We start from the raw sequence: 57671 nt of genomic DNA on the forward strand, positions 1-57671 counted from the left end.
CGCCTCGTCACTGGCCGCCCGCAGCGACGTCAGCCGTCGAGCGTGTGCACAGCTCAGGCCGGCAGCGGCGGATCGTGTTTTCGGACCGATCCGGCCCTTCCAGCCTCAGTTGTGCACGCGCCGGGCCGGAGCCCGGTCCGTCGCTCAGCTGGGCGAGGGGACGAAGGGGTGCTCCGGCGGGTCCTGGTCGTCGTCGAGGCGCGCATCGTCGTCGAGACGGGAGTCGGCTCCCTCGTCGGTCGCCTCTCCGGTCGCCTCCGTGTCGTCGACCTCGGCCGGGTCCTCCGGGGGGACCGGCAGGGAGTCGGCGTCGGGACGGGTGGTGTCGGTGACGTCCTCGGGGGCGTCGAAGCCGAAGCTGCTCATGGTGTCCTCTCCGCGGCGCACCGGGAGGCGGCGCCGCTGCGGGCAGCCTAGGTCGCGCCTCCGGGCCCGGTCACCTGCTTGACGACGCCGCCCACTGCGAGAACCTTCGGCACGCGGATCCGACCTCGGCACGCGGGATCGCGCGATTCCGGCAGCCGGACGATGTTCCACGAGCCGGAGGTCGGCGAGCGCGGACCGCAGGGGAGCGAGCGGAAGCACGCGGCCGCTGCGACCGTCAGTGCACGTACTCCAGCAGGTCGACGCCCAGCGTGCGCATGCCGTCGAGCACCGCGAGGCGGTAGCGCAGGCTCGAGTCGTCGAACTGCGTGATGACGGCGTAGGCGACGCCGGCGCGCGGGCCGCGGAGCACGCCGACCTCGGCGCGGACGCCCACGTCGGTGCCGGTCCGGTTGACGAGCAGGACGCCGTGGTCGGGCTGCCGGTGCGAGAGCGCGTCGAGGCCGAAGGCGGAGGCGACCATCGACAGGTCGCTGTTCAGCGAGAGCCAGCCGATGACGCGCGAGCTGACCGCGGGGTCGACGACCTCGCCGTTCGCGAGGGTCGCGAGCAGCCAGGTCAGCTCGCTGGCCGAGCCGATGGAGAGCTGCGGAGCGTCGTCCGGACCGCGCTCGTCGCGGACGACGTCGAGCAGAGCGGTGCGCGAGAGGCCGAGCGCCTCGGCCCGCTCGCGGACGGCGTCGAGTCCGACCCGGCGCAGGAGGACGTTGGTGGCCAGGTTGTCGCTGGTCGCGCCGACGAGGGCGGCGAGATCCGCGATCGGCATCGACGGGATCTGCAGGTGCTGCCAGATCCCCGTGCCGGTGACGGCGTCGGCGGCGGTGCGGTCGACGAGGCGCAGGTTCTCCTGCGGGTCGGTGGCGAGCCGCGCCGCGACCTCGACCAGGAGCACGATCGTGCCGACGGACGCCGTCGGCATGGAGACGGAGTCGTCGACCGCGAAGAGGGCGCGGCCGGTGCCGAGGTCGACCGCGCGGGCCGACACCACGACGCCGTCCAGGGCGAGCCGGCCGAGCGCGTCGAAGCCGCGCTGGAAGTCGTCGTGGTCGTAGTCGCCCTTGTGGCGGCCGCGGCGGGCGCGACGACTCTCGCGACGGGTCTCGTGGGCGGGGATCACCACGGCTGCGGCCTCTCTCCGGGTCGGTGGAACGGTCGGTGCGGAGGGGAGGAGCGGGGTCCACCGCGACGACGCGTCGGTGGACGGACGGCGCGGAAGGCATCGGTCGGCTCTCGATGCCCGCCGCTCGCCCGTGGTGCGGGACGGCAGTCGGCGGCGACTACCAGATGGCGACGCGCTCGCTCGGCGGGAGCCAGAGGGAGTCGCCTTCGGTGACGTCAAAAGTAGCGTAGAACTCGTCCAGGTTCCGGACGATCTGGTTGCAGCGGAACTCCGACGGCGAGTGCGGGTCGATGGCGAGCAGGCGGATCGTCTCCTCGTCGCGCGCCTTCTGCTGCCAGGCCTGCGCCCAGGAGAGGAAGAAGCGCTGCGCGCCGGTCAGGCCGTCGATCACGGGCGACTCCTCGCCGTCGAGCGAGAGCAGGTAGGCCTTCCACGCGATGCCGAGACCGCCGAGGTCGCCGATGTTCTCGCCGATGGTGAGCGCGCCGTTGACGTGGTGGCCGGGCGTCGTCGCGGGAGCGAGGGCGTCGTACTGCGCGATGAGGGCCTTCGTGCGCTCCTCGAACGCGGCCCGGTCGTCCTCGGTCCACCAGTCGGTCAGGCGGCCGTCGCCGTCGAAGCGCGAGCCCTGGTCGTCGAAGCCGTGGCCGATCTCGTGGCCGATCACCGCGCCGATCGCGCCGTAGTTGGCCGCGGCGTCGCGGGACTCGTCGAAGAAGGGGAACTGCAGGATCGCGGCGGGGAAGACGATCTCGTTGAAGCCGGGGTTGTAGTACGCGTTGATGGTCTGCGGCGTCATGAACCACTCGTCGCGGTCCAGCGGCTTGCCGATCTTGCCGAGCTCGCGGTCGAACTCGAAGGCGGCGACGCGGCGGGCGTTGCCGACCAGGTCGGCCGGGTCGATCGAGAGAGCGGAGTAGTCGCGCCAGCGGACCGGGTAGCCGATCTTCGGCGTGAACTTCGCGAGCTTCTCCAGCGCGCGCTCGCGGGTGTCGGCGCCCATCCACTCGAGATCCACGATCGAGCGGCGGTAGGCCTCGATCAGGTTCGCGACGAGGACGTCCATCGCGGCCTTCGCCGTCTCGGGGAAGTGCCGCTCGACGTAGATCCGGCCGACGGCCTCGCCGAGCGAGCCCTCGACGAGCGAGACGGCGCGCTTCCAGCGCTCGCGCTTCTGCGGCGTGCCGGTGAGCGTGCGGCCGTAGAAGTCGAAGTTGGCGTCGACGAAGTCGCTGGAGAGGTACGCCGCGGCGCCGCGGATCACCTGCCAGGACAGCCAGTCGCGCCAGGCGGGGAGGCGGTCGTCGGTCAGCAGGCCGGCGAGCCCCTCGAGGAAGCTCGGCTGGCGCACGACGACCTCGGCGAGCGCCCCCTCCGGCGCGCCCATCGCGGTCAGCCAGACGTCGAGGTCGATGCCGGCGGCGAGCTCGGTGACCTCGGCCCAGGAGCGGAGGTTGTAGGTGGCCTGGCTGTCGCGGCTGCGCACCTTGTCCCAGTGCACGGCGGCGAGGTCGGTCTCGAGCGCGACGATGCGCTCGGCGCGCGACTCCGGCGAGTCGATGCCGGCGAACCCGAGCATCCGGGCGACGAAGGGCAGGTACGCCTCGCGGACGGAGGCGAACTCCTCCTCGCGGTAGTAGCTCTCGTCGGGCAGGCCGAGGCCGCCCTGGTTGACGAACACGAGGTAGCGCTCGGGGTCGCCCGGGTCGTTGTCGACGAAGAGGCCGAAGAGGCCGGGGACGCCTGCGCGCTCGAAGGTGCCGACGGCCTGCAGCAGCGCGGCGATCGAGTCGACGCGCTGCACGGCCGCGAGGTCGTCGGCGAGCGGGGCGGCGCCGAGCTCCTCGGCGCGCGCCTCGTCGAGGAAGGAGGTGTAGAGGTCGCCGAACATGCGCGCCTCGGTGCCCTGCGGGGCGGACTGCGCCTCGACGATGATGTCGCGGACCGCCTTCTCCGCCTCCTCCTGGAGCACGTGGAAGGAGCCGTAGCGCGCTTTGTCGCTCGGGATCTCGGTGCGGTCGATCCACAGCCCGTTGACGTGGCGGTAGAGGTCGTCCTGCGGACGCGTCGCCGGGTCGAGTTCGGAGAGGTCGATACCGGAGCGAGGCGTCGTCGAGGTCATGGCGTCAAGCCTACGTCGGGGGTCGGACACCGCGGCCCCGGGGCGCGGGTCCGGCTCGCCGAACCGCCCCCGGCACGCGGGAACCGGCCGATTCGACGAGCCGGAGCCGATTCTGCGTGCCCGAGGTGCTTCAGTCAGCGGCTCCGGCACGCGCGAGCGCCTCCGGCACGCGAGAACCGGACGATCCGGCGAGCCGGAGCGGATTCCGCGAGCCGGAGGTCAGCCACCGGCCGCAGGACGCGGCTCAGCCGGCGAGCTGCTCCTCGACGTAGGCGCGGATCGGGGTGGTCGGGCGGCCGATCAGGCGGGCGAGCGAGCCGTCGGTCTCGCCGAGGAGGCCGTCGGCGATGTTCGCGTCGAGGCCGACGACGAAGCCGACGCCGCCCTCGGGGACGCCGGCCTCGGTGAGGATGCGGGTGTGCTCGGCGGAGTCGACGTGCGTGATCGCGGCGTCGCGGCCGGCGACCTCGCCGACGAGGGCGGCGAGCTCGTCGAAGGTCCAGGCGGTGTCGCCGGAGAGCTCGTGCACCGAGCCGACGAGGGAGGCGTCGAGCAGGGCGACGGCGGCCGCCTCGGCGTAGTCGGTGCGGGCAGCGCTGGAGACGCGGCCGTCGCCGGCGCTGGAGAGGGTGGTGCCGGTCGAGGCGAGCTCGGCGACGGTCTGCGCGTAGTTCTCGTTGTACCAGCCGTTGCGGAGGATCACGGCGGGGAGGCCCGCGGCGGCGATCGCCTCCTCCGTCGCCTTGTGCTCGGGGGCCAGGATCAGAGGGCTGGTCGTCGCCTTCGGCGCACTCGTGTAGACCAGGCGCGCGCCGGCGCGGGCGGCGGCCTCGATCGCGGCGGTGTGCTGCGCGACGCGCTTGCCCACCTCCGAGCCGGAGACGAGCAGCACGGCCTCGGCGCCGGAGAAGGCGGCGTCGAGCGAGGCCGGGTCCTCGAAGTCGGCGACGGCGGTGCGGACACCGAGGTCGGCGGCGAGCGCCTCGAGCTTGGCGGCGGCGCGGCCGGTGGCGACGATGTCGGAGGCGGCGGTGCCGCGGGCGAGCAGGTGCTCGACGGCGAGACGGCCGAGGTGGCCGGTGGCTCCGGTGACGACGAGGGTCATGGGGGTGGTCCTTCCGTTCGGGAGACGGCGGGTGGGGCGCCGTCGGAGAGGGGAACCGGGCCGCACCGCCAGAACTTCCCGGAATGCAGTACCCACTATTTGGTTAGTACTCCTGTGACCATCATCGAGAGCCCTCTCCTCACCGGCGACGTCTACTCCGCCGACTGCCCGAGCCGCGAGGTCTTCGGCCACGTCACGAGCAAGTGGGGCGTGCTCGTCCTCGCCGCCCTGGCCGAGCGCGGCCTGCGCTGGGGCGAGCTGCGGCGGCGGATCGGCGGCATCAGCGAGAAGATGCTGGCGCAGACCCTCCGCACCCTCGAGGAGGACGGCTTCGTGCACCGGGAGGCGCACGCCGTCATCCCGCCGCGGGTCGACTACGCGCTGACCCCGCTCGGGGCCGAGCTGGCCGAGCGGCTGCTGCCGGTGGTCGAGTGGATCGCGGACAACGTCGGCGCGGTGCTGGCCGCCCGGGACGCCCGCCGGAGCGACGAAGGATAGCCTCACCTTCTTGTGAGAACGTTCATATTCCGTTCAGGGAGAGGCCTCCGCTGAGCGGGATGCGCGTCCCCTCGCACTGGTCCACTCGATCGCACTGCCTGCCGATCGAAGGACCTCGCATGACCGACACCGCCCGCCGCCCGCTCCTCCTCCCCATGGCGGGGCACGTGCGCGGCAAGCGCAGCCCCGTCACCTGCGCCCTGAAGTGCGCCAACGCGTGCTCGACCGCCGCCTGCAACACCTCGCACAACAGCTCGTTCCGCGACATCGTCGCCCGGCAGATCTCGCGCCGCAGCGCCCTCGGCCTGGGCCTGGCCGGCGCGGTCACCGTCGCCGTCGCCTCGGCCGGCGGCGCCCCCACCGCGGAGGCCGCCGTCGCCGGCGCCGCGGTCGGCGGGTCCCCGCTCGCCTTCACCCCGATCGCCCCGGTGCCGTACACGGTCGATGAGTTCACCGTCCCCGAGGGCTTCGCCTGGCAGCCGATCATCCGCTGGGGCGACCCGCTCTTCGCCGACAGCCCCGCCTTCGACATCCGGAACCAGACGGAGTCGGCCCAGGCCGCGCAGTTCGGCTACAACAACGACTACACCGACATCGTCGAGATCCCCGGCTCGAAGCGCCTGCGCGCCCTGCTGGTCGTGAACCACGAGTACACGAACGAGTCGATCATGTTCCCGGCCGCGCAGCTCGAGGCCGAGCCCGAGCGCGTACGCGCCGTCGGCCGCGCCGCCCACGGACTCAGCGTCGTCGAGCTGGTCCGCACCGCCGTCGACCGCCCCTGGGCGTACGTCCAGGGCGGCGAGCACAACCGCCGCTACCTGCTGGACACCCCCTACGAGGCCACCGGCGCCGCGGCCGGCTCGGCGCTGCTGAAGACCGCCGCCGACCCGACGGGACGCTCCGTCCTCGGCACGCTCGGCAACTGCTCCGGCGGCACCACGCCGTGGGGCACGATCCTCTCGGGCGAGGAGAACTTCAACGGCTACTTCCGCGCGACCGCGACCAGCGACGCCGAGAAGCGCTACGGCCTCACCGACGCCGAGACCGCCCGCCTCTGGGAGCTCGACGACCCGCGCTTCGACGCCCGCACGCCCGGCTACGAGAACGAGCCCAACCGCTTCGGCTGGATCGTCGAGTTCGACCCCTTCGAGCCGGAGTCGACCCCGAAGAAGCACACCGCGCTCGGCCGCCTCAAGCACGAGGGCGCGAACGTCATCGTCGCCCCCGACGGCCGCGTGGTCGCCTACCAGGGCGACGACGAGCGCTTCGACTACCTCTACAAGTTCGTCTCGAAGAAGCGCTACATCGAGGGCGACCGCGCGCACAACAAGACCCTGCTGGAGGAGGGCGACCTCTTCGTCGCGAGCTTCATCGGCGACTCCCCCGTCGCCGAGATCACCGGCACCGGCGCGGTCCCCTCGGACGGCGGCTTCGACGGCATCGGCGCCTGGCTGCCCCTGGTCCTCGACGGCGCGTCGATGATCGCCGGCATGAGCGTCGAGGAGGTGCTCGTGCACACCCGCATGGCCGCCGACATCGCCGGCGCGACCAAGATGGACCGCTGCGAGGACGTCCAGCCGAGCCTGGTCAGCGGCCGGATCTACGTGGCCTGCACCAACAACTCCAACCGCGGCACCGAGGGCAAGGAGGGGCCGACCGAGGTCAATCCGCGCACCGAGAACCGCGACGGCCACATCGTCGAGATCATCGAGGACGGCGGCGACCAGACCGGCCGCACCTTCACCTGGAACCTGCTGATGCTGTGCGGCGACGTCGCGCAGGGCGACACGGTGTACTTCTCGGGCTTCCCGGTCGACCAGGTCTCGCCGATCTCCTGCCCGGACAACCTCGCCTTCGACTCCGTCGGGAATCTCTGGATCTCGACCGACGGGGCCCCCAGCGGCATCGGCTACAACGACGGCCTCTTCAAGGTGGCGCTCGAGGGCGCCGAGCGCGGCCGGGTGGAGCAGTTCCTCTCGGTCCCGCGCGACGCCGAGACCTGCGGGCCGATCGTGCACGACCAGGACCAGCACGTGTTCGTGGCCGTCCAGCACCCGGGCGAGGAGGGCACCTTCGAGGCGCCGAGCTCGTACTTCCCGGACTTCGCTTCTGCGGGAGTCGTCGCCGCGGGTGCCGTCGCGGCGCCGCGCCCGGCGATCGTGCAGATCCTGCCGGCGTCGCAGCTCGTGACGCCGACGCCCACGCCGACCGCGGGGCCGACCACGGCGCCGACGGCGACTCCGACGGCCGGACCGACCGCGGTGCCGACCGCCGCGCCCACCGCCGGGCCGACCGCCGGGCCGACCGCCGGGCCGACCGCGGTTCCGACCGTCGCGCCGACCGGCACGCCCGTCCCCCTGCCCGTGGGCGGCGGCGGCGGACTCGCCTCGACCGGTGTCGAGAGCGTGGGCCTCGTCGCCGGCGCCGCCGCCCTGCTGACCGCGGGTGCGGCCGCACTGGGTCTGGGTGCGCGCCGCCGCGCGGCCGCCACGGAGGCCGAGCCCGAGGCCTGAGCGGGGACGCAGGTCCGTTGTGCAGGCGATCCGACGCTCGGCGGCGCACTCGACGCGGTGGAAAGTGTCTTCCGCCGCCCGGTCGCCTGCACAACGGTCGGACACCTGCACAACGGACGGGCGCCTGCACAACGGGGGCCTGAGGGGTGCGCTAGGTTGAGCGCGATGTCGACCCTCCGGAGCCGCGAGTCCGCGGTCATCGTCGCCGTGCAGCGCTCGCCGCTGGCACCGCCCCTGCGCCCGATCGCCCGCTGGCTCAGCTTCTTCGGCGAGCACGCCGCGGGCTGGCTGCTGCTGGGCGTGGTCGGTGCGTTCGCCGATCCGTCGCGCTTCTGGGCGTGGGCGCTCTGCGACGTCGCGATCGTCGTGGCGCACGGGCTGTCGATCGTGATCAAGCGCGTCGTCCGGCGGCCGCGGCCCCTCGGCGAGGGCGTCGAGGTGCGGGGGACGGCGCCGAGCAAGCTCAGCTTCCCGAGCTCGCACGCGTCCTCGACCACCGCGGCGGCGATCGTGTTCGCGGTGATGCTGCCCGCGCTCTGGCCGCTCGCCGTCCTCGTGGTGCTGGTGATGCTGCTGTCACGCATCGTGCTCGGGATGCACTTCCCGACCGACGTGCTCGCGGGCGCGGCGCTCGGCACGCTCGCGGCGCTGGCCGCGCTGCCGTTCCTCCCACTGCTCTCGTTCTAGCTTCCGGCGCGGGGGCGTCTGCCGTCCGTTGTCCGATCTGCAGGTGATCCGCGCGTCTGTCTTCCGCGCCTCGCTGTGGAAGGCGCCTTCCACAGCGGATCGCCTGCAGATCAGACGGGAGGCTCAGAGGAGGCGGCGGGCCGAGGCCCAAGCGGTCAGCTCGTAGCGGGAGGAGAGCTGGAGCTTGCGGAGCACTGCGGAGACGTGGGACTCGACGGTCTTCACCGAGATGAAGAGCTCGGCGGCGGCCTCCTTGTAGGCGTAGCCGCGGGCGATGAGGCGCATCACCTCGCGCTCGCGGGCCGAGAGGCGGTCGAGCTCGTCGACGGACTCCGCCTGCTCACCGCTGAGGGCGCCGAACGCGTCGAGGACGAAGCCGGCCAACCGCGGCGAGAACACGGCGTCACCGCCCGCCACCGCGAGGACCGCCCGGCTGACCTCGGCGCCGGAGCTCGCCTTGGTGATGTAGCCGCGAGCGCCGGCGCGGATGACGCCGACGACGTCCTCCGCCGCGTCCGAGACGCTCAGCGCCAGGAAGCGCACCGCGTCGAGGTGCGCGGCGCTGCGGCGCAGGACCTCGGCACCGCCGCCACCCGCGCCGCCGGGCAGGTGCACGTCGAGCAGCACCACGTCCGGACGCTCGGCCGCGACCAGCGCGACCGCGGAGTCGACGTCGGCCGCCTCGCCCACGACGTCGAGCTCGGGGGCGAGATCGGCGCGCAGGCCGGAGCGGAAGATGGAGTGGTCGTCGACCAGCACGACGCGGGTCACCGCTCGGCCCCCGCCGGCAGGCGCAGGTGGACCTCGGTGCCCGAGCCGCCCGCTCCGGGCCGCACGGTCGCACTGCCGCCGGCGCGCGCCATCCGGCCGACGATCGACTCGCGGATGCCGAGGCGGTCGCCGGGGAGCGCGCCGAGGTCGACTCCGGGGCCGCGGTCGCGCACGAACACGTCCACCCCGGTGGCCGACGACTCCACGTAGACCGAGACCTCGCCGCCGGCGTGCCGAGCGGCGTTGAGCATCGCCTCGCGGGTCGCAGCGAGCACGGGGGCGGCGCCCGGCACCGAGGCCCCGACCGCGACGACCTCGAGCGTCGCCGGCCAGTCGAGCTCGATCGCGGCGGCGATGGCGCGGATCTCGGCCGCCAGGTCGTTCGCGACCGGGACGTCGCGCTCGAAGAGCCAGTCGCGCAGCTCCCGCTCCTGCGCGCGGGCGATGCGGGCGACCTCGCTCGAGGCGCCCGCCCGGTTCTGGATCAGCGCGAGGGTCTGCAGCACGGAGTCGTGCAGGTGCGCGGCGATCTCGGCGCGCTGCTCCTCGCGCACCCGCGCCGCGCGCTCGCCCATCAGCTCGGTCCACAGCGTGACGACCCGGGGCGCGGCGAGCACGCCCGCGGCGACCAGGAGGACGCCGACGGCGAGGACCGCGTTGACCGCGCTCGGGCGGGCCGTGAGCACGGCGGCCCCGGCGACGACGAGCACGGCGCAGGCGGCGAGGCGGACCAGGGCGGAGGAGCGCGCCGAGCGCGACGGATCGCCGCGGTCGAGTCCGAGACTCCAGGCGACGGCGCCGCCCGAGAGCACCGCGACGGCGGCGAGCGCCCGGGTGACGTCGGCGTCGTCGCCCCCGCGCAGTGCGACCACGACCGAGAGCGTCGCGGCCCCGGCGACGCCGACGAGCAGCACCGCGACCGGAACGGACCGCCGCACACCGCCGGTCTGCGCACCGGAGTCCGGGCCCGCGTCGCGCAGGGGCACCAGCGCCCACAGCCACAGGTAGAGCAGCGCGCCGCCGCCGCCCAGCAGCGTCGCGACGATCATGAGGAAGCGCACCGTCCCCGGGCGCAGGCCCAGGTGCTCGGCGAGCGCCGCGCACACGCCGCCGAGGACCATCCGGCGCGGGCGGCGCAGCGGAGGCCGGGCCGAGGCGGGCCGGCCCGCGGACGATCGGCCCGGGGACGGCCGACGCCGCGGCGGGTGCGCCGCGGTGCTCGGGAGGGTGGGTGTGCTCACCCCTGCATCCAAACAGGTCGTCGGGGTCGCCGGGGCGGGAGTCGGGGTCGGATCAGGGGTTCCCCCGATGGTCGGCGCCTGTGGAGGAGCGTCACACTCGAGCCATGACAGCAGCGAGCACGACCCCGCCGGACCCGGCGCAGGAGACGGCGGGCGACCCACCGGCTCCGGACCCGACGCCGGGAGCCGGCGATCCCGGGAACGGCACTCCCGGGACCGGCACCTCCGGCCCCGGCGCCGCACCCGGCCCCTCCGCACCCGGCCCCTCCTCCGAGAACCGCTTCCTCCTCTGGCTGCGCTCCCTCGATCTCGCCCGCCGGCCCGGCTGGGTGGGCGGCGTCTGCTCCGGCATCGCCGATCGCCTCGGCATCGATCCGCTGATCGTGCGCGGGATCTTCGTCGTGGTCGCGGTCCTCGGCGGCCCGGCCTTCCTCTTCTACGCGGCGGCCTGGCTGCTGCTGCCCGACGAGGACGGCGTGCTGCCGGTCGAGGAGATGCTCCGCGGTCGCCTGACCCGCGTCCACGCCGGCATCGGCGCCCTGGTGCTCGCCTCGATGCTCCCAGTCGCGCAGGGCTTCTGGTCGCTCGGCGGCGCGTACACCGGGGCGGTGCCCTGGGCGCCCGCCACCGGCCGCGCCCTCTGGACGGTCGTCGTCCTGGTGCTCATCGTGGTCTTCGTGGTCTGGATCGCCCGCCGCTCGGGCCGCACCGACCCGGCGCCGCCGCCGTACGGCAGCCCCGAGGGACCCGGCGCCTCGGCCGCCGGCTACCCCGCCCCCACCGGCGAGCCCGCAAGCGGCGCTCCCCTCCTCCCTCCGCAGCGCCCGACCGAGCCGCGGCCGAGCACCCCCGAGGATCTCGCGCTGTGGCGCGAGCGCCAGGAGGAGTGGAAGGCCGAGCGGGAGGCGTTCCGCGCCCAGGAGAGCGCGACCGCCCGCGAGACGGCCCGGGCCCGAGCGGAGGAGTCGCGCCTGCGGGCCGCCGCGATCACCGCGGCGCGCCTCGAGCGGCGTCGGCTGCACCGCGAGGCGAACCCGCGGCTGCGGAGGAGCGTCACGCTGCTCGTGCTCGGCCTGGCCGCCGTCGCCGGCGCGATCGCGTCGCTCACCGTCTCCGGCTCGACCGCGACCGTTGTCGGCTTCAGCGTCGCGACCCTGGTGCTCGGACTCGCGATCGTGGCGGCCGGGCTGCTCCGCCGGCGCGCCATCCTCCTGATCGCGGTCTCGGTGGTCACGGTGCTGACGGCCTCGACGGCGTCGCTCGTCCCGCCGGAGCGGCAGCTGCTGCCCCTCCTGAGCTCGTACGGCGTCTCGAACGCGACTCCCGGCAGCTACGCGATGCTGGCGGGCGACCTGCAGATCACGATCGACCCGTCGCTGGGTGCTCCGGGGGAGGTGATCGACGTCTGGCAGGGCGCCGGGAACATCACCGTCATGCCGATGGCCGGAGCGGCGGTCCGCCTCGAGGCGTCCACGGCGAACGGCTACTACTGGCTGACCACCGCCTTCGCCGACGGTGACGTGGGGTCCGACCCGGAGGACGTCGAGTACAGCCGCGACGGAGCCACTTGGACGCAGACCTTCGGCGACCCGGACGCCGAGCCGGTCGTCGTCCGGATCGCGCAGGGCCGCGGCGGAGTCACCGTCTACGACCGGACCGCCGAGGACTCGACCAGCGGCGCCGCACTCGACCCGGACGGCACGGCGACCGCGGAGCCGACCTCGGAGGCGACCGCTGCCGCGACCGACCTCCCGACCCCGACGGACACCGGCGCCCCGACGGACACCGGCGCCCCGACGGACACCGGCGCCCCGACGGACCCCGCCACCCCGACAGACCCCGGCAGCACGACCGGGACCGACAGCACGACCGGGACCGGCAGCACGACCGGGACCGACAGCACGACCCCGACGGAGGCAGGACGATGACCGCGCAGAGCACCACCACCACGCAGACCAGCACCGCCCCCGAGACCGCTCAGCGGCCGAGGATCCGCGCCGGCGCGGTCGTCTGGGGACTGGTCCAGGCCGTCGTCGCCGTCCTCCTGCTCCTCGTCGCCGCCGACGCCGGGCTGCGGACCGCCGTCGTCGACTGGGCGCTCTCGCTCGGTCCGGCCGGAGCCGCCGCGATCGCGATCGCCGCGCTCGGCACGATCGCCCTCCTGATCGGCCTCGTCCGGGTCCTCGACCGGCGCTGACGAGCGGCAGCACCGCGCCCGCCGCCCGGAAGCGCGCAGAACATCAGCCAGGAGTGCCCCTCGTCGCCCGTCAGCGATGAGACCGCCTCCTGGCTGATGTCCGTGCACGCCCCGCGCCCGGAGCGACCGGCGCGCCCACCCGCAACCCCCTAGGCCGAGGCCGGACACGAGCGCAGACTCGCAGTCCGGCCTCGACCGCGCGCGCGAGCGCCCGCGCACGGACAGGCGCCTCCCCCTCCCCGAATCGAGACCGCCGATGCCCGACGCCGCCCGCAGGACGCTCTGATGGAGCTCGGCATCGCCGCCGTCATCGGCGTCGCGGTCCTGGTCGGCGTCGCCGCGTTCGCCCGCCGTCTCGGCGTCGCCGCGCCCATCGCCCTGGTGCTCGCCGGCGTCGGACTGTCCTTCCTCCCCGGCGTCCCCGAGGTCGTCGTGCCGCACGAGTGGGTGCTCGACGGCGTCCTTCCGCCGCTGCTCTACGCCGCGGCGATCAGCGTGCCGTTCGTCGACTTCCGCCGGAACATCGCCACGATCAGCGGCCTCTCGGTGGTGCTCGTGCTGATCTCGGCCGCCGGGATCGGCGCGCTGCTCTTCGTCCTGCTGCCCGAGCTGGGCCTGCCGCTCGCCATCGCGGTGGGCGCGATCATCAGCCCGCCCGACGCGGTCGCCGCCACGAGCGTGGGCCGTCGCCTCGGCCTGCCGCCCCGGCTGCTCACCCTGCTCGAGGGCGAGGGCCTGATCAACGACGCGACGGCGCTGGTGCTGCTGCGCTCGGCGCTGGCCGCCGCGGCCGGCACCCTCGCGACGCCGTGGGCGGCGATCGGCGACTTCCTCTACGCCGTGGTGGTCGCCGTGGTCGTCGGCCTGGTCGCCAGCATCGTGACGGTCTTCGTCCGCTCCCGCCTCGAGGACCCGGTGCTCAACACCGTCGTCTCCTTCGTCGTGCCGTTCGTCGCGTTCATCCCTGCGGAGACCCTGGGCGCCTCGGGCGTGCTCGCCGTCGTCGTCGCCGGCCTGCACACCGGGCACGCCTCCTCCCGCGCCTTCACCGCGCAGTCGCGCGTCAACGACCGCATCAACTGGCGCACCGTGCAGTTCCTCCTCGAGAACGGCGTGTTCCTCCTGATCGGGCTCGAGATCCGCAGCCTGATCCAGGACGCCGACCGCGCCGCCCTGACGATCCCCGCCGCGGTCGGCATCGGGCTGGTCGCCACCGCCGGGCTGATCGTGGTCCGCTTCGCCTGGGTCGGGCCGGTGCTCCTCGGCGAGCGCTGGCAGACCCGCCGGGCCGAGCGGCGGGCGCGCGAGCAGAAGGAGCTGCTCGAGTCGACGGACGGCGTGCGGCCGCCGCGCGAGGAGCTCGGCCGGGCCAAGCGCCGCTACCAGCTGCGCCGCTCCGACTACCGCCACTTCAGCAGCAACGGCCTGGGCTGGCGCGGCGGTCTCGTGCTGGGCTGGTCGGGCATGCGCGGAGTGGTGACCCTCGCCGCCGCGCAGTCGCTGCCGGAGGACATCCCGTACCGCCCGCAGCTCGTGCTGATCGCCTTCACCGTGGCGGTGTCGACGCTGCTGATCCAGGGCAGCACCCTGCCGCTGCTCATCCGCGCCACCGGGATCCGCGGGGTCGACGTGCTCGAGGACCAGCGCGAGCTCGCGGGCCTGCTCGACGAGATCACGGAGAAGGGGCTTTCGGTCCTCGAGAAGCCCGGCGAGGTGGTCGAGGGCGTCGACGACGTCGACCCCGACGTGCTCGAGCGCGTGCGCCAGACCTCCTTCCTCCGCTCGGAGGCGGCCTGGGAGCGGTCGCGCGGCTCCCAGCGCGACACCGCCGACACTCCGCACCGCCTCTACCGGGCGCTGCGGCTCGCCGTCGTCTCGGCCGAGCGCGAGGCCCTGCTCGACGCCCGCTCCCGCCGCGCCTACCCGCAGCGGATCCTCGGCCAGGCTCAGGCGCTGCTGGATCTCGAGGAGACCCGGCTGCGGCTGCGGCGCGGATCGACGTCGTAGCGGCGGACCCGGACGAGGCCCGACCCGCGACCTCAGCCCGTGGTCGTCCGCGTCATGATCGCGACGACGAACAGCCCCGCCCACAGCGCGCCGCAGACCAGCAGCCGCAGGTTGCCGAGCACGATGTCCTCCGGCGCCGACGCCCGCCCGCGCTCGATGTCGAGGGCGTAGAGGAACAGCGCCGCGCCGAACGGCACCACCGACGCCATCGACCAGAGCGAGTTCTCGCCGTTGATGAACAGTGCCCAGAGCGCGTAGGAGATCATCGTCAGCGACGCGGCGACCGACCAGATGAAGCGCAGGTACCCCGGCGTGTAGACCTTGAGGGTCGAGCGGGTGTGGCTCTCCTCCTTGCCCTCGCTCTGCAGCTTCTCGGAGTAGCGCTTGCCCGCGACCATGAACAGCGAGCCCGAGGACACCGCGAGCAGGAACCACTGCGTCAGCGGGATGTCCGCGATGGCCGCGCCCGAGATCGCGCGGAGCACGAAGCCGCCCGCCACGATCAGGATGTCGATCACCGGCTCGTGCTTGAGCCAGAGGCAGTACGAGATCTGCATCACCAGGTAGGCGGCGAGCGTCGCCGCGAACCAGGTGAAGCCGAGGAGGAAGGTGACCAGCACCGGCACGATCATCAGCACGAACGCGGCCGGCCAGGCGACCTTCAGCGGCAGCGCGCCGGAAGCGATCGCGCGGAAGCGCTTCTTCGGGTGCACTCGGTCCGACTCGACGTCGAGGAGGTCGTTCAGCAGGTAGCCGCCGGAGGAGGCGAGGCTGAACGCGATCACCCCGATGACGGTCGCGACGAGGATCTCGGGCTCGAGGATGCGCGCGGCGGCGACCGGAGCGGCCAGCACCAGGACGTTCTTCAGCCACTGGCGCGGACGCATGGCGGCGACGAGTGCGCGGGCGGTGTTCACGACGTCTCCCTCTCGGGGAACAGGGCCTGGAGCGGCCGGATCGGGCGGGATCGGGGTGACGCGGGCCCAACCTACAATCGGGGGTGAACGCGCTCCATCCGCCCGGATCCGCAGCGCTCACGACCGGAGCACCACGGAGGGAAGCGCATGCGGACGGCCGCGCTGTACGTCGTCTTCGCGATCCTTGCAACGGCGGTGAATCTGGGCACTCAGATGCTCGTCGAGCTCGCCGTCGACGCGGAGTGGGCCACGATCGCCGCCGTGCTCGCGGGCACCCTGACGGGGGTGATCGCCAAGTACGTGCTCGACAAGCGCTTCATCTTCAAGCACGAGACGATGAATGCGGCGCACGGGCTGAGGACGTTCCTCCTCTACGGCGTGATGAGCGGCGTGACGACCCTGATCTTCTGGGGCTTCGAGTTCGGCTTCGACTATCTGTTCGGCACGGACTTCGCCCGCTACACCGGCGCCGTCATCGGCCTGGCCATCGGCTACGTCGCCAAGTACCACCTCGACAAGAACGTCACGTTCTCCGGCCCACGAGAGGAGCCCGCATGACCACCCCCGTCTCCTCCTGGGGCCTGCTCTCGCGCGACGAGCACCGCGTCACCCGGATCACGAGCATCGAGCAGGCGCAGGCCGCGCTCGCCGCGGGCGACAGCGGCATCGCCTACGGGCTCGGCCGCAGCTACGGCGACGTCGCGCTCAACGGCGGCGGGCGCATCTGGGACTTCAGCGGCTTCGACCGCCTGCTGGCCTTCGACGACGAGACCGGCGTGCTGCGGGCCGAGCCGGGCGTGCTGCTGCGCGACGTGCAGGCCGTCTTCTCCCCGCGAGGCTGGATGCTGCCGGTCACTCCCGGGACCAAGAACGTCACCCTCGCCGGCGCGATCGCGAACGACGTGCACGGCAAGAACCACGCCTCCGCCGGCACGATCGGCCGGCACGTGCGCTCCTTCACGCTCCTGCGCAGCGACGGGTCGTCCTCGCGCTGCACGCCCACCGAGAACGTCGAGCTGTTCCAGGCGACGATCGGCGGCCTCGGGCTCACCGGGCTGATCGTCGAGGTCGAGCTCGAGCTCGCCCGCGTCCCCGGGCCGTGGCTCGTCAGCGAGGACGTGCCCTTCCAGACCCTCGACGGGTACCTCGATCTCGTGCACGAGTCGATGGACGTCTTCGAGCACACCGTCGCCTGGATCGACGTCACCACGGGCGGCGGGCGTCGGGGGGTCTACTCCCGCGCGGACAGCACGGCCGCCCCGGAGCTGCCGGAGACCCGGCCGGGCTCGCTGAAGGTGCCCTTCGCCTTCCCGCTCTCGGTCGTCAACCGCGCCACGCTGCCGCTGCTCAACCGCGCCTACTACCGCCTGAAGGCGACCCGCGCCCGCCGCTCCGTGCAGCACTACGAGCAGTTCAACTACCCGCTCGACGCGATCGAGGGCTGGAACACGATGTACGGTCCGCGCGGCTTCTACCAGTACCAGAGCACCGTGCCGTGGGAGGGGGCGCTCGAGACGACCCGCGAGATGCTCGCCCTGATCGCGGCCTCGGGCACCGGCTCCTTCCTCGGCGTGCTGAAGACCTTCGGGGCGCTGGAGTCGCCGGGGCTGCTGAGCTTCCCGGCGCCCGGGGTCTGCTTCGCGCTCGACTTCCCGAACACGCCCGTCGCGCTGCCGCTGTTCGAGCGCCTCGACGCGCTGGTGCTCGCCGCGGGCGGCCGACTGTACCCGGCGAAGGACGCGCGCATGACGCGCGAGATGTTCGAGGCCGGCTTCCCGCGCCTCGCCGAATTCGCCCTCCAGCGCGACCCGGGGATCTCCTCCGGCTTCTCGCGCCGAGTCCTCGGGAGCTGACGTGAGCACTGGTACCCCCTCCAAGATCGTCGTGGTCGGAGCGACCTCCGCCATCGCCGAGCACACGCTGCGGCTGTGGCTGGGCACGGGCGCGCGCTCGGCGCTGCTGGTGGGCCGCGACGCCGGCCGGCTGGAGGCGCTGGCGACGGATCTGCGGGTGCGCTTCCCCGCGGCCGCGCTGTCGGTGGCCGCCGTCGACCTCACCGACCCGGCCGCGATCTCCTCGGTCGTCGCGACCTCGCTCGAGGGCGGCGCCCCCGACACCGTGCTGATCGCCCACGGCGCGATGACGACCCAGGACGAGGCGTCCGCCGACCTCGCCGTCGCCCGCGACGTGCTCGTCGTCACCGGCGTCTCGGTGGCCCTCTGGATGGAGGCGTACGCGAACGCGCTGACCTCCGGCAGCATCGGCGTGATCGGCTCCGTCGCCGGTGACCGCGGCCGCAAGACCAACTACGTCTACGGCTCCGCCAAGGGCCTCGTCGAGCGCTTCGCCCAGGGCCTGCAGCACCGCCTGGCCGGCTCGCGCCTGTCCGTCGTGCTGATCAAGCCCGGCCCGACCGACACCCCGATGACCGCCTCGCTCAAGCAGAGCGGAGCCTCGCTGGCCCCGGTCGACTCCGTCGCGAAGGACGTCGCCGCCGCGATGGCCTCCGGCCGCGCCGTCGCCTACGCCCCGGCCAAGTGGCGCGTCATCATGACGGTCATCCGCCTGCTGCCGTCCCCGATCTTCAACCGCCTGAACATCTGACGCGGACGGCTGCCGGGACCCCGGCGGCGGGGTCTCGATACGCCCCTGCGGGGCTACTCGACCAGCATGGATGGTCAGCGGCACGCCGCCTCATGCTGATCGAGCAGCCCGCGGAGCGCGGCGTATCAAGATCCACCGGAGCCAGAGGTACGGACGGCCCCGTCGCGCACAACCGCCTGCTCTCGAAGTTATACTTCGGCCCGATGTATAACATCGAGCGAGAGGTGAGATCGTGGCACTGAGTCCCTACACACCGGGTTCTGTCCCCATGAAGCTGCCGGGCCGAACCGAGACGCTGCAACAGTTCCGGCAGGCCGCACAGCGGATCGCGTCCGAGGGACGATTCGTCCCGCGGGTCCACGTCGACCACGGCCCCCGCGGCGTCGGGAAGACTTCTCTCCTCCGCGAGGCCCAGCGCATCTTCCGCGGCTACGACATCAGGACCGTCCTGATCACCGCCGACCCCGGCGAGGACCTCGTACGCTCGCTCCTCGCCGAACTCCGACTCGCCGTCGGCACCGGGCCTCGTCTTCGCCAGACGGCCCGCGACGCGATCGACTCCGCGACACTGTCGCTCGGCGCTCCCGGACTCGCGAGCGCGACGGTGACCGTCGCACCTCCCGAGGCGCGGGCAGCAGCCTCGGCCAAGGAGTTCCAGCGCGCACTCCGAGCAGCTCTCGACGCGGTCGTCGGCGACGGAGACGCCGGCCTCGTCCTTCTGATCGACGAGATCCAGGAGGCGGACGCCACGAGCCTGCGCACCATCGCCTACGCCTGGCAGGAGATGAACCCACTCGACGTGTCGGACCAGGGCCAGCCGCGCACCGCGCTCTTCGCGGTCGGGCTCCCGGGCGCACCGAGCACGATCACTCGTGCCGTCACCTTCAGCGAGCGCTTCAGCTTCCAGCCGCTCCACGGTCTGTCGGAGGCCGGTGCCCGCGAAGCACTGGAATCGACGGCGACCGACGTCGGTGTGCGCTGGGAGCGGGCCGCGCTCGATCGAGGTGTCACGGAATCAGCTGGATACCCCTACAAGGTCCAGCTCATCGGCGACCTCGCCTGGCGGGCCGCGGAGAGGCGCCTCGAATCGGACGGCCTCGGCCCCACCGATGTCATCACCCTCGACGACGTCCGCGCGGCCCTGCCCGGAGTCGACGCCGAGATGCTCACCCTCTTCCGCTCACGCTGGCGCAGTGCTTCGGCGAAACAGCGGGAGATGCTCGTCGGCATCGCACAGCTCGGCGGGGAGGACGTCCGACGCGGCGTGCTCGCAGACACCCTCGGAGCGACCACTCGATCGATCTCCGTCACCCGGCAGCGGCTGCTCGACAAGGGTCTCGTCGACGCCAACAAGCACGGACACCTGTCGTTCACGGTTCCCGGTTTCACCGCGTTCGTGCTCGATCAGGTCGAGAACGAGTAGGACGACGACACGCGGATTCCCGTCCGCAGCAGGACCGCCATCGCCCACGACCTCGTGTTGCTCGCACGCCGCGGGTTCATACTGGTCTGATGAGAATCGTCATGGTCACCGACGCACACGAGGGCCTGACTCTCGCCTCCGACAGAGCAACGACGCTGACGCAGACTCGTTCCGATGGATCGAGTGACGCAGGCGATGTCTCCGACGACACCGACACACTCTTCCGCCCGCACATGAGCAGTCAGAGCTTCCCGGACAGCAACGTCTACCGTTCGCAGAGTCAAGGCGCTGCAGTCGGCGCCGCACGAGCCACGTCGGGGTCGTACGATCCGCGTCCGAGCCAGGGTACGAAGACACCGCCGCAGAGGATCGTCCTCCATCCGGGCGGTACCTCCGCTCGATAGCCCTCCGCGGCTGCTCGACCGGCACATGCTGATCGGGTAGCCCGCAGGGCGGCCGCATCGAGACTCGTGTCTCCCCGTGGAATCACCTCCGGAAGGGGGATCTGCAAGGGGGTTCGCCGCAGACGGCCGCGTTCTACGCTCGGCGCATGCCCCTCCGCAGTGCTGCGAGCGCCCCAGCCGTCCTTCCGCAGATCGCCGCGCCCAGCGCTCGGCAGCGGGCCGCGGCCGAGGTGCTCGGGCACGTCGTGGTGGCTCTCGCGGTCGGGTCGGCGCTGCTGCTGCTGGCGTCGGCGAGCGTCGCGGGGCTGCCGTTCCTGCCCGGCGGGGGCCGCGTGCCGCCGTTCGAGGCGTGGTCGCTGATGCGGACGTCGGCGACGGTGCAGATCGGCGACGCGGTGCTCGCCGCCGGCCTCGCCGCGCTCGCCCGCGCGGGCGGCTGCCGCGTCCGCGCCGACCGCTGGTGCCTCGTCGCGGCCCTCAGCGCCGCCGCCGGCGCCGTGCTGCTGGCGGCGCCGCCGCTCTGACGCGTCCGGCCCCCTGCATGCTGATCGAGTAGCCCGCGCAGCGGGCGTATCGAGATCCACCGTCGCCCGAAGGCGAGTCTGCAGACCCGCCGGCTGGTGACGGCGGGTCTCGATACGCCCCTGCGGGGCTACTCGACCAGCATGCAAAGGGCGGCCTCACCAGCCCCTACGCCGGCGCGCCGATCGTGGAGTCCTCGTAGTCCTCCGTCAGGCCGTGGGGGGTCTTCTCCCACTTGTGCGGGCTGAAGACGATCTGCCAGGCCGCGCGCCAGGCCGAGATGGAGTGCAGCACCCAGTAGACGGGGTTCAGGATCGCGAACGCCGCGACCCGCCAGTTGTAGCGCTTCCACGCCGCGATCCCCGAGACGACGATCATCAGCGTGTTCGAGAAGAGCATGTTGGTCGTCCCCGCGACGATCAGCCACTCCGGCAGATCGAGCCCCAGGAACTGCACGCCGATGTAGGTGATCACGGTGAAGCCGAGCACCAGCGGGTAGAGCAGGAAGGCGACCGGCGTCCCCATGATCAGCGCCACCAGGCTCAGCGAGCCGAGCACCCCGTTCACCTTGAACCAGCGGATCGGGTGCCGCGTGTTCACGCCAGCGGTCATCATGTAGCCCTTGATCCAGCGGGTGCGCTGCTTGATCCACGCGGGGACCTCGGCGCACGCCTCCTCCCAGGTGTTGGAGTCGACGACGCCCACGCGGTAGCCGTGCGCGGCCACGCGCAGGCCGAGGTCGGCGTCCTCCGTCACGTTGTACGGGTCCCAGGCGCCGAGCTCGCGCAGCACGCGCGTCTCGAAGTGGTTCGAGGTGCCGCCGAGCGGGATCGGCAGGTGCGACTGGTCCAGGCCCGGCAGCATCGCGCCGAACCAGTGCGCGTACTCGACCGCGAACATCCGGGTGAGCACGTTGTAGTCGGCGTTGAAGTAGCTCAGCGCCCCCTGCAGGCAGACGAGCTGCTTCTGCTCCGGATCCACGTGCTCGCGCTCGAACGCGTCCTCGCGGAACAGCCGCACGCACTTGCGCAGCTGGTCGGGGTCGGGCCGGTCCTCGGCGTCGTAGATCACCACGAACTCGCCGCGGGCGAAGCTGAGCCCGTAGTTGCAGGCGCGCGGCTTGGTCTGCGGGCCGCCCGGGGGCACGATCACCATCCGCACGTACTCCGGCGGGCTCATCCGGCGCACCGCCGAGATCGTCTCGTCGTCGTCGGCCTCGAGCAGCACGAGCACCTCGAGCTTGGCCTTCGGGTAGTCGAGGGCGCCGATGTTCACCAGCAGCTTGCTGATGATGTTGGCCTCTTTATAAGCGGGGATCAGGATCGTGTAGATCGGCAGCTCGTCGTCCGTCATCCGCGGCGGCGAGACGTCCAGCCCGCGGCGGCCGCGCTCGAGCGCCACCTCCTCCTCCCACGCCTTCACCGAGCTCTGGTTGAGCGGCGCGCGCAGGCCGGCCAGCGCCTTGAAGGCGATGTTCATCAGGAAGAGCAGGTTCGCCGAGGCGAGCACGATCACGAAGGTGAGACTCGGCGCCAGCACCGCTCCGACGATCACGATCGCGGCGACGACGAGCGGAGTGATCACCTGCCAGCGGCGCAGCCCCGACTTGGCCGACTCGTCACCGCTCTGCACCGCGAGCGAGTCGGCCGCGCCGAAGAGCAGCGCGGCGCGGCAGGCGCTCTCGACCGCCTGGAAGATGTCCCAGTCGGTCGTGGTGCGCACGGTGACCACGTCGACCTCGAGCATCTCCCGCGCCTCGGCGAGCATCGCCTCGGTCGGCGGGACGGAGGTCGCGATGACGCCGGTCCCGTCGGGCAGCACCCGCCAGGGCACCCAGCCCGCGCCGACCAGGGTGGAGGCGCCGATGCGGGCCAGCAGCGCGGCTCCCGGCGGCTCCTCGACCAGGTCGAGCATCGGCGCGTCCCACTGCTCCGCGAGCGCGCCGTACATCTCGCGCCGGGTGACGGCGCCGTCGATGACGAGGTGCCGTCCGAGCAGACCGCCCTCGCGCTCCTGGCGGCGCAGAGCCTCGTCGAGCTGCTCGGCCGTGATCAGTCCGCGGGAGAGCAGGATCTCGCCCACCCGGGGCGTCGTCGTCGCCATGGTCAGCCTCCGAGCCGCTCGTAGATGACGTAGATCCCCTGCGCGAACACCGGCCGGTAGCGGGTGTCGAAGGAGGAGTCGCGGGTGATCGCGTCGTAGACGAGGTCGGCGACGCCGGTCTCGCTCAGCTCGGGGGCGTCCGCGGTGGTCACGAAGACCCACTTCGCGTGCGTGTACGGGGCGGCGAGCGCCTCGTCGAACAGCTCGCCGGCCGAGCGGTTGTAGTACTCGGCGAGCGGCACGCCGATCTCGGGCAGCAGCGCGTTGCCGGCCGCGCTCTCGTCGATCAGGATGCCGCCGCCGTCGTAGTTCTCGCTCAGGAACCGGGCCGCAGCGGTCGCGCCCGACGCCTCCTTGATCGAGACGTAGCCGGTCGCCTCCGCGATGACCGCGTTGCGGTCCAGGTCCTGCACCCACCAGGCCGTCTGCGCGCCGAGCAGCACCAGCACGAGGCCGAGCGCGCCCGCGCCGATCCGGGGAACCCGCCGCAGCGCGTCGACCAGCACGGCACCGAGCACCGCGAGGAACGGCAGCACCGACAGCGCGTAGCGGTTGTTCCACCAGTTCGTCGGCAGGGTCTGGTCGTTGTTCATGTGCGTCTGGCCGAGGTAGAGGCTCAGCAGCGAGAAGGCGTAGGAGACGATCATCAGCCAGATCACGAGCGCGTCGTCCGAGATCCCGCGCCGCCAGGCCAGCACCAGCGCGCCGGCCAGGCCGAGCGCGACCGTCAGCAGGCCCGAGGTCTCGAGCACCGCCCAGTTGTACGACCAGAGCGTGAGCCCCGCGTTGCCCTGGTAGGCGAGCAGCCCCGCGTCGGCGACCGCCTTCTGCAGGTTCGCGGCCGAGTACTGGCCGTTCATGAACTCGAGCGGGTTGCTGTAGACCGCGAAGTTGTAGACCAGCCACCAGACGATCGCGATCAGCGGCAGGATCCCGAACGCGCTCGCCATTTTGATCGCGTAGAAGAAGGAGCGCTTCTTCCGCCAGGCGACGATCAGCACCACGAAGGTGCCGCCGAACACGAGCACCCAGCCCTCGTAGCGCGAGAGCGTCGCGGCCGCCGCAGGCAGGCCGGAGAAGACCATCATCTCGCCGGCGCTGAGGTTGCGCCGGCTGGTGACCCAGTGCGCCAGCCCGGAGAAGCAGCCGACCATCGTGACGATCAGCACCGGCTCCGTCATCGCCGTCGAGAAGGCGTAGAGCACGCCGGGATTCGCCAGCACCAGCAGCACCGCGGTGAGCCGGCCGGCGCGCAGGTGGCCCACCCGCGCCGAGATCCGGTAGACGCCGCAGGCCGTGCCGGCCAGGCAGATCATCCCGAGCAGCCCGGCGGCCCAGCCCGTGTGCCAGAGCCAGAGCGACTGCACGAACGGGATCAGGATCAGGCTCGGCACCGGCAGCCAGACCGTGCCGAGCTGGGTGAAGCCGGGCGCCTTCGAGTCGAAGATGCGCCGCGAGATCGAGAGGTGGCTCTGGGTGTCGGCGTAGGCGAGGTTGATCCCGGAGGAGGTGGTCACCAGGCAGGCCGCGAAGCCGACCAGCAGCGAGACCACCAGGATCACGACCGTGCCGGGCACCTGCCGCCCGGTGACCGGCCGGCCGAGGCGCTCCCACGCCTCCCGCCACCAGGGGAGGCGGGCGGGCGCGCCGGCCACCGGCGACGGGGCGGCGATCGTGCTGGTCATCCGCTCGTCAGTCGGTCGAGGAGTGGCGCGCGGCGGGGTGGTCGCCCTCCGCGGCAGGCGCGGAGGCGGGTGTGGCGGCGGAGTCGGGGTCGACGGCCGCGGGCTCGCCGGCCGCCCGCTCCTGCGCGTCGACGTAGGCGGCGACCTTCCGCGACCGGCGGCGGCGCGCCAGCCAGCCGAGGAGGATCAGCAGGCCGATCACCACGACCGCGATCACGAACCAGATCGCGTAGGAGGAGTAGTCGTCCTTCACCTCGTCCTGCGGGGTGATCTCGTTGCTGTCGATCAGGACCGGATCGGCCTCGGCCGAGCCGGAGACGGCGAGGTTCCCGGACAGCGAGGTCCAGCCCTCCTCCGCCGCCCAGCCGGCGATCGAGGACTGCAGCCCGGAGGACGCCGTCGCGTCGCCGTCGGCGCTCCAGCCGCCCAGCAGCACGATCTCGCGGCCGTCCGTGGTGAAGGCCTCGAGGGCCGCGTACGGCGCCTCGGTGCCGACGCCGTAGCTGAGGCGCGAGGCGTCGATCGCGGTGAAGGAGGCGAGGCGCAGCGGCGTCCTCAGCGCCTCGGCCTCGTCGGTCCCCGCGCCGACGACGACCCCGGAGCGATCCGAGTCGAGGAAGTCGTCGACGCCGACGACCGAGACGGCGAGGGGGTCGGCGTCGACCCGCTGCAGCGCGGTGACCAGGTCGCCGGCGCTGCGCAGCGCGTCGGCGCCGCTCGCGGAGCCGCCGAACGCGACGGCGAGCTCACCGCCGAACGCCTGCGGGAAGCGGCCGAAGCCGGGGGCCGCGGACTCGCCCCGGACGCCGGTGACACTCGAGCCCGCGCCGTCGACGAAGAACTCGATCGGCACGGAGTCGGCCGAGCCGATGCAGGCGCCGTCGCTCTCGCGCACGGCCGAGAGCGTCACCGACAGGCCGTTGGACGCGCTGAGCTGCCCGGTCGGCACCGGCAGCGTCATCGCGACGTCGGTGTCCTGACCCAGCACCGTCGAGCCGATCAGGAAGTCGTTCCAGTAGACGTTGGCGGTCGCGGTGATCCCCTCGGGGACGGCGGAGTGCGTGCCGACCAGGTCCACCTCGACGCTCGAGACGGGTCCGCCGAACGCGGACTGCGTGATGGTCGTGTAGCTCGTCGACGCCCCGGTGCTGCCGAGGGCGATGCGCTCGGTGCCGAAGTCGGCCAGCGTGTGGTCGAGCGAGCTCGAGGGGACGACCTTCTGCGCGAGACCGGTGGTGGTCGCGCTCGAGGCGAGTCCGGCGTACTCGCTGCCGAGCGCCGCGCCGGCCGCGGCAAGGTCCGCCTCCGCCCCGGTGAGGGTGAGCTCGGGCACCCCGCCGGCGTCGCCGATCGCGCTGACGACGTCGCCGTCCCCCGCCGCGAAGCGCACGATGCGGCCCTGCGCGGCGTCGAGCGCCGGGCGGCCCTCGGTCGCGCTCTCCTCCGACACGGTGATCGCGGTTCCGGAGGAGTAGCGCGAGGCCAGCGAGGCAGCGGCTGAGAGGCCCGCGGCGCGCAGGGCGTCGTCGGCGCCGTCGGGCACGACGATCGAGACGCCGGTGACCGCGTCCGGGAAGAAGTCGCCGACGGTGGTCGGCGCGGTCGGGGTGCCGTCGACGACGACGCCCAGGCCGGAGACGCTCAGCACCTCGCTCCCGACCTCGCAGAGCGCGCCGGCCGAGTCGCCCGAGCCGCCGAGCTGGACGCCGACGGCGAGCACGCCGTCCACGACGTCGGAGGCCTGGACCGGCGCGTCGATCGCGGTCGCGGTGGCGGCGTCGAGCGTCTGCACGACCCGGCCCGACACGATGACCGAGAGCGTGCCGGTGAGCGGCTCGAGCGGTGCGAGCGACGCGATCACGCGGGTCGGCACGACCCCGTCGGCGACCGGGACGGTGACGAACTGCGGCGCGGAGCCGGCCGCGACCGAGACGACGGCGTCGCTCTCGAGCCCCTGGACGACGCCGCCGGTGACCGGATCGACGAGGTCGGCGGCGGACGCGGAGGTCGCGGCGCCGAGGACGAGACCGAGGCAGAGGACCGGGACGAAGGCCGGGACGAGGGCGCGTCGAGGCAGGAGCGAAGGAGCCATGGGGCGGGGTTCCGATCGGCATACGGGAGCCCGGGAGGTCCGGCGCTCGAGGATGGAGAGTGGAACGGTCGTGCACGAGGAGCGGCGGGAGACCGCGGAAGTGCGGGAGAGGACGCCCCGTTCTGGCGTCAGTCTAGGCAGTCGCCGACAGCCGATCCGGTGGTGAGCAACCGCTGCTCCGCCCCCGTCCGAGTGTCAGGCCGGCCGTAGACGAACCCCTGCACATCGGTCACTCCGAGCTCGCGCAGCACCGCGACCGTCTCCTCGTCCTCCGCCCCCTCGACGATCATCCGCACCCCGACCGCGACCGCGAACGACTGCATCGCCCGGACGATCTCGCGCTGCCGCAGCTCGGTCGTCAGATCGGCGATCAGGGCGCGGTCGAGCTTCACCACGTCGAGGGGGAACGTCGCCACGGCGAGTGCCGAGGAGCCCTCCGTGCCGAAGTCGTCCAGCGCCAGCAGCACGCCCGCGTCGCGCAGGAGCTGGGCCTGCGCGCGCAGCTCGTCCGTCGCCGCCGCGAGCGACCCCTCGCTGAGCTCGAGGCAGAACCGCAGGCCCGGGAACCGCTCGGGCACGGCCGCGAAGTACGGGCCGAGCCGCTCGGCGGCGAGCTGCTCCAGGTCCGCGTTGACGCTCATGCACTCCACCCCGGCGCCGGAGTCGCGGAAGCAGGCGGCGGCGGACATCGCCTTCTCCACCACCTGGACGGTCAGCTCGTCGAGCAGGCCGGCGTGCCGCACCGTCCGGATCAGCAGGGACGGGTCGATCCGCCCGAGCACCGGGTCCTCCAGCCGCACGAGCGCCTCGTAGGCCCAGATCCGGTCGGTGCCGAGATCGACGACGGGCTGGAAGGCGAGGTCGAGGGTGCGGTCGCGGAGGGCGCGCGACGCCACCTCGCGCACCGGGTCGGTCAGCACCGAGGTGACGTCGAGGCTGCTCGAGCGCCCTCGGCCGCTGCGGCCCCGCCCGCGCTTGAGCGCGAGCATGCTGCGGTCGGCCTCGATCACGATGGTCGTCGGGTCCGTCTCCTCGTGCGCCGAGAACGCGACGCCGACGGTCACGACCGGGGCGAGGGTGTCGCCGTCGACGGTCGCCGGCTCGCTCACCCGCTCGACCAGGGCCTGCACCCGCCGCCGCGCGTCCTCGGCCGAGTCGAGTCCGCGCAGGACCAGCGCGAACTCGTCGCCGCCGACCCGCGCGGCGACTCCGCCCTCGTCGGCCACCTCCGCGAGTCGCTCCCCGACCAGGCGCAGCATCTTGTCGCCGACGTGATGCCCGCGGCCGTCGTTGAGGTCCTTGAAGTCGTCCAGATCGAGGAAGAGCACCGCGATGCCCTCGAACGGCCGCCGGTCGCGGTTGGCGGCGGCGAGCGCCGACTGGAACACCCGCTGGTTCGGCAGCCCGGTCAGCGCGTCGTGGTCCACGGAGCGCCGCAGCGACTCGACGTCGTAGCGGGTGCTCAGCGTGTCCGCGCCCATGTGCGCGAGGGCGTCGAGGATCTGCTCGTCGTCGTCGTTGAAGGGGATCGCGCTCACCCGCTTCGATGCGACGACGTACCGGGTCCGGCCGTCGGGCAGGAGCATGGCGGAGGCGATCTCCCGCCCGGAGGCGGGCTCGTCGCGCACCTCGATCGCGTCCGCCTCGATCGAGGTCAGCGCGTGGCGGACGATCTTGCGCTCCGCCTGCTCCACCGTCCCCCAGGGCAGCGCGAGTGCCGCGTCGAGCACGCCGGCGAGCCGACGCCGCACGCCGCGCACCTCGATCCGCTTCGCCACGCCGAAGACCAGCGCGCCGACCACCAGGACGACCATCGGGCTCTGCTCGATGGCGGGGTCCCCGGCCATCGCCGGCACGACCACGGCGTCGAGGAACCAGACGGCCGTGCTCAGCAGCCAGACCAGGAGGAGGTAGAAGCCGACCCGCTTGGGCGACAGGGCGCCGAAGCCCCGCTCCCACTGCATCCCCCAGCGGCCGCGCTGGCGGAGGAGGTCGACGAGCAGGATGACGGCGAGGAAGAGCGCGCTCGCCGCGAGCAGCGCGATCGGCGGCGTCAGCACAGCCCTCCCCGCCTGGAAGACGATGACGTAGAGGAGCGCGGCGAGGGACCCCAGTCCCGTGACGTAGCCCGCGACCGCGAGGTTCCGGGTCTGCAGCAGCTGGGTGACCAGGCTCGCCGCCGTCCAGACGCCGAGCAGGCGGAACGGGTCGGCCTCCGGCTGCATGATCACGAGGAGCGTGACCGTCAGGCCCGCGACCGGCATGCCCGAGCGGCGGCCGAGGGCGATCCGGAAGGCCGCGGTGAGCGCGACGGCCACGCCGAACGCGGCGACGAACGCCCAGCTGACCGGCGGCGTGATGATGAGCAGGGCCGTCGCACGGGCGATGAGCACGAGCGCGAAGAGGCTCAGCACGCCCGCGATCGCCAGATCCAGGAGGCTCAGCTCGCGCGTACGGGGCATGGTGGCATGCTAGGCCGTGGGTCGTTCCGCGCCGCCTCCGCCGGACTGTCGACGATCCCTGCGGCCCCAACGCCCCACTTCGGAGGTCGGCACCGCCTCCTCGACCCGTCGACTGTGAGCGGATGCCCCCTCTCACCGCACTGACCGCCGACCTCACCCGTCGCAGTCTCCTCGCCTCCCCCCTGGGCGCCGCCGCGGCCGGCACCGCCCCCTCCGACCCCGTCCTGCACTCCGAGATCGCCTCCCCGGGCGGAGTCGCCGGCCTCGACTCCACCGCCACCGTCCCCGTCGCGCAGCTGCCCGAGGCGGTGCGCACCGTCTCCGGCGAGCGCCCCGTCGCGAAGGGCGAGCTCGTCTACAACGTCCAGGACTACGGCGCGACGGGCGACGGCAGCACCGACGACCTCCCCGCCATCGACGCCGCGATCGACGCGGCCGTCGCCAGCTACGGCGGAACGGTCTACTTCCCGCGCGGCATCTACCGCATCGCCGGATCGATCGGCCGCGCCGAGGGCCTGGCGAGCATCGCCTTCCGCGGCGCGGGCGAGCTGTCCACCCGGATCCGCTCGCTGACGAACGCCCCCGTCGTCACCGGCGCCTTCTCCGCCTGCCGCTTCGACAACCTGATCCTCGACGCGAACGGCCTCGGCTCGCCCTGCGTCTCCGCGCACCTGGACAAGACGGTGCTCGACTCGCTGCAGCTCTACGGCTGGACCGACTACGGCATGCGCCTGAACGACGGCACCTTCGGCGACCTCGGCCTGCTCAACCGCATCCAGCGCTGCAGCATCGACCAGTGCACCGGCACCGGCATCTGGACCGGCTACCGGATGATCGACTCCTGGATCGTGGAGAACAACATCGGCGCGAGCTACGCCGACCTCTCGATCGAGGGCGGCCCGATCCGGATCCTCGGCAATCACCTCGACGGCTCGCCGCAGATCAACATCGAGCTCCGCGGCAACCGCCGCATCACCATCGCGAACAACATCATGGAGGGGGCGCGCCGGCAGTCCCTCGTCTACACGATGCCGCCGTGGCTGACCGAGGACCTCGCGCAGATCCAGATCGTCGGCAACGCGATCAGCAACGGGGGCAAGGCCGCCGCGAACACCTACCCCGCCATCGCCATCCTCGGCGTCTCGCCGACCGCCCGCACCGTCGGCTTCAGCATCACCGGCAACATCTTCGCCTGCGAGGACGCCGGCTCCGGCTGGACCCACTGCGTCGAGGCCCTCAACGCCCGCGCCGTCTCCGTCCTCGGCAACCAGTGGGCGACCGGCCACGTCAACGCCAAGCCCGTCCGCGCCGTCGGCAGCACCGCCTACGAGGTCATCGGCAACCACGGCGACAACGCGGTGAAGACCACGTAGCCGCCGATCGAGCGGACCCGCCGCACGGGATGCTCGGCATGCCGGTCGAGCAGCCCCGCAGGGGCGTATCGAGACCCACCCGCCTGAGCAGAACTGAGTCTGCAGACCCGTCCGCCGACGCTGGTGGATCTCGATACGCCCGCAGGGCGGCTACTCGATCAGCATGCAGGCGCCCCGCCCGAGCCGTGGGCGGCCGCGCTCCATGCTGGTCGAGTAGCCCCGAAGGGGCGTATCGAGACCCACCCACCCCCGAACCTCTGCCACCGTGTCCCCATGCCCCGACTCGACGCCTCCACCACCGCGCACGTCGACGCGATGCACCACCCGCGCCGCGAGCAGATCGAGCGCACGCGCGAGGCGGTCCTCGCCGCCGACGAGCGCCTGGTCGAGTCGGTGAAGTGGAACGCCCCGAGCTACGCGATCGGCGCCCACCTGGTGACCCTCCGCCTCCGCCCCGGCGACCGCGTCGAGGTGATCCTGCACCGCGGCACCGCGCCCCTCCCGGACCGCCGCCTCGCCGACGCGCTGTCCGACCCGGACGGCCGCCTCGACTGGCGCGCCCCCAACCGCGCCGTCCTGGCACTCGCCCCCGGCGAGGACCCGTCCTGGCTCACCCCCCTCGTCGCACAGTGGCTGGCGGCCGTCTCCCCGCGCTGACCCGCTCGCCCCTCTCCCGACCGCCGACCCCCGGCACCACCTCCGGCACGCCGGAACCGCCCGATCCCACGAGCCGAACCCCGATTCCGCGAGCCCGAGGTCACCCGAGCCGCGCACCCGCCCCGCGCGTCAGCGCCAGGCCAGCGCCGACCGCTCGGCCCAGTACTCCCCCGGATCCTGCGCCGGCAGCCCCTCCGGCAGCGCGCCGGCCCGCGCGCGCACGTTCTCCCGCAGCTGCTCCGGAGTCGCCGCCCCGCTGAGCACCGCGTCGGCCCACGACTGCCCGAGCGCCGCACCGAGCGCGAGCTCCTCGGGAACCCCCTGCAGCCCCCGCAGCACCTCCGGCGCCCGGTCGCCGACCAGCCGCCCGTTCGCGAGCGCCTCCTTCACCACCACGGTCCACCCCGCGTCGTGCGCCTCGGCGAGCGCCGCCCCGGCCGAGCGCTCGAGCAGGTTCCAGGTCGTCTGAACCGTGCTGAACGGCGAGTCCGGGATCGCCAGGGCGAGCCGGATCGTCCGCGCCTGCTCCGGCCCGCTCGTCGACAGCCCGACCGCGACGCCCGACCCGGCGAGCCCGCGCAGCCGGTCGAGCAGCGCCCGGTCCACGAGCGCCGGGCTCTCCGGCGTGATCGAGTGCACGAGGTAGCGGTCCGGCGCGCTCCCCAGCGCCGCGAGGGTCGCCGACCACTGGCGCTCGAGCATCGCGACCGAGTGCTCCTTGCGCTCGTGCACCTCAGCGTCCATCGCCCAGCCGCCGACGTACTCGTAGCCCCACTTCGACTCGACCGTCAGCTCGGCGCGCCGCTCCGGATGCTCCGCCAGCCACGCGCCGAGGAACTCCTCCGCGCGCCCGTACGACCGAGCGACATCGAAGAAGCGGACGCCGAGACCCCACGCGGTGTCGAGCAGCTCGTGCGACCGCGCGCGGAGGGCGTCGACGCTGCGCCCCTCCGGCGGCCCGAGATCGCCGTCGCGCCCCGCGGTGATGTAGGCCGGTCGCCCGACGGCGGCCAGGCCGAGGCCGAGGCGGGGAGTGCGGGATGCCATGGTGCTCGTTCCGTCCGGGGGTGCCTCCACCGTAGCTACCGCCCGCCCACACCGCCCGCGCATCCCGCCCGCCCCGCTACCGTCGAGCGGTGACCACCACCGACCGCCGCACCCTCGACCGCAGCATCCTGCGGCTCGCCGTGCCTGCGCTCGGGGCGCTGATCGCCGAGCCGCTGTTCCTGCTCACCGACTCCGCCCTCGTCGGCCACCTCGGCGCCGTGCCGCTCGCCGGCCTCGCCCTCGGCGGAGCGGTGCTGCAGACGATCGTCGGCCTGATGGTGTTCCTCGCCTACAGCACCACTCCCCGGGTCGGCCGCGCGCTCGGCGAGGGCGACGAGCGCCGTGCCGTCGCGGCCGGCATCGACGGCGGCTGGCTCGCGCTCGCCCTCGGCGCGGTCATCGCGGTCGCCGGAGCCATCGCCGCCCCCGCCCTGATCGGCCTCTTCGGCGCGGAGCCCGCCGTCGCCGACGCGGGCGTCCGCTACCTCTCGGTGAGCATGGCCGGCATCCCCGCGATGCTCGGCGTCTTCGCCCTGACCGGCCTGCTCCGCGGCTTCCAGGACACCCGCACTCCGCTGATCATCGCGGGCGGCGGATTCGTGGTGAACGCGGCCCTGAACGCCGTGCTGATCTACCCCGCCGGCCTGGGGATAACCGGGTCCGCCCTGGGGACGGTGATCGCCCAGTGGGGCATGTTCGGCGCCTACGCGGTGATCGCCCTGCGGCTCGCCAGCCGCGTCGGAGCGCCGCTGCGCCCGCACCCGGCCGGGCTGCGCGCCTCCGCCGGCTCGGGCGGCTGGCTGCTGCTGCGCACCGCCTCGCTGCGCGCCGCCATCCTGCTCGCGGTCGCGGTCGCCGGCTCGCTCGGCGCGGAGGAGCTCGGCGCGTTCCAGGTCGCGATGACGCTGTTCTCCACGGTGGCCTTCGCCCTCGACGCCGTCGCGATCGCGGCGCAGGCGCTGCTCGGCCGCCTCCTCGGCGAGGGCGACCCGGCGCGCGCCCGAGCGGTCGCGAAACGCTGTGTGACCTGGGGAATCGGCGCCGGAGTCGCCCTCGGAGCGGTCATCTTCGCGACCAGCGGAGTGCTCCCGTTCGTCTTCTCGAGCGACCCCGACGTGCTCCGCCTGCTCCCCGCCGCCCTCGTCGTGGTCGGCCTGACGGCTCCGCTCGGCGGCTTCGTGTTCGTCCTGGACGGCGTGCTGATCGGCGCCGGCGACGGCCGCTACCTCGCCCTGAGCGGCCTCGTGAACCTCGCCGTCCTCGCCCCGCTGGCCCTCCTCGCGCCCCTCGCGCCCGAGGACTGGCGCCTCCTGGCCCTCTGGATCGCCTACGCCGCGGGCTTCCTCGGCGCCCGCGCGCTCACCCTCGGCCTCCGCTTCCGCGGCGACGTCTGGCTCCGCTGACCCTCGAAGAAAGTTTCGAACACCCTGTGGACAACCCTGTGCACAACTCCGGGTGACCCCCGCGTCCACCCCCTCCCGCGAGATGCCACTTATGAGCCCGACACGCCGCAGAATCCGCTCACAAGTGGCATCTCGCGGAGGGAGTCAGCGCGGCGGCGCGCTCGTGGTGCCGAGATGGAAGACGGAGGTGAAGCGCACCGGCTCGGCCTCGTCGCCGGCGATCAGCGCGAGGACGGCGCGGGCCGCGGCCCGGCCCTTCTCGACCGCGGGCTGCACCATCGTCGTCAGGTCGTACTCGGCCGCGAGCCCCGGCACCTGCACTCCGTCGAAGCCGACCACCGACACCTCGGCCGGTACCCGCAGCCCGAGCTGCTCGGCCGCGAGGACGACCCCGGCCGCCAGCAGATCGCTCTGCGCGATCACGGCCGTCGGCGGCTGGGCGGCATCGAGCAGCACCCGCCCGGCGGCGACCCCCTCGTCGACCGTGCTCGCCCCCGCCGCCACGACCTCCAGGTCGCCGAACACGTCCTGCGCCCCCAGCAGTCGCTCGACCGCCGTGATGCTCGGACTCGAGCGCCAGTCCGCCGGGATCGGGCCGCGGCGGCGGTCCTTCGCGAAGGGCAGCGAGACGACGGCGACGCGCTCGTGCCCGAGGTCCCGCAGATGCTCGGCCAGCGTCCGGGTCGCCTCCCGGTTGTCGAGGGAGACGACCGCAGCGCCGAGGTCGGAGACCCCCTCGACCACCACGACCGGCACGCCGCGGCGCCGCAGCACCGCCACGGAGTCGTCGACGGAGGGACTGCAGCCGACCAGGATCATCGCGTCCACCGGCGCCGTCGCCAGCAGCCCCGAGCCGCCCTCGGTCTCGGTGAGCAGCAGGATGCCCGCGCCGGCCCCGCCGAGCACGTCGGCGATGCCGTCGAGCATCGCGATCTTGATCGGGTCGCGGAAGGCGTGCAGCACGCGCTCGTCGACGACGACCCCGACGATCCCCGAGCGCCCACGCCGGAGCGACTGCGCCCGCGGATCCGGTCCGGCGTAGTCGAGCTCGGCGGCGGCCTGCAGCACCCGCTCGCGGGTCGACGCCGCGACCGGTCCGGAGCCGCTGAACACGAGCGACGCCGTCGACGGCGACACGCCCGCCCGGCTCGCGACCCGCGCGAGGGTCGGGCGCGACGTCGGCGATCCGCCGCTCTTCGACTCCACGGCCTTGCTCGACTCCACGGTGCTCCTCGTCCCCGACCCGGAGGGCCGGCGCCGGGCGACCCGTCCTTGACCGGTCCCGGCGTTCCGGATAGCTTAGACCGGCCCGCATCGAATCGATTCGATCATCGTCGATCAGGCCCCCACGACCGCCCCGCGATCAGCCAGGACCCCGCATGCCCTCGACCTCCGCCCTCAGCCGCCCGCAGCTCATCGCGTGGCGCAACGCCGTCTTCACGATCTTCGTGCTGAGCGGCCTCTCGATCGCGACCTGGGTCTCGCGCACCCCCGCCATCCGCGACGAGCTGCAGCTCCCCACCTCCGGCGTGGGCCTCCTGATCCTCTCGATGTCGATCGGCGCGATCGTCGGCCTCAGCCTCTCCACCGCGATCATGTCGGCCCTCGGCGCCCGCCGCGGCATGGTCGCCGGACTCGTCGTCTGCTCCTCCGGTCTCGCGCTCCTGGGCCTCGCGGCGGACGCGTTCGGCGCACTCCCCCTCGCCTTCGCGGGCATGGTCCTGCTGGGCTTCGGCAACGGCGCGGTCGACGTGATGATGAACGTCGAGGGCTCTGCGAACGAGAAGGCCTTCGGCAAGACCCTGCTCCCGCTCTTCCACGCCTTCTTCAGCCTCGGCACCGTCCTCGGCGCGATCCTCGGCGCCGCCGCCTCCGCGCTCGCCGTGCCGGTCGCCGCGCACCTCTCGGGCGTCGCCGTCGTCGTGGTGATCACCGTCTCCGTCGCGATCCGCTTCGTCCCCGTGCGCGACGAGCTCGACACCTCCGGGGTCGCCGTCGTCGCGAAGGCGCCGGTCCGCGAGCGCGTCGCCGCCTCGCTCGGCGTCTGGCGCGACCGCCGCCTGGTGCTGATCGGCCTGATCATGCTGGGCATGGCCTTCGCGGAGGGATCAGCCAACGACTGGCTGACCCTCGCCATGGTGGACGGCCACGGCACCGACAAGACCACCGCCGCCGTCGTCTTCGGTGTCTTCGTCGCGGCGATGACCGTCGGCCGCGTGCTCGGCGGCCCCGTGCTCGACCGCTTCGGCCGCGTGCCCGTGCTTCGCGCGTCCGCCGGCCTGGCGATCGTCGGCATCCTGCTCTTCATCCTCGCGCCGGTCGACGGCCTCGTGATCGCCGGAGCGGTCGCCTGGGGGCTGGGCTGCTCGCTCGGCTTCCCGGTCGGCATGTCCGCCGCGGCCGAGGGCCCGCATTCTGCGGCCCGGGTCAGTGCCGTCGCGATGCTCGGCTACGTCGCCTTCCTGGTCGGCCCGCCCGCGATCGGCTTCCTCGGCGAGCACTTCGGCCTCCTCAACGCGCTGTTCCTGGTGCTCGCGCTCGTCGTCCTCGCCGGGCTCGCCTCGCCCGCCGCCCGCCCGCAGAAGGAGCCCGCGGAGCGCGTGCAGGACGGCGCGCGAGCATGAGCGCCCCCGGCCTCGAGCCCTGCCGCGTCGCCGTCGTCACCGGGGCGAACCACGGCATCGGCGCCGCGATCGCCGAGCGCCTCGCCGCCGACGGTCTGTCCGTGCTGGTCGCCTTCCTCGCCGAGGAGCTGCCGGAGTACGAGCCGGAGCGCCAGCGTCTCGCCCACCGCACCGACGGCGAGCAGGTCGCCGAGCGGATCCGCGCCGCCGGCGGCCGCGCCCGCGCCGTCTCCGCCGACCTGCGCGACGCCGCCTCCGCCGCCCTGCTCCTCGACGCCGCGGAGGAGTCGCTCGGCCCGGTCGACGTCCTCGTGCACAACGCCACCGGCTCCGTCATCGACACCTTCCGCACCCGCCCGAACGACTGGATGGGCCGCCCCCAGCGCCGCGTCGACGCCGCGAGCATCGACCGGGTGCTCGACATCGACGCCCGCGCCGGCGCACTGCTGATCGCCGAGCTCGCCGAGCGGCTGGAGCGCCGCGGCGGCCACGGCGGCCGGATCGTCACGCTCACCTCGGGCGGCGAGCGCGGCTTCCCCGGCGAGGTCTCCTACGGCGCCGCCAAGGCCGCCCTCGTGAACTACACGATCTCCGCCTCGCTCGAGCTCAGCCCGCTCGGCGTCGCCGCCAACGCGGTCCACCCGCCCGTCACCGACACCGGCTGGGTCACCGACGACGTCCACGCCGCCGTCGCCGCGAACGACGCCTTCTTCGACGTCGCCCGCCCCGACGAGGTCGCCGACCTCGTCTCCTACCTCGTCTCCCCCGCCGGCCGCCGCGTCACCGGCAACGTCCTCCGCATGGCCTGACGCGCGCCGACCCCGGAGGGGCCCGCTTCATGCTGGTCGAGCAGCCCCGCAGGGGCGTATCGAGACCCACCGCCCCAGCACGACGAGCCTGCACTCCGCCCTGCCGACATCGCCGGATCTCGATACGCCCTCTGCGAGGGCTACTCGATCAGCATGAATCCACTTCATGCTTGTCGCCCAGCTCCGCAACCGGACCCTCTCATGTTGGTCGAGCAGCCCCGCAGGGGCGTATCGAGACCCACCCGTCCGACCGCTCCCGACCGCCCCCGTCTATCCTCGACGGGTGCGTCTCGTCATCGCGCGCTGCTCCGTCGACTACACCGGCCGTCTCAGCGCCCACCTCCCCCTCGCCACCCGACTGCTGCTGGTCAAAGCCGACGGCAGCGTCCTCGTGCACTCGGACGGCGGCTCCTACAAGCCGCTGAACTGGATGAGCCCCCCGTGCATCCTCAGCACCGGCGAGCCCGACGAGGACGCCCGGGCGGCCGGCGTCCACGAGCAGTGGACGGTCACGCACCGCAAGACCGGCGACGCCCTGGTCGTCTCGATCCACGAGGTCCTGCACGATTCGGCGCACGAGCTCGGCGTCGATCCCGGCCTGATCAAGGACGGCGTCGAGGCGCACCTGCAGCGCCTGCTGGCCGAGCAGATCGATCTGCTCGGCGAGGGCCACACCCTCGTCCGGCGCGAGTACATGACGGCGATCGGACCGGTCGACATCCTCGCCCGCGATTCGAGCGGCGCCTCCGTGGCGGTCGAGATCAAGCGCCGAGGAGAGATCGACGGCGTCGAGCAGCTGACCCGCTATCTCGAGCTGATGAATCGCGATCCGCACCTCTCTCCGGTCACCGGAGTCTTCGCGGCGCAGGAGATCAAGCCGCAGGCGAGGACCCTCGCGCAAGACCGCGGAATCCGCTGCGTCGTGCTCGATTACGAGTCGATGCGCGGCGTCGACGATTCGCACACGCGCCTCTTCTAGCGCTCGCGTCCCCCTTTCCAGGGGCTCTGCGAGAATCCACGAGCGGTCGCGGAGAACAGCACGCGAAAGGCCCCGTCGACGGATCGACGGGGCCTTTCGACGATGCGGGCGCGACCTCTCGGTGCGCCCGGCGCGGCTCTACTTGTGAGCGGCGGCGTAGGCCGCCTGGACCTCGGCGGGGATGCGACCGCGGTCGGACACCTGGTGTCCGTTGGCGTTCGCCCACTCGCGGACGGCCTTCAGCTGCTTGGGGTCGCTCTTCGACGCCGAGGCGACCGACGTGGCGGCAGCGGGGCGCGAGCCGACGCGGCGGCCGTTCGAGACGAACTTCTCGAGCACGGAGTGCAGCTCGGCGATGTTGTCCGGACCGAGGTCGATCTCGTAGTTGGCTCCGTCGATGCTGAAGCGGACGGTGCCGCCGTCCCCGGAGTCGATAGGGGTTCCGTCGATATCGTCGACAAGCGTGATCTTCTGGGCCACTTTTCCTCCTGGATGTCACTGACAGGAGGAGACATTACCCCCTCCTGTCGGCGGTCGAGCACTTATCGGCGCCATTCGTCCGATTCTCCGTCGTCATCTGCGCCGATACTCAGGATAAGCGTCGCAATCGGCCTGAGAATCGGCTCATCTCCCCGGCATCCGTCGTATAGCGCACTCGGACATCGAATGCGCGCGATTGTCGCGACAGATTCGAGAGATGGCGCGAACCCGGATACCGTGAAGACATGCCCCGGAGGAACGGACCCCCTGCCCGCCCGTCGCGACCCGGCCCGTACCGCAACACGGCGGCCCGCGAAGCGCTCGAGGCACTGGTCGCCGACGCGACCGCGGAGGGGGTCGAGCGCCTCCTGGCCGCCTGCCTCGAGGGCTCGCTCGTCGTCGATGTGACCGGCTCGCAGCCCGGTGGCGTGCCGCACGTGCGCGTGGTCGCGACGACCACCGGCGAGCAGGTGCTCCCGCTGTTCACCTCGACCGACGAGCTGCGCGCCGCCGTCCCCCGGCAGCAGCACCCGCGCGTGCAGATGCTGGTCCTGCCCGGCCGCGAGGCGTTCGCACTGATCCGCACCGCCGACTTCGTCGCCGTCCAGCTCGACGCCGGCTCGATCGCCCAGGTCGTCGCCCGGTCGTTCATCGAGCAGTCCCTCGACGCCCCGGCACCGTAGAGTGTTCCCCCCGACGGGGCACACCGCCGGGATCACGACGTCCCTCCGAGGGCAGGAGCCCGCCATGTCCGACACCACTCTCGCGCCCGACGCGCAGCCCGGCATCGAGGCGACCTGGAGCTGCATCCTCTTCGATCTCGACGGCACGATCACCGACTCGGCGCCCGGCATCACCGGCACCCTCGTCGACACCTTCGTCGAGCTCGGCCGCCCGGTGCCCACGCCCGTCGAGCTGCTCGCCTACGTCGGACCGCCGCTGCTCGACGCGTTCCGCGAGCTCGGCGGGATGAGCGTCGACGAGGCGCAGGCCGCCCTCGTCGTCTACCGCCGTCGCTACAACGCGGGCGGCCTCTTCGACTCCAGCGTCTACCCCGGTCTGCCGGAGCTGCTGGCGGGCATCGCCGCCGCCGGCATCCCGCTCTCGCTCGCCACCTCGAAGCCGGAGTCCGCCGCGCGCCGGGTCCTCGAGCACTACGGCCTCGCGCAGCACTTCACGATCATCTGCGGCGCCTCCGAGGACGAGGTCCGCAGCGCGAAGGCGGACGTCGTCGAGGAGGCGCTGCGCCGCCTCCGCGAGATCGGCGTCGACCTCTCGACGCCCGTCATGGTCGGCGACCGCGAGCACGACGTGCACGGTGCCGCCGCGCACGGGGTGCCGACGATCATGGTCGAGTGGGGCTACGGCTCCCCGCTCGAGGCGGTCGGCACGATCGCGGTGGCCTCCGGCGCGGACGAGCTGCGAGCGCTCCTGCTGCCCTGAGGCCGGGCGCCCTTCGCGCCCCGCGCCCCGTACGATGAGGGCATGACTGGTCTGGGCGTCGTCCTCTCTTTCGTGCTGTTCCTCGGCGGCATCCTGGTGCTCGGCAACTCGTTCCTGCTGCCCGATCTCGCCGGCTTCCTCTTCTTCGGCGGGATCCTGATGATCTCGGCGTCGCTCGCGCTCGCCTTCCACCTGCTGCCGAAGTCGGAGTAGCGCCCGGCGCCCCGCCGGCGATCGGACCGGCGCCGGCGGTCAGCCCAGGTAGTTCGCGTCGAGGTTGATGACGTTGCCGATGTAGACCGCCTCGCCCGCCCCCGCGACCCCGGGGTTCATCCGCAGGAGCTGCTGCACGGGGATCCCGAAGCGCTGGGCGATGTCGAAGAACGAGTCGCCCTCGACCACGGTGTAGGTCACGATGTCCCCCGCGGCGTTCGTCGTCGGCTCCCCGCTCGCTCCCGGGATCGCGCCGTTGTCGACGGCGAACGCCGTCTCGGGGATCACGGGCACGTCGTTCGGGGTGAAGGTGACGGTCGCCTCCGGCACCGGCACGAACACCGTGGCGGTCGACTGCGGAAGGGCGGCCGTGACGGTCGGATCGGGAGTCGGCGTCGCCGTGGCGTAGACCGTCACCGTGGGCGCCGGAGCCGGCGCCGAGCAGCCGGCGAGCACCCCCGCGGCCACCAGCGCGAGCAGTGCGCCTCCCAGAACTCGTGCGCGCATGTGCTCCCCCTCGTCGCGCCCACCCCCGGGCGCACGGATCCACCCTAGGAGACGTGCAGGGCGCGGCGATGCCGGACGACGCTCGGAAGCAGGCGTGCGGCGCGGATCAGGCGTGCGGCTCGGGCAGCAGCCGCAGCCCGCCGCCGCCGTTCGCCGCGTCCATCAGCACCTCGACCCAGGACGGGTTGATCGTGGGCTGGCGGCTACCGGCGAAGTGGAACTGCAGCGCGATGTTCGGGTTCATCCAGAACGAGTGGCGACCGCGCGCCCCCTCGGGCATCGAGTCGAGGGTGAGGCTGAAGCGCTCGTCGCGCCGGAACTTCGCGTAGACGACGATCTGCAGGTGGGCGAGGGTGCGGTCCTCGATCTCGATCACGGCCGGCGGTGTGCCGTAGAGGAATTGACCCATGACGCCAGCCTATCCCTAGTCCGGCTCTTTACTAGAAGGTCTAGCTACTTCTCGAGTTCGTCGTCTGCGGCGGCGTCGATCTCGTCGACCGCGGCGCCCATCCGGCGGAGGAAGTTGACGACGACCTCGGCCTCGCCCGCGTCGAGGTCCTCCGCGATCTCGAGCATCCGGCGGTGCATCTCCTGCAGCGTCTCGCGGACCTCCTGATCGCTGTCGACCGTCGCCTCGACGACGATGCCGCGGCGGTCGCTCGGGTGCGGCTTCCGCACCAGGTGCCCGCTGCGAACGAGCCGGTCGATCAGCACGGTGGTCGACGCGGAGGAGATCGAGAGGTGCGCGGCGAGATCCTTGGCGCTGACGAGGTCGCCCTCGCGCTGGCGCCGCAGCAGGAACTGGATCGCGATCAGGTCGGTCTCGCCCATCGCCATCTTCTCGCGGGTGCGGCGGCGCATCGCCACCTCGGAGACGCGGTACCTGCGCATCGCGCTGAGCACCTCGACGGCACGTCGCGTCGAGGACTCGTCCGGGTACCAGTAGCCGGCGCCGCCCCGGACCGTCGTCTCGCTCATCCGGCCATCCTAGACTCGCGTGCAATCAGAGCGTCTAGCGATCGGGGGCCGGTGCCGGCGGCCCGCCCGCCTACGCTGGACCGGTGACCGCCACCCTCGTCGCCAAGGGCCTCTCCGGAGGCTATGCGCACCGCACCCTGTTCGACCGCCTCGACCTCACGGTCGCCCCGGGCGACGTCGTCGGCGTCGTCGGCGCGAACGGAGCGGGCAAGTCCACCCTCCTGCGCATCCTCGCAGGCGAGACCGCCCCGCTCGAGGGCAGCGTCGTGCTCGCGCCCGGCGACGCGTTCGTCGGCTGGCTCCCGCAGGAGCACGAGCGCCGCGAGGGCGAGACCGTCGCCGGCTACATCGCCCGGCGCACCGGCGCCGCGGAGACCTCGGCCGAGCTCGATGCGGCCGCCTCCGCGCTGGCCGAGCCCGACCCCGACGGTCGGATCGCCGACCGCTACGCGCTCGCCCTCGACCGCTGGCTGGCGAGCGGCGCCGCCGACCTCGACGAGCGGACCCCGGTCGTCCTCGCCGACCTCGGCCTCGCCCTCGACCCGACGGGCCGCACCGGCGGCGTCTCCGCCGACTCCCTGATGACCTCGCTCTCCGGTGGCCAGGCGGCCCGCGTCGGCCTCGCCGCTCTCCTGCTCTCCCGCTTCGACGTCGTGCTGCTCGACGAGCCCACCAACGACCTCGACCTCGACGGCCTCGAGCGGCTCGAGGCGTTCGTCCGCGGCCTGCGCGGCGGAGTGGTGCTCGTCAGCCACGACCGGGAGTTCCTCGCCCGCAGCGTCACCCGCGTGCTCGAGCTCGACCTCGCGCAGAGCACCACCACCGTCTACGGCGGCGGCTACGACGCCTTCCTGGAGGAGCGCGAGACCGCCCGCCGCCAGCGCCGCGAGAAGTACGAGGACTTCGCGGACAAGAAGGAGGACCTCGTCTCGCGCGCCCGCACCCAGCGGGAGTGGTCGAGCCAGGGCGTCCGCAACGCGATGAAGAAGGCGCCCGACAACGACAAGATCCGCCGCAAGGCCTCGGCCGAGTCGAGCGAGAAGCAGGCCCAGAAGGTCCGCCAGATGGAGAGCCGCATCGCCCGGCTCGAGGAGGTGGAGGAGCCGCGCAAGGAGTGGCAGCTCGCCTTCACGATCGGCAGCGCCCCGCGCTCGAGCTCGGTCGTCTCGACCCTGAACGCAGCGGTGGCCCGCCGCGGCACCTTCACCCTCGGCCCCGTCTCGCTGCAGGTCGACGCCGGCGACCGGATCGGCATCACCGGCCCCAACGGCGCCGGCAAGTCGACGCTCCTGTCACTGCTGCTGGGCCGCTCCGCTCCGGAGGAGGGCGGCGCCTCGCTGGGCGCGAGCGTCGCCATCGGCGAGATCGACCAGGCGCGTGCGATGCTCGCCTCGGACGTCCCGCTCGCCGACGCCTTCGAGGCGCTGGTGCCGGAGTGGCCGACCGCCGAGGTGCGCACCCTCCTGGCCAAGTTCGGCCTCAAGGCCGACCACGTCTCGCGCCCCGTCGGCGAGCTCTCGCCCGGCGAGCGCACCCGCGCCGCCCTGGCGCTGCTGCAGGCGCGCGGCACGAACCTCCTCGTGCTGGACGAGCCGACCAACCACCTCGACCTCGCCGCGATCGAGCAGCTGGAGCAGGCGCTCGAGGCCTACGAGGGCACGCTGCTGCTGGTCACCCACGACCGCCGCATGCTCCAGACCGTGCAGCTGACCCGCCACTGGCACGTCGAGGCGGGCGTCGTCACCGAGCGCTGACCCGCGCGCCCGGGACGCCCCTCCGCTCCCTCACTCCCTGCACTCTCCAGAAGTTGTCGTACTCGACCACCCGCGACGACAACTTTCGGACCGCGGGTGCACCCCCGACTCCCGTCACTTCTTCCGCTCTCCGAGAGTTGTCGTACTCGACCACCCGCTACGACAACTTCTGAGGAGTCGGGGCGCCGGAGTCAGAGCGACGCGGCGCGCGCCAGCAGCAGGGCGCGGGTGCGCTCGTTGCCGGCCAGCGCGGCGGCGACGGCGAGCTCGGCGGCGACGGCGAGCTCGGCGGCGACGGCGAGCTCGGCGGCGACGGCGAGCTCGGCGCGCGCCTCCTCCCGCCGGCCGAGGCGCGCGAGCAGCTCGCCCCGCACGCTCGGCAGCAGGTGCGAGGCCCGCAGAGCACCCTCGGACGCGAGCCGGTCGACGATCAGCAGCGCGGAGGCGGGACCGGTCGCCATCGACACCGCGGCGGCGCGGTTCAGCTCGACGACCGGGCTCGGCGACACCCGCCCGAGGATCTCGTACAGCAGCACGATGCGCTCCCAGTCGGTCGCGGCGACGCTCGGCGCGATCGCGTGGCACTCGGCGATCGCCGCCTGCAGCCCGTAGGACCCGCGGCCCTTGCCCACGCGGTCGGCGCGGCGCAGCGCCTCCCGGCCGCGCTCGATCTGCCCGCGGTCCCAGCGGGTGCGGTCCTGGTCCTCGAGCAGCACCGGCGAGCCGTCGGGCGCCGTCCGCGCCGCGAACCGCGAGGCCTGCAGCTCCATCAGGGCGAGCAGCCCCTGCACCTCGGGCTCGCGCGGGAGCAGCGCGGCGAGCACGCGCCCGAGCCGCAGCGCCTCCCCCGCCACCTCCGTGCGGAGCCAGCGATCGCCCGACGTCGCGGCGTAGCCCTCCGTGAAGATCAGGTAGACGACCCCGAGCACCGCGTCGAGCCGTGCCCGCCACTCCGCCGGGTCCGGCACCTCGAACGGCACGCCCGACGCCGCGAGCGACTTCTTCGCCCGGACGATCCGCTGCTGCACGGTCGCGACCGGCACCAGGAACAGCCGGGCGATCGCCTCCGTGCCGAGCCCGCCGACGAGCCGCAGCGTGAGCGCGATGCTCGCCTCCCGCGAGAGGACGGGGTGGCAGGCGGTGAAGACCAGCCGGAGCACGTCGTCCTCGATCGGCCGCCACTCGTCGTCGACGCTCTCCTCGAGGGTGCGGGCGAGGAGGCGGTAGCGGTCGTCGAGCGCCGTCCGCCGCCGCCAGCCGTCGATCGCCCGCCGCTTCGCCACGGCCGTCAGCCAGGCCCCGGCGTTGCGCGGGACGCCGGTCGTGGGCCACTGCTCGAGCGCCTCGACCAGGGCCTCCTGCGCCAGGTCCTCGGCCAGGCCGACGTCGCCCGTCACCCGCGCGAGCGTCCCGACGATGCGCGCGCTCTCGATCCGCCAGACGGCGTCGACCCGCGCCCGGATCTCCTCCCCGGGAGGCGCCGGCGTCATGTCAGCCGTTCTCGGCGCGGGCCTTCTCGTCCTCGCGCCAGCCGGCCTCCTTCTGGAGGTACTCGTTGTCGGCGAAGTCCGCGAAGTCGCTCTCGTCGGTGACGCGGCGCACCTCCAGCGTGTTGCCGGGGACGAGCGGGCAGCGCAGCGCCCACTCCTTCGCCTCCTCCTTCGAGGAGACCCGGATGATCCAGAAGCCGTTGAACAGCTCGTGCGTCTCGCCGTAGGGGCCGTCGGTGATCGCGGCGGGCTCGGAGGAGAAGTCGACGACGAACCCGGAGGTCGCGACGTCGTCGGAGAGGCCCTCGCCGGCGAGCAGGACGCCGGCGGTGATCATCGCCTCGTTGTACTGCCCCATCCGGGTGATGATCTCGTCGAACGGGATCGCCTCGTAGGCGGCCTTCGCGGCATCGGTCGCGCGCATGATCAGCATGTACTTCACGGTGGTCTCCTCGGGATTCGCGGGCGCCCTCTGCGCCCTCCTACTATCCCGTCGAACGGCGCCCGCCGATATCGACATCCCCGTGAAAGAGATCCGAACGAGTCGCTGCCCCCGTGCTGATCGAGCAGCCCCGCAGTGCTGTCATCACACTGGTCGGCGTCTCGTCCGTGAGGGAGAGGACGCGCGGCATTCCGTTCATGCTGGTCGAGTAGCCCCGAAGGGGCGTATCGAGACCCACCACCCCCGGCACACCGGCTCCGCGGACCGCCCCGCGCCGCGGATCACCCCACCGCGTCCAGCAGCGCCCGCACCACGGCCGCCGAGCGGTCCGCCGCGTCGTCCACGTGCGCCTCGAACGACCCGGGCTCGCAGAGGTCCGAGATGCCGCGCACCGACACGAACGGCAGCCCGTGCACGTACGCGGTCTGCGCGAGCGAGACCGACTCCATGTCCGTCGCCAGCGCCCCGTCGTACAGTCCGCGCACCCGCGCGACGTGATCGCCCGAGACGAAGACGTCGCCCGAGACGATCAGCCCGCGCCGCACCGTGATCGCCGCGCCGTCCGGCATCGCCGCGTCGAGATCGACGGCGAGCGCCGGCGCGTGCCCGGAGTAGCGCGCCGGCATCCCCGGCACCTGCCCCATCGCGTAGCCGAACGCCTGCGCGTCCGCATCGGTCTGCACGTACTCGTCGCCGACGACCACGTCGCCGACGCGCACCTCGGCTCCGAGCCCGCCCGCCGACCCGGCGCTGATCACCAGCGGCGCGCCACCGATCCGGAGGACCGCCGCCGTCAGCCCGCCGGCCGCGTTCACGAGCCCCACGCCGGTGCGCACGAGCAGCACCGGGTGGCCGCCGACCTCGATCGACCACTGCAGGGCGTTGCCCACGGCGACGGGCTCCGGGGCGCCGCCCGCCGCCGCGAGGAACGGCTCGGCCTCCTCGTCCATCGCGACGAGGACGATCGCCTCGACCGCGCTCACGCGGTGACCTGCTCCCACTGGTCGCGCTCCGCGAGGAACGTGCGCGCCGCGTCCTGGGCGCCCTCGAGCGAGTGGTTCGCGCCCCAGCCGCACTGCGTCTCGTTGGCGGCGGGGACCTCGGTGGCCTCGGTGATGTCGCGGAGGGTCGACTCGACCAGGTCGAGCACCTCGGTGAGCTCGGGCTCGCCCTGCAGGATCAGGTAGAAGCCGGTCTGGCAGCCCATCGGCGAGAAGTCGACGACGCGGTCGGAGTGGTTGCGCGACTTCTCCGCGAACAGGTGCTCGAGCGAGTGCACGGTCGGCATCTCGAGGTGGCCGTGGTTGGGCTGGGTGAAGCGCACGTCGTACTTGACGAGGTGGTCCCCGGCCGGAAGCGTCTTCGCGTCGGCCAGGCGCACGTAGGGCGCGGCGACGGTGCGGTGATCGAGGTTGAACGACTCGACGTTCATGCGCGGCTGATCCACGGTGGTCTCCTTCTCCTGGGGTCCCTCCATTGTCCCCCGCGCCTCCGACAGCAGCCCGAGCGCCCTGCACGCTGATCGAGCAGCCCGCCCAGCGGGCGTCTCGTGATCCACCGTCACGCCTACCGACGGTGGACGGGTCTCGATGCGCCCCCGCGATCCATGCTGATCGAGTAGCCCGCGCAGCGGGCGTATCGAGATCCGCCGTCACCGAGAGCTCGTTCCGCAGCCCCGGCAGGGCCGACGGCGCCGGGTTGTGCATCGCGGCCGACCGGTGTCCGTCTGCGCGCCTACCGCGCCGCCGCGTCCTCGCCCGGCACGAAGCGGTAGCCCATCCCCGCCTCCGTCAGCAGGAACCGCGGGTGCGCGGGATCGGGCTCGAGCTTCTTGCGGAGCTGCGCGAGGTAGAGCCGGAGGTAGCCGGTGTCGGTCACGTGGGTCGGCCCCCAGATCTCGTCGAGCAGTGAGCGCCGGGTGACCAGCTTGCCCGCGTTCCGCACGAGGATCTCCAGCACCTGCCACTCCGTCGGCGTGAGCCGCACCGCTGCGCCGTCGCGCATCGCGCTCTTCGCCGCGAGGTCGACGGTCACGTCGCCGATCCTGACCGTCGGCTCGCCCTCGGCCGGCTGCACGCGCCGCGACAGGGCCCGGATGCGCGCGAGCACCTCGTCCATCGAGAACGGCTTGGTCACGTAGTCGTCGGCCCCCGCGTCGAGGGCACCGACCTTGTCCGCCGACCCGGTGCGCCCCGAGACGACCAGCACCGGCGCGCTCGTCCAGCCGCGCAGCGCCTGGATCACCTCGACCCCGTCGAGCCGCGGCATGCCGAGGTCGATCATGTAGACGTCCGGCCGCTCGTCGATGGCGCGGTTGATCGCCTCGGTCCCGTCGCCCGCGGTGACCACGTCGTAGCCGCGGGCGGTCAGGGTGATCCGCAGCGCGCGCAGGATCTGCGGGTCGTCGTCGGCGATCAGGATCTTCATGCGGCTCCTCCCGAAGCATCGGCTCCCGCGGCGCGCCGCTCGGCGGCATCGGTCTGGGCGGCATCGGTCTCGGCGGCCGCGTCGTCCGCCGCCACCGGCAGCGTCACCACCATCGTCAGCCCGCCGCCCGGGGTGTCCTCGGCCTCGAGCGTCCCGCCCATCCCCTCGGTGAACCCCTTCGACAGCGCGAGCCCCAGCCCCAGCCCGGTCATGTTGTCGTCGTCACCCAGGCGCTGGAACGGCACGAAGACCTCCTCCCGGCGCTCGGGCGCGATCCCGGGGCCGTGGTCGACGATCCGGAGCTGCGCCGTGCCGCCGAAGACGCTGGTCGACACCCGCACCCGCGTCCCCTGCGGCGCGTAGCGCACCGCGTTCGCCAGGAGGTTCACCACGACCCGCTGCAGCAGCACGCCGTCGGCGAGCAGCTCCGGCCCGGCCGGATCCAGGTCGAGGTCGACCTCCCCCGGGCCGAGCCCCAGCTCGTCGAGAGCGGGCAGCACGACATCGGCCGCGTCCAGCGGCGCGAGCGACACGGCGAGCACTCCCGCCTCGAGCCGGGTCACGTCGAGCAGGTCGGTGACCAGCGCGCCCAGGGTGGTGAGGCTCTCGTCCGCGGTCGCGAGCAGCTCCGCCCGGTCGCCCTCGCTCCACTCCACGTCGCGCGAGCGCAGCCCCGAGACGGCGGCGGTGGCGGCCGCCAGCGGCCGGCGCAGGTCGTGGCTGACCGCCGAGAGCAGGGCGCTGCGCATCCGATCGGTCTCGGCCAGCGGAGCCAGCGAGCTCGCCGTCTCGCTCAGCGCCTCCCGCTCGAGCGCGGAGTCGAGCTGCGCGGCGACCACCTGCAGCAGCCGCCGCTCGCTGCCCTCCAGCTCGCGGCCGTGCAGCTCGAGCTCCGCCTGCGCGCCCACCGGGATCCGCACGGGCTCACCCGCGGCCGTCGGCTCGCCGTCCGCGGCGACCACCGTGCCGTCCCGCACCAGCCGGACGCCGGTGAGGCCGAACGCCTCGCGCGCGCGCTCGAGGATCGCCTGCAGCGCACCCTGGCCGCGGATCACCCCGCCCGCGATCGTCGCGAGCAGCTCCGCCTCGGCTCCGGACCGCTTCGCCGCGCGGGAGCGCCGGGCCGCCCTGTCCACCACGGCGCTGACCAGCACGGCGTTCAGGACGTAGAGCGCGAGCGCGAGCTCGTGCAGCGGCTCGTCGACGGAGACGGTGTAGAGCGGATCGACGAAGAAGTAGTCGAGGGTCAGCCCTGAGAGGACGGCCGCGAACAGCGCGGGCCAGAGCCCGCCGACCAGCGCGACGAGCACGACGAGCAGCTGGTACGAGAGCACGTCGCTGGTGATCGACTCGTCGCTCCGCAGGCTCGCCATCAGCCAGGTGACCAGCGGCCCGCCGACCAGCGCGAGGGCCGTGCCGAGCAGCCGGCGCCGCAGCGTCAGCGCTCCGCCGAGGCGCGGCAGCACCGCCGCGCGACCGGCGGCCGAATGGCTGACGATGTGGACGTCGATGTCGCCCGACTCGCGGATCACGGTCGCGCCGATCCCCGGAGTGAGCGCCGCGGCGAGGCGGCTGCGCCGGCTCACGCCGAGCACCAGCTGCGTGGCGTCCACGGAGCGGGCGAACGCGACGAGCGTGCGCGGCACGTCCTCGCCGACCACCTGGTGGTAGCTGCCGCCGAGCGACTCGACGAGCGCGCGCTGCGCCGCGAGCACCTCGGGCCGCGGCGTCCGCAGTCCGTCCGGCGTCAGCACGTGCACGGCCAGCAGGTCGCCGCCGGAGGCGCGCGCGGCGATCCGCGCACCGCGGCGCAGCAGAGTCTCGCCCTCCGAGCCGCCGGTCAGCGTCACGACCACGCGCTCGCGGGCGGCCCAGGTGCTGTCGATGCCGTGCTCGCCGCGGTAGTCGCGGAGCGCACTGTCCACCTCGTCCGCGAGCCAGAGCAGTGCCAGCTCGCGCAGCGCGGTGAGCGTGCCGAGGCGGAAGCGGTGCGAGAGCTCGGCGTCGATCCGCTCGGGCGGGAAGACGCGGCCCGCGGCGAGCCGGTCGCGCAGCGCCTGCGGAGCGAGGTCGACGAGCTCGATCCGGTCGGCGGCGCGGAGCACGGCGTCGGGGATCGTCTCGTGCGGCCGCGCCCCGGTGATCGCCTCGACGACGTCGTTCAGCGAGGCGATGTGCTGGATGTCGACGGTCGTGAGCACGGTGATACCGGCGTCGAGGAGCTCCGCCACGTCCTCCCAGCGCTTCCGGTGCGACGAGCCGGGAGCGTTGGTGTGCGCGAGCTCGTCGACCAGCGCGATGTCCGGTCGGCGGGCGAGCACCGCCGCCGGGTCCATCTCCTCGAGTCGCGCACCGCGGTGCAGGACCGCGCGCCGCGGGACGACCTCGAGGCCCGCGATCCTCGCGGCGGTCTCGGCGCGGCCGTGCGTCTCGACGACCGCGATCACGACGTCGCGGCCCTCGGCGGCGAGCCGGCCGCCCTCCTCGAGCATCGTGGACGTCGTGCCGACGCCGGGCGCCGCTCCCAGCAGCACGCGCAGGCGGCCCTTCGTCATGCTCCGGCCCCCACCCTCGGCTCGCGAGATCGGCTCCGGCACGCACGATCGCGGCGTTCCGGCGAGCCGAGGGTGATTCTACGAGCCCGAGGTGCGCCGCGAGCCTCAGCGCAGGCGGTACGCCTTCCAGAACTGGCGCATGGTCAGGCCGTACTCCTTGCGGAACAGCCGGGCGGCGGTCACGTACTCGTGCAGTCCGCACCGTGCGGCGAGCACCTCGAAGCCGTCCGGGTTGTCGGCCGCGCTGATCTCCGCGGCGAGTGCCGTCAGGCGACTGGTCCGGATGTACTCGGAGAGGGTCGGTCCGTCGCTCGCGAAGAGCCGGTGGATCGTGCGGGGACTGGTGTGGAAGACCTCGGCCAGGGTGCCGACGGTGAGATCGCGCTGGGCGAGGTGGTCGCGCACGTAGCCCTCGACGTGCTCCCGGGAGAGCTTGATCCGATCGAGGTCGCCGACGGCGAGGTGCGACCGGTTCGCGAGCGACGCCTCGATCAACCCGGTCAGCTGCGCGAGCTGCGCGCGGAACGCGTCCGGCGAGATCGAGTCCTGCGAGGCGAGCTCGTGCGAGAGGGTCTGGAACAGGCGCATCAGTCGCGGCGGCGAGATCACCTCCAGCCCGTAGAGCGGGACGGAGGCCCGCAAGCGCTCGCTCAGCTGATCGACCGGAATGCTGATGAAGATGCACTCGGTCACGTCGTAGGTCTCCGAGGACACCGGCTCACCGCCGCCCGCGATGGCGATGGAGCCCCGCGTGAGGCGATAGCGCTGAGTGCCGACGGAGATGAAGCACTCGCCCTCGATCAGCGCCACGATCTCGATGCGATTGCTTCTCGGGAATCCGAGGGAACTCGAATCCGGTGAGGTGAAGTAATTGGCGCGCGCGGTCATCCGCTGAGCACTCACCTGATCGATGACCACTCGCTCCGACTCCGCCTCGAACGCCTCTCGACTGCGCGGATGGAATTCACCGACTCCCATCCACTCGCTGATCGCCTTCTCGGCGCCCGGACCGCTGAAGCGCTGGCGATCGATGCGGCAGGGCGAGCTCGGCCTGAGGGGGGAGTCCGTGGACGGGAGGGTCTCTTTCATCACTGCAGTTCCATCTCGAGGATCGGCTACGAGCGCCCGGAACGGGATCCACTCGCCACACGTCCGCGACGGCAGGACATGTGAATTCTCAAAGCCACAACCTGCTCATCCGCACGGTGAACGGGGACTGCTGCGGGGTGACCGAGCGGTGAGTGTAACAGGAGAGAGGGCGCCGAATTCAAGTCCGGCGCCAATTGAGTGATTCCCCGCCGGATCAGCTGATCTCCGCCATCTTCGATTCCCCGTCTTTCCGCGGATGGATGTCTTTCTATACGCAAGCATCGACCTTTATATACGTCCTCATGAACGAAGAGCACTTTCAGGTTCCGGACATGGATCACTGAGCCTCATCAGCCGTTCCCGCCACCTCCAATGATCCGTGCCAGAGATTTCGGGACGCCGCGCGGTCGGCTCACCATCGATGTCGACCCCGCGAAAACCGCTCTGCCGCCCACGAGGCCGGTTCAGATCGTCGTCCGCCGCGACCATCGCTCGCCCTCCCCACCCACGAAAGGGACACCCGAGAATGAGACCACGACTCCGCCGCCTCCTGGCCGCCGCCGCCCTCGCCGCCGCTGTCGCCGTTCCGAGCGCCGTCGCCGTGGGCGGTGCCGCACCGGCCGCCGTCGCCGACACCGCGAGCCCCGTCCCCGACCTCCGCGTCTCCTACCTCCAGCTCGGAGCGACCGGCTCGCTGGCGCAGATCGATCCGGCCGGCATCGCCGCCTCGAACGTGATCGTGTTCGCCTTCGCCGACCCGGCGAGCAGCACGGCCGATCCCGCGACCCTCGCGGCGATGCAGAAGGTCATCGACCAGGAGGCGAAGGGCACGGTGAACCTGCTCAGCCTCGGCGGGCAGACCGTCACCCGGGACACCGTGAACGCCGGCACGGCGAGCGCCGTCGGCTCCCGGCTGCTCGCGCAGATCGAGGACTACAACGCGAAGCTCAGCGGCGGGAGCATCACGGGCGTCGACCTCGACCTCGAGAACGGCATCGACGCTCCGACGATCAGCGCCCTCGGCGCGACCGTGAAGGGCGCGGGCCTCTCCCTCGCCGTCGCACCGCAGGTCTACCTGAGCAGCGGGACCGAGGTGGACCCGGCCGCGCCCACCAACCTGACCCTCACCTCCGGTGTCCACGACGGCGCGAACGACCAGTTCGGTCCGCTCCTGAAGAGCGGCACGGTCGACTACCTGCTCGCCCAGACCTACAACACCGGCGGCTGGACGGTCGGCGGCGCCGCCGAGAAGGACCCCGGCTTCTTCAGCACGATCGCCCGCGCGCTGAACAGCGCGGTGCGGTCCGACTGCTCCGCCGCCACCTCGCTGTGCATCGGCGAGGGCACGAGGATCGTGATCGGCCAGGTCAGCAACGCCGGCGCCAGCGGCACCGCGAACAACGTCTTCGGCGGATCCGGCGCCGCCGCCTACGACCAGGCCGCGGTGCTCGCCGACCTCGCCGCGCAGTGGAAGGCGATGAAGGCGAAGCCCGAGCTCTACGGTCACGTGACCGGCGTGATGCAGTGGTCGCTCAACAACGACTACGCGCCCGCGGCCTGGGGAGACACCTCGGCCGTCCCCGGCGCCTTCAGCGTCGCGCTCTTCGGGGCGGCCGCGCCGGCACCGGCTCCGTACTTCCTCCTCCAGGTGAGCAACACCGGCCCGGACAGCCCCGACTCGGGCGCCTACGCCTCGGCCACGCTCGTGGTCGACGGTCAGTACTGGATCTTCGGCAACAAGTGGGGCTCTGCACTGAGCCCGGGCGCCAACGAGTCGTTCGGCACCTCGGCGTCCGCCAAGAACCCCGCGACCCCGTACGTGATCAACAGCAGCAGCCTCGACTCGATCTTCAGCGGCGGGAAGAAGTCCTTCACCACCTCGCAGGTGCTGATCAACGGCTACTCCGCGCAGAGCGACGTCGCCTCACCGGGTGAGCAGTACGCCTGCCCGGTCGGATCGGGCTACACGTTCGAGGCCGGGCACTCCTACAACGTGCAAGTCAACGCGAACTCGGGCTTCAAGTCCTGCGCCATCTCGAAGGTCACTTCAAGTCCTGCGCCATCTCGAAGGTCAACTGACCCTTCCCGCACTCCTCGGGCGGGCCGCGCCGTTCCCACACTCCGCTGCGGCCCGCCCGAGGTCGCGACCGGCTCCCCTCCGGTCGCCCTTCCGCTCTCCCGGTCACCCCGACCCGGAGAGCCAGAACGAGAGGAACACCCCATGTCCCGTCACCTGCTCCCCAAGGCGATCGCCGGAGTCGTCCTCGTGGCCGGCGTCCTGACCGGCTGCGCGCCGGCCACCGGAACCGCCTCGCAGTCGTCCACGAGCTCCAGCTCCGCCGCCGCGAAGACCACGGCGCCGTCGACGGTCGCGCCGGCCGGCGAGAGCCGCGAAGGCGCGTTCGAGGGCCTCAACGGCAAGAAGGTCACCGGCACCGCGACCGTGTCGGGAAAGACGGTCGACCTCAGCGGCTTCTCCTCCGACGAGGGCCCGGACCTGCACCTCTACCTGACGAACGGGACCGACGAGAAGGCCGTGAGCGCCGGAGTCGAGCTGGGCCCGGTCTCCTACGACACGAAGACCCAGAGCTTCGACGTGGGCGACGCCGCCGACTACACCTACGTGGTCGTGCACTGCGACAAGGCGAAGGCCGTCTTCGGCGCGGCGAAGCTCTCGTGACGCGGCCCGGGTGGCGCTGGGCGGCCGCGGCCCTGGGCACCGCCGTCCGCGTCGCCCTGGGCCTGCTCTGGATCAACGAGGGCGCGATCAAGCTGCGATCCGGATTCGGAGCCTCCGACATCCTCCTCGTCGCCGACGGCGCCGCGGAGAACGGGCGAGTGCCCGACTACTTCCAGCTCTTCGCGTCGACGATCCTGCACGATCAGGCCGGTCTCTTCGGCTTCGTCACCCCGCTCGTCGAGATCGGGCTGGGCGTCGCGCTGATCGCGGGGATCCTCACCGCGCCGGCCGCGCTCGCCTCGCTCGCGACGCTGCTGATGTACTGGTCGGCCGATCAGCTCATCGACGAGTACCCGGTGATGGCGCTGCTCTCGGGCCTCGTCCTCGCCTTCGCGGCGACCTGCTCGCAGATCTCCGCGACCGGTCTCCTCGTCCGCATCATGCGGACCCGGAACCGCACCCTGGCCGGCGTCCTGGAGCGGCCGGGCCTGCGCCGCTGGCTCTGACGACGGCGCTGAAGAACACGGGGACCCCGGAACGAGCTCGGCTCGTGCCCGGGGTCCCCGCTTTCATGTCGCCTCCTGAGAGCGGTCTCACCCAGCGCTGGCGCGGAGACACCGGTGGAAGGTCACGGTTCGGCAACGCCGCGGATCGATCTCCCGTCGCGCTTTACAGACCGGTGCACGCGCAATATGTTGTCTCCGTGGACAAAGCCCCTCGGGGCTCCCCGCCCCTCCCGGGCGACGACACGACGACGTGCTCCCACCTGCACGCTCTCGCGCCGTCCTCATCCTCGGACACTGCTTTCAGAGAGGAATGCACTCCATGAAGTTCTCCCGCAGCATCACCACGCTGGCCGCCGCCGGCATCATCTCCCTCGGCCTCGCCGCCTGCTCCGCCAGCCCCGCCAACTCGGGCGGCGCCGCTGCCGGCGCGGGCGCCGAAGGCGACTGCACCGTCGGCATCTCGATGCCCACCCGCAGCCTCGAGCGCTGGATCAACGACGGCGAGGGCCTCCAGTCCCAGCTCGAGGGCGACGGCTGCACCGTCGACCTGCAGTACGCCGACAACAAGACCGACCAGCAGATCTCGCAGATCCAGAACCAGATCGCCGGCGGCTCGAAGATCCTCGTCGTCGCGGCCATCGACGGCGAGGCGCTCGCCCCCGTCCTCGCCGAGGCGAAGAAGCAGAACGCGACCGTCATCGCCTACGACCGCCTGATCAACGGCACCGCCGACGTCGACTACTACGCGACGTTCGACAACTACAAGGTCGGCCAGCTCCAGGGCCAGTACATCGAGTCGACCCTCGACCTCGCCAACGCCGCGGGTCCCTTCACCCTCGAGCCCTTCGCCGGCAGCCCCGACGACAACAACGCCAAGTTCTTCTTCTCCGGCGCCTGGGACGTCCTGCAGCCCTACATCGAGAGCGGCAAGCTCGTCGTGCCGTCCGGCAAGTCGCCCGCCTCGGACGACGACTGGGCCTCCATCGGCATCCAGGGCTGGGCCTCGGACAAGGCGCAGTCCGAGATGGACAACCGCCTCTCCTCCTTCTACACCGGTGACCAGAAGGTCGACGTGGTGCTCTCCCCCAACGACAGCCTGGCGATCGGCATCGAGGCCTCGCTGAAGTCCGCCGGCTACGCGCCCGGCGCCGACTACCCGATCATCACCGGGCAGGACGCCGACAAGGCCAACGTCAAGGCGATCCTCGCCGACGAGCAGTCGATGACGGTCTGGAAGGACACCCGCACCCTCGGCGACCGCGTCTTCCAGATGGTGCAGTCGATCGTCGCGGGCGAGGAGCCCGAGGTCAACGACACCGAGACGTACGACAACGGCGAGAAGGTCGTCCCGTCCTACCTCCTCGAGCCGCAGGTCGTCGTCAAGGACGACGTGCAGTCGGTCCTCGTCGACTCCGGCTTCCTCACGGCCGGCGACGTCGGACTCTGATCGGTCGGGCGGGGCAGGGGAGGAGTGATCCTCCCCCACCCCGCCCCTCTCCCCCTTCTTCCCCTCGAAGCCCATCCTCTGCACAACGAAGTGAGGCCCTGTTGGCCAGTCCCATCCTCATCATGCGCGACATCGTCAAGGAGTTCGGCGGCGGCGTCCGCGCCCTCGACGGCGTCTCGCTCTCGGTCCAGCCGGGCGAGGTCCACGCCATCTGCGGCGAGAACGGCGCCGGCAAGTCGACGCTCATGAAGGTCCTCTCGGGCGTCTACCCCGTCGGCAGCTTCGAGGGCTCGATCGAGTTCGAGGGCCGCCAGGCGCAGTACCGCTCGATCAACGACAGCGAGGCCGACGGCGTCGTCATCATCCACCAGGAGCTCGCTCTGAGCCCCTACCTGTCGATCGCCGAGAACATCTTCCTCGGCAACGAGAAGTCCACCCGCGGCGTCATCAACTGGAACGCCACCAACGCGGAGGCGGCCAAGCTGCTCGCCCGCGTGGGCCTCGCCGAGAGCCCGGCGACGAAGATCCTCGAGCTGGGCGTCGGCAAGCAGCAGCTCGTCGAGATCGCCAAGGCGCTCGCGAAGGAGGTGAAGCTCCTCATCCTCGACGAGCCCACCGCCGCGCTCAACGACGAGGACAGCGACCACCTGCTCGGCCTGATCGACCAGCTGCGCCGCCAGGGCATCACCTGCATCATCATCAGCCACAAGCTGAAGGAGATCCGCGCCATCGCGGACACGGTGACGATCATCCGCGACGGCCGCACCATCGAGAGCTTCGCGATGGCCGGCGAGGACGCCTCCGAGAGCCGGATCATCCGCGCGATGGTCGGCCGCGACCTCAACAGCATGTTCCCGCCGCGCGATCCGCAGATCGGCGAGGAGAAGCTCCGCGTCGAGAACTGGACGGTCCACCACCCGGTCGACATCAATCGCGTGGTCGTCGAGGACGCCTCCTTCACCGTGCGGGCCGGCGAGATCGTCGGCTTCGCGGGGCTGATGGGCGCCGGGCGCACCGAGCTCGCGATGAGCATCTTCGGCCGCAGCTACGGCACCGGCATCTCGGGCCGCGTCTTCAAGGACGGCAAGGAGATCCAGACGCGCACCGTCGAGGAGGCGATCCGCAACGGCCTCGCCTACGCGACCGAGGACCGCAAGCGCTACGGCCTCAACCTCATCGGCGACATCACCGTCAACGTGTCGGCCGCGGCGCTCTCGCGGCTCGCCCGCCTCGGCGTGATCGACAAGCACCGCGAGTACAAGGTCGCCGACTCGTACCGCTCGAAGATGAACATCAAGGCCCCGAGCGTCTCCGCCGTCACCGGCAAGCTCTCGGGCGGCAACCAGCAGAAGGTCGTCCTCTCGAAGTGGATCTTCTCGGGCCCGGACGTGCTGATCCTCGACGAGCCCACCCGCGGCATCGACGTGGGAGCCAAGTACGAGATCTACGGCATCATCAACGAGCTCGCGGCCCAGGGCAAGGCGGTCGTCGTCATCTCGTCCGAGCTGCCCGAGCTGATCGGGCTGGCCGATCGGATCTACACCATCTCCGAGGGGCGCATCACGGGCGAGATCGACCGTGCCGACGCCACCCAGGAGCACCTCATGCACTACATGACCGCCGGAAAGGAACAGGCCCGATGAGCGCCACGACCACGACAGCCCCGAGCGGCACGCCGGCGAGCACGCCGTCGACGCCGCCCAAGCGGGCGCGCCGACTGAACATCAACCTCCGCCAGTACGGCATCCTCGCCGCGCTCGCGATCATCATCCTGCTCTTCCAGGTCCTGACGAACGGCCGCCTGCTGCTGCCGGGCAACGTCAACAACCTGATCCAGCAGAACGCCTACGTGCTGATCCTCGCGATCGGCATGGTGATGGTGATCATCGCCGGCCACATCGACCTCTCGGT

At 72.5% G+C, this 57671-nt stretch carries 50 protein-coding genes (1 of these 50 cut by a window edge); 26 read left to right on the forward strand and 24 right to left on the reverse strand.

What is annotated here, in order from left to right:
- Positions 1-144: 144 nt before the first annotated feature.
- The 4 genes from MT350_RS00525 to MT350_RS00540 form a co-directional block, all read right to left on the reverse strand.
- Positions 145-366, reverse strand: a complete 222-nt coding sequence (locus MT350_RS00525; RefSeq protein WP_123706052.1) for a hypothetical protein — start codon at positions 364-366, stop codon at positions 145-147.
- A gap of 235 nt (positions 367-601) precedes the next feature.
- On the reverse strand, positions 602-1504 hold the full coding sequence (locus MT350_RS00530) for a serine hydrolase (RefSeq protein ID WP_123447174.1): 903 nt from the start codon (positions 1502-1504) through the stop codon (positions 602-604).
- Between the two features lie 157 nt (positions 1505-1661).
- Positions 1662-3626, reverse strand: coding sequence for a M13 family metallopeptidase (locus tag MT350_RS00535; protein ID WP_243599366.1), 1965 nt, complete (start codon positions 3624-3626; stop codon positions 1662-1664).
- Positions 3627-3870: 244 nt separating this feature from the next.
- A complete protein-coding gene (locus tag MT350_RS00540; RefSeq protein WP_243599367.1) occupies positions 3871-4731 on the reverse strand; it encodes an NmrA family NAD(P)-binding protein in 861 nt (286 codons plus the stop codon).
- A 114-nt stretch (positions 4732-4845) separates the two neighbouring features.
- On the opposite strand from MT350_RS00540, the gene MT350_RS00545 reads away from it, so the two are divergent.
- The 3 genes from MT350_RS00545 to MT350_RS00555 all read left to right on the forward strand — a co-directional run bounded on the left by MT350_RS00545 (position 4846) and on the right by MT350_RS00555 (position 8429).
- A complete protein-coding gene (locus MT350_RS00545; protein WP_243581413.1) occupies positions 4846-5229 on the forward strand; it encodes a helix-turn-helix domain-containing protein in 384 nt (127 codons plus the stop codon).
- A 119-nt stretch (positions 5230-5348) separates the two neighbouring features.
- Positions 5349-7742 (forward strand): alkaline phosphatase PhoX, encoded by a 2394-nt coding sequence (locus MT350_RS00550; RefSeq protein ID WP_374206624.1) that lies wholly within the window; start codon positions 5349-5351, stop codon positions 7740-7742.
- Positions 7743-7907: 165 nt separating this feature from the next.
- Positions 7908-8429 carry a phosphatase PAP2 family protein gene (locus MT350_RS00555; RefSeq protein ID WP_123447180.1) on the forward strand — a complete coding sequence of 174 codons (522 nt, stop codon included), beginning with the start codon at positions 7908-7910 and terminating at the stop codon, positions 8427-8429.
- Between the two features lie 123 nt (positions 8430-8552).
- On the opposite strand, the gene MT350_RS00560 is transcribed toward MT350_RS00555, so the two are convergent.
- Positions 8553-9200, reverse strand: coding sequence for a response regulator transcription factor (locus MT350_RS00560; protein WP_123447181.1), 648 nt, complete (start codon positions 9198-9200; stop codon positions 8553-8555).
- Positions 9197-10441, reverse strand: a complete 1245-nt coding sequence (locus MT350_RS00565; protein ID WP_243599369.1) for an ATP-binding protein — start codon at positions 10439-10441, stop codon at positions 9197-9199. Before MT350_RS00565 ends, MT350_RS00560 begins: the two co-directional genes overlap by 4 nt.
- 104 nt (positions 10442-10545) lie before the next feature.
- On the opposite strand from MT350_RS00565, the gene MT350_RS00570 reads away from it, so the two are divergent.
- The 3 genes from MT350_RS00570 to MT350_RS00580 all read left to right on the forward strand — a co-directional run bounded on the left by MT350_RS00570 (position 10546) and on the right by MT350_RS00580 (position 14645).
- A complete protein-coding gene (locus tag MT350_RS00570; RefSeq protein ID WP_243615231.1) occupies positions 10546-12369 on the forward strand; it encodes a PspC domain-containing protein in 1824 nt (607 codons plus the stop codon).
- Complete coding sequence (locus MT350_RS00575; RefSeq protein WP_243599371.1) at positions 12366-12638, forward strand: hypothetical protein; 273 nt, start codon at positions 12366-12368, stop codon at positions 12636-12638. The genes MT350_RS00570 and MT350_RS00575 overlap by 4 nt, the downstream gene beginning before the upstream one ends.
- A gap of 285 nt (positions 12639-12923) precedes the next feature.
- Positions 12924-14645, forward strand: a complete 1722-nt coding sequence (locus MT350_RS00580; protein WP_243599372.1) for a sodium:proton antiporter — start codon at positions 12924-12926, stop codon at positions 14643-14645.
- Positions 14646-14677: 32 nt separating this feature from the next.
- On the opposite strand, the gene MT350_RS00585 is transcribed toward MT350_RS00580, so the two are convergent.
- Positions 14678-15562 (reverse strand): decaprenyl-phosphate phosphoribosyltransferase, encoded by an 885-nt coding sequence (locus MT350_RS00585; RefSeq protein ID WP_123447195.1) that lies wholly within the window; start codon positions 15560-15562, stop codon positions 14678-14680.
- Positions 15563-15709: 147 nt separating this feature from the next.
- Here MT350_RS00585 and MT350_RS00590 point away from each other — a divergent pair, with 147 nt between their 5' ends.
- From MT350_RS00590 to MT350_RS00610, 5 genes are all read left to right on the forward strand, one after another.
- Positions 15710-16120 (forward strand): GtrA family protein, encoded by a 411-nt coding sequence (locus tag MT350_RS00590; RefSeq protein ID WP_123447196.1) that lies wholly within the window; start codon positions 15710-15712, stop codon positions 16118-16120.
- Positions 16117-17415, forward strand: coding sequence for an FAD-binding oxidoreductase (locus tag MT350_RS00595; RefSeq protein ID WP_243599373.1), 1299 nt, complete (start codon positions 16117-16119; stop codon positions 17413-17415). Before MT350_RS00590 ends, MT350_RS00595 begins: the two co-directional genes overlap by 4 nt.
- 1 nt (position 17416) lies before the next feature.
- Entirely contained in the window at positions 17417-18166 is a 750-nt protein-coding gene (locus MT350_RS00600) for an SDR family NAD(P)-dependent oxidoreductase (RefSeq protein WP_123706073.1), read from the forward strand.
- Between the two features lie 268 nt (positions 18167-18434).
- On the forward strand, positions 18435-19589 hold the full coding sequence (locus tag MT350_RS00605) for an ATP-binding protein (RefSeq protein ID WP_243599374.1): 1155 nt from the start codon (positions 18435-18437) through the stop codon (positions 19587-19589).
- 550 nt (positions 19590-20139) lie between these two features.
- On the forward strand, positions 20140-20517 hold the full coding sequence (locus tag MT350_RS00610; RefSeq protein WP_243599375.1) for a hypothetical protein: 378 nt from the start codon (positions 20140-20142) through the stop codon (positions 20515-20517).
- A gap of 166 nt (positions 20518-20683) precedes the next feature.
- Here the strand turns inward: MT350_RS00610 and MT350_RS00615 are convergent, their stop codons facing one another.
- From MT350_RS00615 to MT350_RS00630, 4 genes are all read right to left on the reverse strand, one after another.
- Positions 20684-22618, reverse strand: coding sequence for a glycosyltransferase (locus MT350_RS00615; RefSeq protein ID WP_123736192.1), 1935 nt, complete (start codon positions 22616-22618; stop codon positions 20684-20686).
- 2 nt (positions 22619-22620) lie between these two features.
- Positions 22621-24303, reverse strand: a complete 1683-nt coding sequence (locus MT350_RS00620; RefSeq protein ID WP_243599376.1) for a glycosyltransferase family 39 protein — start codon at positions 24301-24303, stop codon at positions 22621-22623.
- 7 nt (positions 24304-24310) lie between these two features.
- Positions 24311-26395 (reverse strand): hypothetical protein, encoded by a 2085-nt coding sequence (locus MT350_RS00625; protein WP_243599377.1) that lies wholly within the window; start codon positions 26393-26395, stop codon positions 24311-24313.
- A 128-nt stretch (positions 26396-26523) separates the two neighbouring features.
- Entirely contained in the window at positions 26524-28857 is a 2334-nt protein-coding gene (locus MT350_RS00630; RefSeq protein WP_243599378.1) for a bifunctional diguanylate cyclase/phosphodiesterase, read from the reverse strand.
- Between the two features lie 122 nt (positions 28858-28979).
- On the opposite strand from MT350_RS00630, the gene MT350_RS00635 reads away from it, so the two are divergent.
- Together MT350_RS00635 and MT350_RS00640 are read left to right on the forward strand one after the other, a co-directional pair.
- Positions 28980-30230, forward strand: coding sequence for a glycosyl hydrolase family 28-related protein (locus tag MT350_RS00635; protein WP_123447204.1), 1251 nt, complete (start codon positions 28980-28982; stop codon positions 30228-30230).
- A gap of 273 nt (positions 30231-30503) precedes the next feature.
- Positions 30504-30887 (forward strand): DUF1801 domain-containing protein, encoded by a 384-nt coding sequence (locus tag MT350_RS00640; protein WP_243615232.1) that lies wholly within the window; start codon positions 30504-30506, stop codon positions 30885-30887.
- Positions 30888-31016: 129 nt separating this feature from the next.
- On the opposite strand, the gene MT350_RS00645 is transcribed toward MT350_RS00640, so the two are convergent.
- The gene (locus MT350_RS00645) at positions 31017-31934 is read right to left on the reverse strand and encodes an aldo/keto reductase (RefSeq protein ID WP_243599380.1); all 918 of its coding nucleotides are present in this window, start codon (positions 31932-31934) and stop codon (positions 31017-31019) included.
- Between the two features lie 89 nt (positions 31935-32023).
- On the opposite strand from MT350_RS00645, the gene MT350_RS00650 reads away from it, so the two are divergent.
- Positions 32024-33337, forward strand: a complete 1314-nt coding sequence (locus MT350_RS00650) for an MATE family efflux transporter (protein WP_243599381.1) — start codon at positions 32024-32026, stop codon at positions 33335-33337.
- A 144-nt stretch (positions 33338-33481) separates the two neighbouring features.
- On the opposite strand, the gene MT350_RS00655 is transcribed toward MT350_RS00650, so the two are convergent.
- Positions 33482-34561 carry a LacI family DNA-binding transcriptional regulator gene (locus tag MT350_RS00655; protein WP_243599382.1) on the reverse strand — a complete coding sequence of 360 codons (1080 nt, stop codon included), beginning with the start codon at positions 34559-34561 and terminating at the stop codon, positions 33482-33484.
- Between the two features lie 155 nt (positions 34562-34716).
- Between MT350_RS00655 and MT350_RS00660 the strand changes: the two genes are divergently transcribed.
- The 3 genes from MT350_RS00660 (at position 34717) to nucS (ending at position 37749) form a co-directional block, all read left to right on the forward strand.
- A complete protein-coding gene (locus MT350_RS00660) occupies positions 34717-35961 on the forward strand; it encodes a sugar MFS transporter (RefSeq protein ID WP_243599383.1) in 1245 nt (414 codons plus the stop codon).
- The gene (locus MT350_RS00665; RefSeq protein ID WP_243599384.1) at positions 35958-36770 is read left to right on the forward strand and encodes an SDR family NAD(P)-dependent oxidoreductase; all 813 of its coding nucleotides are present in this window, start codon (positions 35958-35960) and stop codon (positions 36768-36770) included. The genes MT350_RS00660 and MT350_RS00665 overlap by 4 nt, the downstream gene beginning before the upstream one ends.
- Positions 36771-37053: 283 nt before the next feature.
- Positions 37054-37749 carry an endonuclease NucS gene (gene nucS, locus MT350_RS00670; RefSeq protein WP_123706083.1) on the forward strand — a complete coding sequence of 232 codons (696 nt, stop codon included), beginning with the start codon at positions 37054-37056 and terminating at the stop codon, positions 37747-37749.
- A 138-nt stretch (positions 37750-37887) separates the two neighbouring features.
- On the opposite strand, the gene MT350_RS00675 is transcribed toward nucS, so the two are convergent.
- A complete protein-coding gene (locus MT350_RS00675) occupies positions 37888-38229 on the reverse strand; it encodes an Lsr2 family protein (protein ID WP_123447211.1) in 342 nt (113 codons plus the stop codon).
- Between the two features lie 245 nt (positions 38230-38474).
- On the opposite strand from MT350_RS00675, the gene MT350_RS00680 reads away from it, so the two are divergent.
- The 3 genes from MT350_RS00680 to MT350_RS00690 all read left to right on the forward strand — a co-directional run bounded on the left by MT350_RS00680 (position 38475) and on the right by MT350_RS00690 (position 39885).
- A complete protein-coding gene (locus MT350_RS00680) occupies positions 38475-38912 on the forward strand; it encodes an SseB family protein (protein ID WP_123447212.1) in 438 nt (145 codons plus the stop codon).
- Positions 38913-38976: 64 nt separating this feature from the next.
- Positions 38977-39672 carry an HAD hydrolase-like protein gene (locus MT350_RS00685; protein WP_127887889.1) on the forward strand — a complete coding sequence of 232 codons (696 nt, stop codon included), beginning with the start codon at positions 38977-38979 and terminating at the stop codon, positions 39670-39672.
- A gap of 42 nt (positions 39673-39714) precedes the next feature.
- Complete coding sequence (locus tag MT350_RS00690; RefSeq protein ID WP_164874567.1) at positions 39715-39885, forward strand: hypothetical protein; 171 nt, start codon at positions 39715-39717, stop codon at positions 39883-39885.
- A gap of 39 nt (positions 39886-39924) precedes the next feature.
- Here the strand turns inward: MT350_RS00690 and MT350_RS00695 are convergent, their stop codons facing one another.
- From MT350_RS00695 to MT350_RS00705, 3 genes are all read right to left on the reverse strand, one after another.
- Positions 39925-40392: a LysM domain-containing protein gene (locus MT350_RS00695; protein WP_243599386.1), complete on the reverse strand. Its 468-nt coding sequence runs from the start codon at positions 40390-40392 to the stop codon at positions 39925-39927.
- A gap of 106 nt (positions 40393-40498) precedes the next feature.
- Positions 40499-40801, reverse strand: coding sequence for an ATP-dependent DNA ligase (locus MT350_RS00700; RefSeq protein ID WP_123447216.1), 303 nt, complete (start codon positions 40799-40801; stop codon positions 40499-40501).
- Positions 40802-40845: 44 nt separating this feature from the next.
- Entirely contained in the window at positions 40846-41370 is a 525-nt protein-coding gene (locus MT350_RS00705) for a MarR family winged helix-turn-helix transcriptional regulator (RefSeq protein ID WP_243599387.1), read from the reverse strand.
- An 83-nt stretch (positions 41371-41453) separates the two neighbouring features.
- Here MT350_RS00705 and MT350_RS00710 point away from each other — a divergent pair, with 83 nt between their 5' ends.
- On the forward strand, positions 41454-43124 hold the full coding sequence (locus MT350_RS00710) for an ABC-F family ATP-binding cassette domain-containing protein (RefSeq protein ID WP_243599388.1): 1671 nt from the start codon (positions 41454-41456) through the stop codon (positions 43122-43124).
- A gap of 191 nt (positions 43125-43315) precedes the next feature.
- Here the strand turns inward: MT350_RS00710 and MT350_RS00715 are convergent, their stop codons facing one another.
- The 7 genes from MT350_RS00715 to MT350_RS00745 form a co-directional block, all read right to left on the reverse strand.
- On the reverse strand, positions 43316-44614 hold the full coding sequence (locus MT350_RS00715; protein WP_243615233.1) for an RNA polymerase sigma factor: 1299 nt from the start codon (positions 44612-44614) through the stop codon (positions 43316-43318).
- A 1-nt stretch (position 44615) separates the two neighbouring features.
- Entirely contained in the window at positions 44616-45056 is a 441-nt protein-coding gene (locus MT350_RS00720) for a YciI family protein (RefSeq protein ID WP_243599390.1), read from the reverse strand.
- 281 nt (positions 45057-45337) lie between these two features.
- The gene (mtnN, locus tag MT350_RS00725; protein ID WP_243599391.1) at positions 45338-46039 is read right to left on the reverse strand and encodes a 5'-methylthioadenosine/S-adenosylhomocysteine nucleosidase; all 702 of its coding nucleotides are present in this window, start codon (positions 46037-46039) and stop codon (positions 45338-45340) included.
- On the reverse strand, positions 46036-46533 hold the full coding sequence (locus MT350_RS00730; RefSeq protein ID WP_374204652.1) for an S-ribosylhomocysteine lyase: 498 nt from the start codon (positions 46531-46533) through the stop codon (positions 46036-46038). Before MT350_RS00730 ends, mtnN begins: the two co-directional genes overlap by 4 nt.
- A gap of 257 nt (positions 46534-46790) precedes the next feature.
- Positions 46791-47483 carry a response regulator gene (locus MT350_RS00735; RefSeq protein ID WP_243599392.1) on the reverse strand — a complete coding sequence of 231 codons (693 nt, stop codon included), beginning with the start codon at positions 47481-47483 and terminating at the stop codon, positions 46791-46793.
- Positions 47480-50038: an ATP-binding protein gene (locus MT350_RS00740; protein ID WP_243615234.1), complete on the reverse strand. Its 2559-nt coding sequence runs from the start codon at positions 50036-50038 to the stop codon at positions 47480-47482. Before MT350_RS00740 ends, MT350_RS00735 begins: the two co-directional genes overlap by 4 nt.
- Positions 50039-50143: 105 nt before the next feature.
- Entirely contained in the window at positions 50144-51127 is a 984-nt protein-coding gene (locus MT350_RS00745) for a hypothetical protein (protein WP_308197337.1), read from the reverse strand.
- Between the two features lie 526 nt (positions 51128-51653).
- Here MT350_RS00745 and MT350_RS00750 point away from each other — a divergent pair.
- The 5 genes from MT350_RS00750 to mmsB form a co-directional block, all read left to right on the forward strand.
- Positions 51654-53807 (forward strand): DM13 domain-containing protein, encoded by a 2154-nt coding sequence (locus MT350_RS00750; RefSeq protein WP_243615235.1) that lies wholly within the window; start codon positions 51654-51656, stop codon positions 53805-53807.
- Entirely contained in the window at positions 53804-54313 is a 510-nt protein-coding gene (locus tag MT350_RS00755) for a DoxX family membrane protein (protein WP_243599396.1), read from the forward strand. Before MT350_RS00750 ends, MT350_RS00755 begins: the two co-directional genes overlap by 4 nt.
- Positions 54314-54632: 319 nt before the next feature.
- Positions 54633-55760 (forward strand): multiple monosaccharide ABC transporter substrate-binding protein, encoded by a 1128-nt coding sequence (gene chvE, locus MT350_RS00760; RefSeq protein WP_372487834.1) that lies wholly within the window; start codon positions 54633-54635, stop codon positions 55758-55760.
- Positions 55761-55882: 122 nt separating this feature from the next.
- A complete protein-coding gene (mmsA, locus tag MT350_RS00765; RefSeq protein ID WP_123447230.1) occupies positions 55883-57403 on the forward strand; it encodes a multiple monosaccharide ABC transporter ATP-binding protein in 1521 nt (506 codons plus the stop codon).
- Positions 57400-57671, forward strand: partial view of a multiple monosaccharide ABC transporter permease gene (mmsB, locus tag MT350_RS00770; RefSeq protein WP_123447231.1) — the 5' end (the start) only. 958 nt of this gene lie beyond the right edge of the window; only the first 272 of its 1230 coding nucleotides appear in the window; it begins with the start codon at positions 57400-57402; its stop codon lies beyond the right edge, outside the window. Before mmsA ends, mmsB begins: the two co-directional genes overlap by 4 nt.

It is taken from the genome of Rathayibacter sp. VKM Ac-2928 (genome assembly GCF_022815545.1).
Lineage (GTDB): Bacteria > Actinomycetota > Actinomycetes > Actinomycetales > Microbacteriaceae > Rathayibacter > Rathayibacter festucae.

Coding starts and splice junctions, on each gene's coding strand:
- MT350_RS00525 (WP_123706052.1), bottom strand. CDS start 366: ATGAGCAGCTTCGGCTTCGACGCCCCCGAGGACGTCACCGACACCACC.
- MT350_RS00535 (WP_243599366.1), bottom strand. CDS start 3,626: ATGACCTCGACGACGCCTCGCTCCGGTATCGACCTCTCCGAACTCGAC.
- MT350_RS00540 (WP_243599367.1), bottom strand. CDS start 4,731: ATGACCCTCGTCGTCACCGGAGCCACCGGCCACCTCGGCCGTCTCGCC.
- MT350_RS00550 (WP_374206624.1), top strand. CDS start 5,349: ATGACCGACACCGCCCGCCGCCCGCTCCTCCTCCCCATGGCGGGGCAC.
- MT350_RS00555 (WP_123447180.1), top strand. CDS start 7,908: ATGTCGACCCTCCGGAGCCGCGAGTCCGCGGTCATCGTCGCCGTGCAG.
- MT350_RS00570 (WP_243615231.1), top strand. CDS start 10,546: ATGACAGCAGCGAGCACGACCCCGCCGGACCCGGCGCAGGAGACGGCG.
- MT350_RS00575 (WP_243599371.1), top strand. CDS start 12,366: ATGACCGCGCAGAGCACCACCACCACGCAGACCAGCACCGCCCCCGAG.
- MT350_RS00580 (WP_243599372.1), top strand. CDS start 12,924: ATGGAGCTCGGCATCGCCGCCGTCATCGGCGTCGCGGTCCTGGTCGGC.
- MT350_RS00590 (WP_123447196.1), top strand. CDS start 15,710: ATGCGGACGGCCGCGCTGTACGTCGTCTTCGCGATCCTTGCAACGGCG.
- MT350_RS00595 (WP_243599373.1), top strand. CDS start 16,117: ATGACCACCCCCGTCTCCTCCTGGGGCCTGCTCTCGCGCGACGAGCAC.
- MT350_RS00605 (WP_243599374.1), top strand. CDS start 18,435: ATGAAGCTGCCGGGCCGAACCGAGACGCTGCAACAGTTCCGGCAGGCC.
- MT350_RS00610 (WP_243599375.1), top strand. CDS start 20,140: ATGCCCCTCCGCAGTGCTGCGAGCGCCCCAGCCGTCCTTCCGCAGATC.
- MT350_RS00615 (WP_123736192.1), bottom strand. CDS start 22,618: ATGGCGACGACGACGCCCCGGGTGGGCGAGATCCTGCTCTCCCGCGGA.
- MT350_RS00620 (WP_243599376.1), bottom strand. CDS start 24,303: ATGACCAGCACGATCGCCGCCCCGTCGCCGGTGGCCGGCGCGCCCGCC.
- MT350_RS00625 (WP_243599377.1), bottom strand. CDS start 26,395: ATGGCTCCTTCGCTCCTGCCTCGACGCGCCCTCGTCCCGGCCTTCGTC.
- MT350_RS00630 (WP_243599378.1), bottom strand. CDS start 28,857: ATGCCCCGTACGCGCGAGCTGAGCCTCCTGGATCTGGCGATCGCGGGC.
- MT350_RS00635 (WP_123447204.1), top strand. CDS start 28,980: ATGCCCCCTCTCACCGCACTGACCGCCGACCTCACCCGTCGCAGTCTC.
- MT350_RS00640 (WP_243615232.1), top strand. CDS start 30,504: ATGCCCCGACTCGACGCCTCCACCACCGCGCACGTCGACGCGATGCAC.
- MT350_RS00645 (WP_243599380.1), bottom strand. CDS start 31,934: ATGGCATCCCGCACTCCCCGCCTCGGCCTCGGCCTGGCCGCCGTCGGG.
- MT350_RS00660 (WP_243599383.1), top strand. CDS start 34,717: ATGCCCTCGACCTCCGCCCTCAGCCGCCCGCAGCTCATCGCGTGGCGC.
- MT350_RS00665 (WP_243599384.1), top strand. CDS start 35,958: ATGAGCGCCCCCGGCCTCGAGCCCTGCCGCGTCGCCGTCGTCACCGGG.
- MT350_RS00680 (WP_123447212.1), top strand. CDS start 38,475: ATGCCCCGGAGGAACGGACCCCCTGCCCGCCCGTCGCGACCCGGCCCG.
- MT350_RS00685 (WP_127887889.1), top strand. CDS start 38,977: ATGTCCGACACCACTCTCGCGCCCGACGCGCAGCCCGGCATCGAGGCG.
- MT350_RS00690 (WP_164874567.1), top strand. CDS start 39,715: ATGACTGGTCTGGGCGTCGTCCTCTCTTTCGTGCTGTTCCTCGGCGGC.
- MT350_RS00695 (WP_243599386.1), bottom strand. CDS start 40,392: ATGCGCGCACGAGTTCTGGGAGGCGCACTGCTCGCGCTGGTGGCCGCG.
- MT350_RS00700 (WP_123447216.1), bottom strand. CDS start 40,801: ATGGGTCAATTCCTCTACGGCACACCGCCGGCCGTGATCGAGATCGAG.
- MT350_RS00705 (WP_243599387.1), bottom strand. CDS start 41,370: ATGAGCGAGACGACGGTCCGGGGCGGCGCCGGCTACTGGTACCCGGAC.
- MT350_RS00715 (WP_243615233.1), bottom strand. CDS start 44,614: ATGACGCCGGCGCCTCCCGGGGAGGAGATCCGGGCGCGGGTCGACGCC.
- MT350_RS00730 (WP_374204652.1), bottom strand. CDS start 46,533: ATGGAGGGACCCCAGGAGAAGGAGACCACCGTGGATCAGCCGCGCATG.
- MT350_RS00735 (WP_243599392.1), bottom strand. CDS start 47,483: ATGAAGATCCTGATCGCCGACGACGACCCGCAGATCCTGCGCGCGCTG.
- MT350_RS00740 (WP_243615234.1), bottom strand. CDS start 50,038: ATGACGAAGGGCCGCCTGCGCGTGCTGCTGGGAGCGGCGCCCGGCGTC.
- MT350_RS00745 (WP_308197337.1), bottom strand. CDS start 51,127: ATGAAAGAGACCCTCCCGTCCACGGACTCCCCCCTCAGGCCGAGCTCG.
- MT350_RS00750 (WP_243615235.1), top strand. CDS start 51,654: ATGAGACCACGACTCCGCCGCCTCCTGGCCGCCGCCGCCCTCGCCGCC.
- chvE (WP_372487834.1), top strand. CDS start 54,633: ATGAAGTTCTCCCGCAGCATCACCACGCTGGCCGCCGCCGGCATCATC.
- mmsA (WP_123447230.1), top strand. CDS start 55,883: ATGCGCGACATCGTCAAGGAGTTCGGCGGCGGCGTCCGCGCCCTCGAC.